Origin of the sequence: Halorussus salilacus, assembly GCF_024138125.1 — an archaeon.
Lineage (GTDB): Archaea > Halobacteriota > Halobacteria > Halobacteriales > Haladaptataceae > Halorussus > Halorussus salilacus.
The window spans coordinates 2,104,492-2,158,815 of record NZ_CP099993.1; the positions used below are offsets into that span (position 1 = coordinate 2,104,492).

At 67.8% G+C, this 54,324-nt stretch carries 59 protein-coding genes (2 of these 59 cut by a window edge); 29 read left to right on the plus strand and 30 right to left on the minus strand.

From position 1 onward, the window contains the following. The 7 genes from NGM10_RS10845 to NGM10_RS10875 form a co-directional block, all read right to left on the minus strand. On the minus strand, positions 1 to 1,940 hold the 5' portion of the coding sequence (locus NGM10_RS10845) for a nitric-oxide reductase large subunit (RefSeq protein WP_253478538.1). The gene continues 361 nt to the left of window position 1, outside the view; only the first 1,940 of its 2,301 coding nucleotides appear in the window; the start codon lies at positions 1,938 to 1,940; the stop codon falls past the left edge of the window. 413 nt (positions 1,941 to 2,353) lie between these two features. Further along, entirely contained in the window at positions 2,354 to 2,659 is a 306-nt protein-coding gene (locus NGM10_RS10850; protein WP_253478541.1) for a cupin domain-containing protein, read from the minus strand. Positions 2,660 to 2,677: 18 nt separating this feature from the next. Next, positions 2,678 to 2,905, minus strand: a complete 228-nt coding sequence (locus NGM10_RS10855) for a DUF2249 domain-containing protein (RefSeq protein WP_253478544.1) — start codon at positions 2,903 to 2,905, stop codon at positions 2,678 to 2,680. 93 nt (positions 2,906 to 2,998) lie between these two features. Then, entirely contained in the window at positions 2,999 to 3,382 is a 384-nt protein-coding gene (locus NGM10_RS10860) for a cupin domain-containing protein (protein WP_253478547.1), read from the minus strand. Between the two features lie 382 nt (positions 3,383 to 3,764). Beyond that, the gene (locus NGM10_RS10865) at positions 3,765 to 5,126 is read right to left on the minus strand and encodes a hypothetical protein (RefSeq protein ID WP_253478549.1); all 1,362 of its coding nucleotides are present in this window, start codon (positions 5,124 to 5,126) and stop codon (positions 3,765 to 3,767) included. Then, complete coding sequence (locus NGM10_RS10870) at positions 5,123 to 5,335, minus strand: DUF2249 domain-containing protein (RefSeq protein WP_253478552.1); 213 nt, start codon at positions 5,333 to 5,335, stop codon at positions 5,123 to 5,125. Before NGM10_RS10870 ends, NGM10_RS10865 begins: the two co-directional genes overlap by 4 nt. A 262-nt stretch (positions 5,336 to 5,597) precedes the next feature. Continuing rightward, on the minus strand, positions 5,598 to 6,215 hold the full coding sequence (locus tag NGM10_RS10875) for a DUF7998 family protein (protein WP_253478556.1): 618 nt from the start codon (positions 6,213 to 6,215) through the stop codon (positions 5,598 to 5,600). 113 nt (positions 6,216 to 6,328) lie between these two features. On the opposite strand from NGM10_RS10875, the gene NGM10_RS10880 reads away from it, so the two are divergent. The 4 genes from NGM10_RS10880 (at position 6,329) to hemG (ending at position 9,664) form a co-directional block, all read left to right on the plus strand. Then, the gene (locus tag NGM10_RS10880; protein ID WP_253478559.1) at positions 6,329 to 6,865 is read left to right on the plus strand and encodes a halocyanin domain-containing protein; all 537 of its coding nucleotides are present in this window, start codon (positions 6,329 to 6,331) and stop codon (positions 6,863 to 6,865) included. A gap of 10 nt (positions 6,866 to 6,875) precedes the next feature. After that, positions 6,876 to 7,985, plus strand: a complete 1,110-nt coding sequence (locus NGM10_RS10885) for a radical SAM protein (RefSeq protein ID WP_253478562.1) — start codon at positions 6,876 to 6,878, stop codon at positions 7,983 to 7,985. A gap of 126 nt (positions 7,986 to 8,111) precedes the next feature. Continuing rightward, positions 8,112 to 8,402, plus strand: a complete 291-nt coding sequence (locus NGM10_RS18285; RefSeq protein WP_368408667.1) for a glutamyl-tRNA reductase — start codon at positions 8,112 to 8,114, stop codon at positions 8,400 to 8,402. After that, complete coding sequence (gene hemG / locus NGM10_RS10890; RefSeq protein ID WP_253478565.1) at positions 8,399 to 9,664, plus strand: protoporphyrinogen oxidase; 1,266 nt, start codon at positions 8,399 to 8,401, stop codon at positions 9,662 to 9,664. Before NGM10_RS18285 ends, hemG begins: the two co-directional genes overlap by 4 nt. A gap of 9 nt (positions 9,665 to 9,673) precedes the next feature. On the opposite strand, the gene NGM10_RS10895 is transcribed toward hemG, so the two are convergent. Further along, a complete protein-coding gene (locus NGM10_RS10895) occupies positions 9,674 to 10,498 on the minus strand; it encodes a hypothetical protein (protein WP_253478568.1) in 825 nt (274 codons plus the stop codon). Positions 10,499 to 10,582: 84 nt separating this feature from the next. Further along, entirely contained in the window at positions 10,583 to 11,206 is a 624-nt protein-coding gene (locus NGM10_RS10900) for a helix-turn-helix domain-containing protein (protein WP_253478570.1), read from the minus strand. Positions 11,207 to 11,391: 185 nt separating this feature from the next. Between NGM10_RS10900 and NGM10_RS10905 the strand changes: the two genes are divergently transcribed. Further along, positions 11,392 to 11,676 (plus strand): DUF2249 domain-containing protein, encoded by a 285-nt coding sequence (locus NGM10_RS10905; protein WP_253478573.1) that lies wholly within the window; start codon positions 11,392 to 11,394, stop codon positions 11,674 to 11,676. Positions 11,677 to 11,692: 16 nt separating this feature from the next. On the opposite strand, the gene NGM10_RS10910 is transcribed toward NGM10_RS10905, so the two are convergent. Both NGM10_RS10910 and NGM10_RS10915 read right to left on the minus strand, forming a co-directional pair. Next, positions 11,693 to 11,941, minus strand: coding sequence for a DUF7511 domain-containing protein (locus NGM10_RS10910; RefSeq protein WP_253478576.1), 249 nt, complete (start codon positions 11,939 to 11,941; stop codon positions 11,693 to 11,695). A gap of 64 nt (positions 11,942 to 12,005) precedes the next feature. Further along, a complete protein-coding gene (locus tag NGM10_RS10915; RefSeq protein WP_253478579.1) occupies positions 12,006 to 12,443 on the minus strand; it encodes a universal stress protein in 438 nt (145 codons plus the stop codon). Between the two features lie 300 nt (positions 12,444 to 12,743). Here NGM10_RS10915 and NGM10_RS10920 point away from each other — a divergent pair, with 300 nt between their 5' ends. The 8 genes from NGM10_RS10920 (at position 12,744) to ppc (ending at position 21,150) form a co-directional block, all read left to right on the plus strand. Then, a complete protein-coding gene (locus tag NGM10_RS10920; RefSeq protein ID WP_253478582.1) occupies positions 12,744 to 13,124 on the plus strand; it encodes a response regulator in 381 nt (126 codons plus the stop codon). 100 nt (positions 13,125 to 13,224) lie between these two features. Then, positions 13,225 to 13,878 carry a potassium channel family protein gene (locus NGM10_RS10925; RefSeq protein WP_253478586.1) on the plus strand — a complete coding sequence of 218 codons (654 nt, stop codon included), beginning with the start codon at positions 13,225 to 13,227 and terminating at the stop codon, positions 13,876 to 13,878. Between the two features lie 221 nt (positions 13,879 to 14,099). Then, positions 14,100 to 14,240 (plus strand): hypothetical protein, encoded by a 141-nt coding sequence (locus tag NGM10_RS10930; protein WP_253478590.1) that lies wholly within the window; start codon positions 14,100 to 14,102, stop codon positions 14,238 to 14,240. Between the two features lie 663 nt (positions 14,241 to 14,903). Beyond that, the gene (locus NGM10_RS10935; RefSeq protein WP_253478594.1) at positions 14,904 to 15,770 is read left to right on the plus strand and encodes a dihydrodipicolinate synthase family protein; all 867 of its coding nucleotides are present in this window, start codon (positions 14,904 to 14,906) and stop codon (positions 15,768 to 15,770) included. 743 nt (positions 15,771 to 16,513) lie between these two features. After that, positions 16,514 to 17,419, plus strand: a complete 906-nt coding sequence (locus NGM10_RS10940) for a hypothetical protein (protein ID WP_253478597.1) — start codon at positions 16,514 to 16,516, stop codon at positions 17,417 to 17,419. Beyond that, a complete protein-coding gene (locus tag NGM10_RS10945; RefSeq protein ID WP_253478600.1) occupies positions 17,416 to 17,955 on the plus strand; it encodes a DUF8135 domain-containing protein in 540 nt (179 codons plus the stop codon). The genes NGM10_RS10940 and NGM10_RS10945 overlap by 4 nt, the downstream gene beginning before the upstream one ends. Positions 17,956 to 18,060: 105 nt before the next feature. Further along, a complete protein-coding gene (locus NGM10_RS10950) occupies positions 18,061 to 18,390 on the plus strand; it encodes a transcription factor S (protein ID WP_253478603.1) in 330 nt (109 codons plus the stop codon). Between the two features lie 72 nt (positions 18,391 to 18,462). Further along, the gene (ppc, locus tag NGM10_RS10955) at positions 18,463 to 21,150 is read left to right on the plus strand and encodes a phosphoenolpyruvate carboxylase (protein WP_253478606.1); all 2,688 of its coding nucleotides are present in this window, start codon (positions 18,463 to 18,465) and stop codon (positions 21,148 to 21,150) included. Here ppc and NGM10_RS10960 read toward each other — a convergent pair. The 3 genes from NGM10_RS10960 to NGM10_RS10970 all read right to left on the minus strand — a co-directional run bounded on the left by NGM10_RS10960 (position 21,147) and on the right by NGM10_RS10970 (position 24,132). Then, a complete protein-coding gene (locus tag NGM10_RS10960) occupies positions 21,147 to 22,835 on the minus strand; it encodes a methyl-accepting chemotaxis protein (protein WP_253478609.1) in 1,689 nt (562 codons plus the stop codon). The two genes, ppc and NGM10_RS10960, sit on opposite strands and share 4 nt — an antisense overlap. 362 nt (positions 22,836 to 23,197) lie before the next feature. Next, the gene (locus tag NGM10_RS10965) at positions 23,198 to 23,515 is read right to left on the minus strand and encodes a cupin domain-containing protein (RefSeq protein WP_253478612.1); all 318 of its coding nucleotides are present in this window, start codon (positions 23,513 to 23,515) and stop codon (positions 23,198 to 23,200) included. 404 nt (positions 23,516 to 23,919) lie between these two features. After that, entirely contained in the window at positions 23,920 to 24,132 is a 213-nt protein-coding gene (locus tag NGM10_RS10970; protein ID WP_253478615.1) for a DUF8142 family protein, read from the minus strand. A gap of 81 nt (positions 24,133 to 24,213) precedes the next feature. Between NGM10_RS10970 and NGM10_RS10975 the strand changes: the two genes are divergently transcribed. Both NGM10_RS10975 and NGM10_RS10980 read left to right on the plus strand, forming a co-directional pair. Then, positions 24,214 to 24,894, plus strand: a complete 681-nt coding sequence (locus tag NGM10_RS10975; protein ID WP_253478618.1) for an MBL fold metallo-hydrolase — start codon at positions 24,214 to 24,216, stop codon at positions 24,892 to 24,894. 261 nt (positions 24,895 to 25,155) lie between these two features. After that, complete coding sequence (locus NGM10_RS10980; protein ID WP_253478621.1) at positions 25,156 to 25,389, plus strand: hypothetical protein; 234 nt, start codon at positions 25,156 to 25,158, stop codon at positions 25,387 to 25,389. Between the two features lie 79 nt (positions 25,390 to 25,468). Here the strand turns inward: NGM10_RS10980 and NGM10_RS10985 are convergent, their stop codons facing one another. The 3 genes from NGM10_RS10985 to pyrG are packed head-to-tail and all read right to left on the minus strand — an operon-like array spanning position 25,469 to position 28,363. Beyond that, positions 25,469 to 25,789, minus strand: a complete 321-nt coding sequence (locus NGM10_RS10985) for a DUF7126 family protein (RefSeq protein ID WP_253478624.1) — start codon at positions 25,787 to 25,789, stop codon at positions 25,469 to 25,471. A 1-nt stretch (position 25,790) separates the two neighbouring features. Then, positions 25,791 to 26,708 carry a glutamine-hydrolyzing GMP synthase gene (gene guaA / locus NGM10_RS10990; protein ID WP_253478627.1) on the minus strand — a complete coding sequence of 306 codons (918 nt, stop codon included), beginning with the start codon at positions 26,706 to 26,708 and terminating at the stop codon, positions 25,791 to 25,793. Then, on the minus strand, positions 26,708 to 28,363 hold the full coding sequence (gene pyrG, locus NGM10_RS10995; RefSeq protein ID WP_253478630.1) for a glutamine hydrolyzing CTP synthase: 1,656 nt from the start codon (positions 28,361 to 28,363) through the stop codon (positions 26,708 to 26,710). The genes guaA and pyrG overlap by 1 nt, the downstream gene beginning before the upstream one ends. A 116-nt stretch (positions 28,364 to 28,479) precedes the next feature. On the opposite strand from pyrG, the gene NGM10_RS11000 reads away from it, so the two are divergent. After that, positions 28,480 to 29,082 carry a hypothetical protein gene (locus tag NGM10_RS11000; RefSeq protein WP_253478634.1) on the plus strand — a complete coding sequence of 201 codons (603 nt, stop codon included), beginning with the start codon at positions 28,480 to 28,482 and terminating at the stop codon, positions 29,080 to 29,082. Continuing rightward, positions 29,060 to 29,320 (plus strand): DUF8150 family protein, encoded by a 261-nt coding sequence (locus tag NGM10_RS11005; protein ID WP_253478637.1) that lies wholly within the window; start codon positions 29,060 to 29,062, stop codon positions 29,318 to 29,320. The genes NGM10_RS11000 and NGM10_RS11005 overlap by 23 nt, the downstream gene beginning before the upstream one ends. 45 nt (positions 29,321 to 29,365) lie before the next feature. On the opposite strand, the gene NGM10_RS11010 is transcribed toward NGM10_RS11005, so the two are convergent. Both NGM10_RS11010 and NGM10_RS11015 read right to left on the minus strand, forming a co-directional pair. After that, positions 29,366 to 29,548 carry a hypothetical protein gene (locus NGM10_RS11010; RefSeq protein WP_253478640.1) on the minus strand — a complete coding sequence of 61 codons (183 nt, stop codon included), beginning with the start codon at positions 29,546 to 29,548 and terminating at the stop codon, positions 29,366 to 29,368. A gap of 39 nt (positions 29,549 to 29,587) precedes the next feature. Then, entirely contained in the window at positions 29,588 to 30,202 is a 615-nt protein-coding gene (locus NGM10_RS11015) for a dienelactone hydrolase family protein (RefSeq protein WP_253478643.1), read from the minus strand. A 291-nt stretch (positions 30,203 to 30,493) separates the two neighbouring features. Between NGM10_RS11015 and NGM10_RS11020 the strand changes: the two genes are divergently transcribed. After that, positions 30,494 to 31,312, plus strand: a complete 819-nt coding sequence (locus NGM10_RS11020) for a PspA/IM30 family protein (protein ID WP_253478648.1) — start codon at positions 30,494 to 30,496, stop codon at positions 31,310 to 31,312. Between the two features lie 24 nt (positions 31,313 to 31,336). Here the strand turns inward: NGM10_RS11020 and NGM10_RS11025 are convergent, their stop codons facing one another. Next, on the minus strand, positions 31,337 to 32,644 hold the full coding sequence (locus tag NGM10_RS11025; RefSeq protein ID WP_253478652.1) for a hypothetical protein: 1,308 nt from the start codon (positions 32,642 to 32,644) through the stop codon (positions 31,337 to 31,339). 70 nt (positions 32,645 to 32,714) lie between these two features. On the opposite strand from NGM10_RS11025, the gene NGM10_RS11030 reads away from it, so the two are divergent. From NGM10_RS11030 to NGM10_RS11040, 3 genes are all read left to right on the plus strand, one after another. After that, positions 32,715 to 33,803 carry a DUF7972 family membrane protein gene (locus NGM10_RS11030; protein ID WP_438267139.1) on the plus strand — a complete coding sequence of 363 codons (1,089 nt, stop codon included), beginning with the start codon at positions 32,715 to 32,717 and terminating at the stop codon, positions 33,801 to 33,803. 376 nt (positions 33,804 to 34,179) lie between these two features. Beyond that, a complete protein-coding gene (locus tag NGM10_RS11035; RefSeq protein ID WP_253478655.1) occupies positions 34,180 to 34,668 on the plus strand; it encodes a desampylase in 489 nt (162 codons plus the stop codon). 212 nt (positions 34,669 to 34,880) lie between these two features. Further along, positions 34,881 to 35,540 carry a hypothetical protein gene (locus NGM10_RS11040; protein WP_253478658.1) on the plus strand — a complete coding sequence of 220 codons (660 nt, stop codon included), beginning with the start codon at positions 34,881 to 34,883 and terminating at the stop codon, positions 35,538 to 35,540. A 109-nt stretch (positions 35,541 to 35,649) separates the two neighbouring features. Here the strand turns inward: NGM10_RS11040 and NGM10_RS11045 are convergent, their stop codons facing one another. Further along, positions 35,650 to 36,612 (minus strand): DNA-methyltransferase, encoded by a 963-nt coding sequence (locus NGM10_RS11045; protein WP_253478661.1) that lies wholly within the window; start codon positions 36,610 to 36,612, stop codon positions 35,650 to 35,652. Positions 36,613 to 36,734: 122 nt separating this feature from the next. On the opposite strand from NGM10_RS11045, the gene NGM10_RS11050 reads away from it, so the two are divergent. Then, the gene (locus tag NGM10_RS11050; RefSeq protein ID WP_253478665.1) at positions 36,735 to 37,037 is read left to right on the plus strand and encodes an ArsR family transcriptional regulator; all 303 of its coding nucleotides are present in this window, start codon (positions 36,735 to 36,737) and stop codon (positions 37,035 to 37,037) included. A 75-nt stretch (positions 37,038 to 37,112) separates the two neighbouring features. Here NGM10_RS11050 and NGM10_RS11055 read toward each other — a convergent pair whose 3' ends face one another. Next, positions 37,113 to 37,421 (minus strand): DUF7977 family protein, encoded by a 309-nt coding sequence (locus tag NGM10_RS11055; RefSeq protein WP_253478668.1) that lies wholly within the window; start codon positions 37,419 to 37,421, stop codon positions 37,113 to 37,115. 65 nt (positions 37,422 to 37,486) lie between these two features. Continuing rightward, complete coding sequence (locus tag NGM10_RS11060; RefSeq protein WP_253478671.1) at positions 37,487 to 38,536, minus strand: zinc-binding dehydrogenase; 1,050 nt, start codon at positions 38,534 to 38,536, stop codon at positions 37,487 to 37,489. Positions 38,537 to 38,930: 394 nt separating this feature from the next. Between NGM10_RS11060 and NGM10_RS11065 the strand changes: the two genes are divergently transcribed. Beyond that, positions 38,931 to 39,563, plus strand: a complete 633-nt coding sequence (locus NGM10_RS11065) for a MogA/MoaB family molybdenum cofactor biosynthesis protein (protein WP_253478675.1) — start codon at positions 38,931 to 38,933, stop codon at positions 39,561 to 39,563. Positions 39,564 to 39,565: 2 nt separating this feature from the next. On the opposite strand, the gene NGM10_RS11070 is transcribed toward NGM10_RS11065, so the two are convergent. Further along, positions 39,566 to 40,153, minus strand: coding sequence for an NUDIX hydrolase (locus NGM10_RS11070; RefSeq protein WP_253478678.1), 588 nt, complete (start codon positions 40,151 to 40,153; stop codon positions 39,566 to 39,568). A 108-nt stretch (positions 40,154 to 40,261) separates the two neighbouring features. Here NGM10_RS11070 and NGM10_RS11075 point away from each other — a divergent pair, with 108 nt between their 5' ends. The 3 genes from NGM10_RS11075 (at position 40,262) to carB (ending at position 44,706) form a co-directional block, all read left to right on the plus strand. Further along, positions 40,262 to 40,540, plus strand: a complete 279-nt coding sequence (locus tag NGM10_RS11075; RefSeq protein ID WP_253478681.1) for an antitoxin VapB family protein — start codon at positions 40,262 to 40,264, stop codon at positions 40,538 to 40,540. After that, on the plus strand, positions 40,521 to 40,931 hold the full coding sequence (locus NGM10_RS11080) for a type II toxin-antitoxin system VapC family toxin (protein ID WP_253478684.1): 411 nt from the start codon (positions 40,521 to 40,523) through the stop codon (positions 40,929 to 40,931). The genes NGM10_RS11075 and NGM10_RS11080 overlap by 20 nt, the downstream gene beginning before the upstream one ends. 481 nt (positions 40,932 to 41,412) lie before the next feature. Further along, a complete protein-coding gene (gene carB, locus NGM10_RS11085) occupies positions 41,413 to 44,706 on the plus strand; it encodes a carbamoyl-phosphate synthase large subunit (RefSeq protein ID WP_253478688.1) in 3,294 nt (1,097 codons plus the stop codon). A 14-nt stretch (positions 44,707 to 44,720) separates the two neighbouring features. Here the strand turns inward: carB and NGM10_RS11090 are convergent, their stop codons facing one another. Continuing rightward, a complete protein-coding gene (locus tag NGM10_RS11090) occupies positions 44,721 to 45,077 on the minus strand; it encodes a DUF5802 family protein (RefSeq protein ID WP_253478693.1) in 357 nt (118 codons plus the stop codon). 152 nt (positions 45,078 to 45,229) lie between these two features. On the opposite strand from NGM10_RS11090, the gene NGM10_RS11095 reads away from it, so the two are divergent. The 3 genes from NGM10_RS11095 (at position 45,230) to NGM10_RS11105 (ending at position 47,960) form a co-directional block, all read left to right on the plus strand. After that, positions 45,230 to 45,880, plus strand: a complete 651-nt coding sequence (locus tag NGM10_RS11095) for a DUF1405 domain-containing protein (protein WP_253478696.1) — start codon at positions 45,230 to 45,232, stop codon at positions 45,878 to 45,880. Positions 45,881 to 45,996: 116 nt separating this feature from the next. After that, positions 45,997 to 47,130, plus strand: coding sequence for a DUF7096 domain-containing protein (locus NGM10_RS11100; RefSeq protein ID WP_253478699.1), 1,134 nt, complete (start codon positions 45,997 to 45,999; stop codon positions 47,128 to 47,130). Positions 47,131 to 47,177: 47 nt separating this feature from the next. Then, on the plus strand, positions 47,178 to 47,960 hold the full coding sequence (locus NGM10_RS11105) for an ArsR/SmtB family transcription factor (protein ID WP_253478703.1): 783 nt from the start codon (positions 47,178 to 47,180) through the stop codon (positions 47,958 to 47,960). Here the strand turns inward: NGM10_RS11105 and NGM10_RS11110 are convergent, their stop codons facing one another. The 5 genes from NGM10_RS11110 to NGM10_RS11130 form a co-directional block, all read right to left on the minus strand. Continuing rightward, entirely contained in the window at positions 47,961 to 48,473 is a 513-nt protein-coding gene (locus NGM10_RS11110; RefSeq protein WP_253478707.1) for a DUF8526 domain-containing protein, read from the minus strand. Positions 48,474 to 48,522: 49 nt separating this feature from the next. After that, positions 48,523 to 48,747, minus strand: coding sequence for a hypothetical protein (locus NGM10_RS11115; RefSeq protein ID WP_253478710.1), 225 nt, complete (start codon positions 48,745 to 48,747; stop codon positions 48,523 to 48,525). A 40-nt stretch (positions 48,748 to 48,787) separates the two neighbouring features. Next, positions 48,788 to 49,024, minus strand: a complete 237-nt coding sequence (locus NGM10_RS11120) for a hypothetical protein (protein WP_253478713.1) — start codon at positions 49,022 to 49,024, stop codon at positions 48,788 to 48,790. 85 nt (positions 49,025 to 49,109) lie between these two features. Continuing rightward, the gene (locus NGM10_RS11125) at positions 49,110 to 54,131 is read right to left on the minus strand and encodes a hypothetical protein (RefSeq protein ID WP_253478717.1); all 5,022 of its coding nucleotides are present in this window, start codon (positions 54,129 to 54,131) and stop codon (positions 49,110 to 49,112) included. Positions 54,132 to 54,211: 80 nt separating this feature from the next. Beyond that, on the minus strand, positions 54,212 to 54,324 hold the final stretch of the coding sequence (locus NGM10_RS11130; protein WP_253478720.1) for a hypothetical protein. It continues 175 nt past the right edge of the window; the window shows 113 of its 288 coding nt (coding positions 176–288); the start codon falls outside the window, past its right edge; its stop codon occupies positions 54,212 to 54,214.

Consider the following 54,324-nt stretch of genomic DNA (forward strand, 5'->3'; position numbering starts at 1 on the left):
ATGCGTAGCATGTAGGTCACCATGCCGAGCGCGAGGAAGCCGAACGCGCCGAACATCGCGGCGTGGGCGTGGGCCACCGTGAGGTAGGTGCCGTGCTCGAAGTAGTTGATGATGGGGAGGTTGATGAAGAATCCCAGAACCCCCGCCCCGACGAAGTTCCAGATGCCGCTGGCGACGATGAACATGAACGCGAGCGTGTAGGGGAACGACTCCCCGCCGTCGGCCATCGCGCGGTACTGGCCGATGGCCTCGTAGAGGATGAAGACGAGGGGGATGAGTTCGAGCGTCGAGAACGCGCTCCCGATGGGAATCCACATGTCGGGCTGGCCGACCCACCAGTAGTGGTGGGAGACGCCGATGACGCCCGTGCCCATCACCAGCAGGGCCTGGACCATGACGGCCTTCTCGGCCGAGCGCTTCTCTAGGAGGTTCATGCTGACCAGCGTGACGCCGACCAGCGCGACGATGAAGAACTCGAAGGCCCCCTCGACCCACATGTGGACGACCCACCACCGCCAGAACTCGGTGACGACGATGTTGGTCTGGGGGGTGTAGAGGAAGCCCGCGGTGAACAGCAGGGCGATGGAGCCGCCCGCGTACAGGATCATGTGCGCGAGGCCGTACCGCGGTTCGCGGTCGAGCAGGGGCTTGAGACCCCGCGCGGTCAGGCCAGCCCACGCGAGGAAGCCCACGAGAATGCCGACCTGCCAGAGGCGGCCGATTTCGAGGTACTCCAGCCCCTCGTTGCCCAGAATCCACCAGAGTGCGCCGTCGAGGTAGCCGTTCGCGCCGAACCAGATGCCCGCGAGGCCGCCGACCACGATGACGACCAGCGCGCCCAGCAGGATGTCGACGTACGTGCCCTGTTTCTTCGGCTCGCGCCCGGTGAGCAGGGGCGGGAGGAACAGTCCCGCGCCGAGCCACAGCGTGGCTATCCAGAGGATGCCGAGGTCGATGTGCCACGTCTTGGCGATGGCGAACGGCAACAGCGAGAGGAAGTCGATGCCCAGCATCTCCCCGAGGCCGAAGAACGCGTCGCGCTCGACGTAGTAGTGAGCGAGCAGTCCCCCGAGCAGGACCTGCGCGAGGAACAGCCCCGCGCCCACCACCACGAACCGGAGCGCGGCGGCCTGTCCGGGGAAGAGGCTCACCTCGCTCGGCCGGGGGACGGTGACGCCCTCGGTCTCGGGCTCGTCGAGTTCGATGGACTTGTAGAGCCACACCCCGGCTCCGGCCCCCGCCACCAGCAGGACCATGGCGATGACGCTCCACGTCATCGCCGCGCCGGTGGCCTCGTTACCCGCCGCGGGGTGGTAGGGCCAGTCGTTGGTGTACGAGTGGTCGCCGTCGGGCCGGTCGGTGTGGGAGAACCACGCGGTCCAGAGCGCGAAGTCGGCGAACTCGCGGGCCTCCTCGTCGCTGGCTATCATGTCGGCGGGGACGCCCCGCTCGGGGCTCCCCTCGTGGTAGCGCTCGACGTACTCCTCGCGGACCTGCTCGTGGGCGTACGCCTCGGCGGCGGAGTACTCGATGCGGTCGCCAGCCTCGCCGTCGCCGAGGTCGGCCTTCACGGCCACGTCGACCGACGCGCGCTCGCCGTCGTCGAGCGCGCCGTACTCCTCGCCGTACTGCTCGCGGGCGTAGTAGTCGCGCATGTGCTCGACTTTCAGGTCGAGCGCGTCGGCGGTGTAGTCCTCGCCGTAGTACGCGCCGTTACCCAGAATCGAGCCGTGGTTCATCAGGCCGTTCGACTGGAAGCTCGTCTTCCCGTCCCGGACCTGCTCTGCGGTGACCATCGTGTCGCCGTCGGGACCGACGACTTCCTGGGGAATCGGCGGGGCCTCCTGATAGGAGTACCACGCGCCGACGCCCATCACCGCCAGATTCAGGACGAATACGATGGCGAGTATCTTCGCGAGCGTGCTACGTCTCACTTTCATACACGAGTACGTCGTCCAGCGTGGTCCATTTAACGGGGGTCCGGTTCCCGACCCCCGGGAACGTGTCCGAACATGTTCGAAGCGCGGTCGGGACCGCCCCGGTGTCGGTCTTCGCCGGGACGCGACGCCGCGGCGTCGCGTCCCGGCGCTGGGATGGGCGACGACGAAAGAAGGGAACGGAAACGCGGCGAATCGAAGAGGGGGAACAGAAGTGCGAGGTGACGAAAGAAGGGGAACGGAAACGTGGGATGACGAAAGACGGGGAACGGAAACGTGGGATGACGAAAGACGGGGAACGGAAACGTGGGATGACGAAAGACGGGGAACGGAAACGTGGGATGACGAAAGACGGGGAACCGAGCGATCCGAGCCCGCGGCCCGGCCGCCGTCCGGCGGCCGGACCGCGGCGGCGATTACTCTCCGGAGCGCGGGGCGAGGACCAACAGCGCGGTGCTGTCGGCCTCCGCCCGGGGTGCCACCTCCCGTCGGCCGTCGAATCGTAGCAGTTCGCCCGGTTTGAGCACGTTCGACTCGCCGTCGATGCACACGTCGAGTCGGCCCGACACCAGATACACCACGAGCTCGCGCTCGGGGTGGCTGTGGGCGGGCACCGCCTCGCCCTCGCCGAGCGACAGGCGGACGGTCTTGGGCTCCGACCCGGGGAACGCGACCTCCCGGGGCGTCTCGGTCAGGTCGTCGAGTGCGACTGTCTCGGTCATGGCAGTGTGATCCAGTCGCTACCGCTTCGGGAATCTGGCGACGAACGTCCGGTCTCCCTCGCGTTCGACCTCGTAGCCGTCGGCGTCGAACGACTCGACCTCGGCCTGCATCTCGTAGAACAGCGGCTTTGGCTCGTGGTCGTTGACGATTTCGAGGGTCTCACCGCTGTCCATGTCCTCGAACGTCTGGTGGATCATCGGGTGACGCTCCGGCGGCGGAATCTCGCGGACATCTACGGTCGGCATGCACACGGTGGTTGGCCCGGTCGGCTATTCGGGGTTGCCCCGAACGTGTTCGGGGCGCGGGGCCAGCCCCGCCGAATCAGTCCGAGCGCGGAGTCAGTCCTCGGTCGAGGGGTCGAACTCCCCCCTCTTCAGGCCCTCCCGGACGGGGTCGTGCTCGGCGTCGGTCGGCGGCGGCGCGGTCACCAGCGTCGCCTCCAGTCGCTCGCCGGGGTCGGCCCTCACGCCCCGGTCCTCCCCGGCCGGGACGACCACCACGTCGTCGGGTTCGACCGCGTGCTCGTCGTCGCCGTCCCGGACCACGCCGGTCCCGCGCCGGACCGTGATGGCGACGTCGCTGTCGGGCGCGTGGACGGGGATGAACTGTCCGGGTTCGAAGTAGCCCAGCACCACCTTCATCCGGTCGCTCCGGAAGACCGGGCGGGCGGAGAACCGCTCGTCGTCGTACTCGCGCTCGGCGTCGAAGTCTGTCGCGACCATGTCCGAAGGGTGGGCGGTGTCGGGGGTGGACGCTTCGCCGAACGTGTTCGGGTTCGGGGGTTTCGTGGGTGTGGGTTCTGTGGCACGAACTGGACGCGACCGAACTAGCTACTGCCGAGCCGACCGGACTAGCTACTTCCGAGTCGACCGAGCTAGCTACTCCCGGTACCTAGGAGAACCGCACCGCCACCGCAGACCTCGACCCTCCCCAGCCTCCTGCGTTTCTCGGTCGTTCCCTTCGGTCACTCCCTGCGATACTCGTCCCTCGCGCGCGTTGCTCGCGCGCGCCGGTGGAAAAATACGAGGCTACAGTTACTTACGAGGGTGCGGTTAGGGGTACGTGGAAGACGTGGAAGATGTGTGGAGGCCGCCCTCGGGTCCGTCACGGGTACCGCTCGTCGGGGTCGGGGTCGGCGTCCGACCGGGTCGCCTCCTCGGCGGCCAGCCTACCGATTCGGAGCGACTCGGGGCCGTGCCGGACCACCACGCCCACGAGGTTCGCCGCGAACACCGCGAAGCCGATGGTCGCGGCGATTCCGCCGACGAGGACCGCGGGGTCGACCCCCGCCAGCTCCCCGCCGACCACGACCGAGAGACCCCCGAGCGCGAGCCAGAAGTCGGCGACCGCGAGCCGGTCGTCGTAGAGGTCGTCGATCATCGGCACCGGTTCGAGCCCCACGCGGTCGCTGTACCGCTGGACCCAGACGATGAACGGGACGACGTGGTAGAGCGTCCCGAGCAGGACGAACCCCACGACGCCCCCGAGCAGGAGGTGGCCCGCGCCGGGCGCGCCCACGGTCGCCGCGGGGTCGGTCGGGTCGGCCAGCCACGCGGGCGCGCTCGCGAGCGCCCACGCCGGGAGCGCGCCCGCGACCACCGCGTATCGGGAGAGCATCGGCGTGCGCTCGACCCGCGTCTCGCGCAGCTTCCGGGCGAGAACCGCCGCGAACGCCAGCAGGCCGACCAGCACGAACGCGGCCCCCGCGAGCGCGATGGGCTCGCTGTCGATTCCGCGCCCGCCAGCGAGCGCGAGGACCCCGGCCGGGTAGGTCCACTCCTCGACGCGCCGGAGCAGGATGTCGGTCCCGCGGAGCTCGGTCTGGGTGAACATCGTCCCGAGCTGGTAGAGCGCGCCCACGACGGTCGTGAGGACGATTCCGAACACCGCGAGCGTGGCGTGGGCCTCGACGATTCCCGTCCGGGAGAGGCCCGCGTCGGCCAGCACCGGCCGGGCGAAATCGACCGCGAGGACGAACCCGAGCGCGGTGACCGCGACGAGGGACCCGAGCGCGAGCGCGAAGTGGCGCTCGGTCACGTCCCACCCCTCGACTCCCGAGAGGGTGCGCCCGACGTTGTAGGCGAACACCCAGAAGCCCGCGAGCATCGCCGCGCCCGCGACCGGAAGCCAGCCGAGTTCGCCCGCCACGAGCAGGGCGGCGAATCCCGCGACCCCGACCGCGACGAGCCCGAGCTGGACGGCCGCCAGCCGCCGGGAGCGTAGCTCGACGCCCGACCAGACCGGGACGAACTGGGTCATCGCGCCCATGATGGTGACACAGACCCACCCGACCAGCAGGAGGTGGACGTGGGCCGCGACCGAGAGCCCTTGCCCGAACCCGGCCGCCTCTGCCACCCCGAGCGCGCTCCCGGCGAGCAGGAACCCGAACCCGACCACGAAGTGACCCAGCGGTATCGCCATCGGCGGGCCGCGCTCGGCGTCGATACCCCCGGGAATCGCGCTCATCGTCTCGTTATCTCGGCGCGCCACTCGTCGTCCGTGACCCGCTCGGTCTCGTGGTCGAAGCCCCTCCTGTCGAGGACCGCGTACAGCGGCTCGGGCTCGAAGCTGTTGACCAGCACCAGCGTATCGTCGTCGCCGAGGTCGCCGAGCGCCGACACGATGTCGGAGAACGGTTCGCCGTCTCTCTCGCGCACGTCGAGGGTTCGGGGCATGTTCCGAAGTCGGTCGGCGATTTCGGTAGCGGTTGCCCCGAAGGTGTTCGGCCCTCAAGAGTGGCGTGAACGAGTGCTACAAATTCAGCCGAGAACGCCCAGAAAGCCCCCGCCCGCTGGCGGTCGCTCTGCGGGATATTCAGGCCTCTCCGCAACGCCCGGCCTGAATAGTCGCCCGCAGAGACGACCACGGGCCTTCGGCCCGCCAGCGGGCGGCCCCTTTCAGTCCCACCCCGGTGATTTATTCGGGTTCGCGAAACTCTCAGAACGGGGTCGCCGAGCCGTCGTCCTCGTCGTCGCTCTCTGTCGCTCCCCGCGGGTCGCCCTCGCGGAGACTCCCGTCGTCGCGCGAACGCGCTTCGAGGTCTCGGAGCTTCTCGTTTGTCCTCGTGCTGTCGTGGTGGAGGGGCGCGACCGCGACCGAGACGCGGTCGTACTCGTGGCGCTCGGCGAGTCCGTTCCACGCGCGGAACGACCCGACCGTCAGGCTGTCGCTCTGGGGGCAGAACTTCGTGGTCGGGGTGAACTCCGCGAGAAGCACGTCGGGGTCGTCGGGCGCGACCGCGTACCGGAACCCCGCGTCGGGGTGGCGGGCGTCGAGGTTCAGGCGCGCGAGGTTGTACCCGAAGGTCGCGTCGTAGACCCCTCGCTCCTCGAATATCTCGCGCGTGAGCCGGTGGAAGGCGACGTGGTCGTCGCCCTCCAGCACGTCGCCCCCGTCGAGGAACGGCCCCGGCTCCGGGAGGTGGGCCGGGACGAACTCGTCGTACCCGTCGAAGGTGTCGGTGTCGGCGTCGGCGTTGTGCGACTTCGTCGCACTGCTCGATGAGCGTCGCTCATCGGCGTCCTCGCTGGCGAACGGTCGCGGAAACCCGGGCATGGTTCGAAGTCGTGTCGCGCGCCGGGAATCCCCGTCGCCGAACCTGTTCGGGCCGTTTTCACCGACTGAGAATCGGAGCTACTGGTATTTATAGCCCCCAACAAGGTGCTCGTATGCGACGAAATGCACTCGACCGACGGACCGTACTCAAGATGACCGCGGCTGGCGTGGCTGGCGTCACGCTCGCTGGCTGTTCGAGCGACGGCGGCTCCGGCGGTTCCGAGGAGTCCGGGTCCGACGAGTCGGGCGGGGACGAGGAGTCGGGCGGCGACACCGAGGAGTCGGGCGGCGACTCCGGCGGCTCGGAGGACTTCGGCGGCTGGCTCGACGGCGTGGAGAACTACGACGGCGTGGTCGACGAGACCGGCTCCGACGAGGTGTCGGTCGCGGTCGGCGCGCAGGGCAACGGCGGCGGGTTCGCCTTCGACCCCGCGGCGGTCCGTGTCGACTCCGGGACGACGGTCGTCTGGGAGTGGACCGGCGACGGCGGCCAGCACAACGTGGCCCACACCGACGGCGAGTTCGAGAGCGAGACGGTCTCCGAGAAGGGCCACACCTTCGAGCACACCTTCGAGGAGTCGGGCACGTTCGAGTACTCCTGTGTCCCCCACGAGACGATGGGGATGAAGGGCGCGATAGTGGTGGAGTAATCCGCCCGCCATGTCGAAGCCAGCGAGTGGGTCGGGCGGGCCGCCCGCGCGGGTCGACACCGACGAGCGGCCGTTCGTGCTCATCTGGGAGCTGACGCAGGCCTGCGATCTGGCGTGCGAACACTGCCGGGCCGACGCCCAGACGACCCGCCACCCCGACGAACTCACGACCGAGGAGGGCAAGGCGTTGCTCGAGGAGGTCCGGGAGTTCGGCGAGGACCAGCTCGTCGTCTTCTCGGGCGGCGACCCCCTGAAGCGCGACGACGCGGTCGAGCTCGTCGAGTACGGCACCGAAATCGGCCTGAGCGTCACGATGACCCCGAGCGGGACCGCCTCGCTGTCGGCCGACGCGGTCCGGGACCTCGCCGACGCGGGTCTCCGGCGGATGGCGGTCAGCGTCGACGGCGCGACCGCCGAGCGCCACGACGCCTTCCGCGGCGAGGAAGGGAGCTACGAGGAGACGATGGCGGCCGCGCAGGCCGCCCGGAACGCCGGGCTCCCCCTGCAGGTCAACACCACCGTCTGCAAGCAGACGATATCCGACCTGCCCGACATCGCCGACCTCGTGGCAGACCTCGGCGCGGTGCTCTGGAGCGTCTTCTTCCTCGTCCCGGTCGGCCGGGGCGCGGCGCTCGACGCCGTCTCGCCCGACCGCGCCGAGCGCGTGATGGAGTGGCTGGTCGAGCAGGGCGAGAAGTGGCCCTTCGGCGTCAAGACGACCGAAGCGCCCCACTACCGCCGGGTCGCGGTCCAGACCACCGACGAGCCGCCCCGGCGGCAGATGGGCATCACGGCTGGCGACGGCTTCGCGTTCGTGAGCCACCTCGGCGAGGTGTACCCCTCGGGGTTCCTGCCCGAGTCGGCGGGCAACGTCGGCGACCGGAGCGTGGTGGACATCTACCGGAACGCCGAGCTGTTCGAGTCGCTGCGCGAGAAGGACGGCCTGAAGGGCAAGTGCGGCGCGTGTCCCTTCCGGAACGTCTGTGGCGGGAGCCGGTCGCGCGCCTACGCTCACACGGGCGACCCCCTCGAAAGCGACCCGCTCTGCTCGTTCGTTCCCGAGGGGTACGACGGCCCGCTCCCGTGGGACGACGACCCGCTCGCGTGGGAGGCCGAGTGAGATGCCCGCGGGCCGAACGCGTTCGGGGAAGGCGACTCGGGCGTCGGAGACGAACCACCGCGACGTGACCGGACTCCTCGAACGCGGGCCGGGAGACGCCGAGCGTCTCCCGGCCCGCGAGGGCGAATCGCGAACTCCCGGACCGACGGCTCGGCGGAGACCGACCGCTCGCCCGAGACCGACCCCGACGCCGCGGTCGCCCGCCTCCGGGCGCGCGGCGAGCGCGCCCGGAGGCGGGAACTCGACGCCGCGCTGGGAACGCTGGACGCGCGCGGCGAACTCACCCCCGCCGAGCGCGCGCTCGTCGCCCGGCTGTCGGCCCGCATCACCGACGCGCTGGTCGAGCGGTGGGTCGCGGCGCTCGACGAGCGCGACGCCGACCCCGAGACCGCGCTCGACCTCCTCACCGAACCATGAGGGTCGGCATCGTCGGCGGCGGCATCACGGGGCTGGCGACCCACCACTACCTCCGCGAGCGCGGCGTCGAGAGCGTCGTCTTCGAGGCCGACGACCGGCCGGGTGGTGTCATTCGAAGCGACCGAATCGAGGGGAGGGTCCTCGACTTCGGCCCCCAGCGCACTCGGCTCACCCCGAGCGTCGCGGGGCTGGTCGAGGACCTCGGACTCGGCGACGAGCTCCGGGAGGCCGCCGACGTTCCGCTGTACGTCTACCACCACGGGAGGCTCCGCCGGGTGCCCCAGACCCCCCGCGAGGCGGTGACGACCGACCTGATTTCGTGGCCCGCGAAGCTCCGGGTCCTGCTCGAACCCCTGACCGGCCCGGCCCGGGAGGGCGAGACGGTCGAGGAGTTCCTGACCCGGACGTTCGGCTCGGAGGTCGCCCGCTACTACTTCGGGCCGCTGTACGGCGGCCTCTACGGCTCGCACCCCGACGAGATGCCGATGGAGCACTCGCTGTCGCGGGCGCTCGACTCGGCGGGCATCGAGGGGAGCGTCCTCCTGTCGGTGGCGAAGAAGGTCCTTCGGGGTCGGGAGGCCCCGCCCGTCGCCTCGTTCGGCGACGGCCTCGGGCGGCTTCCCGAGGCGCTCGCCGAGGCGCACGCTCCCCGCGTGCGCCTCGGCGAGCCCGTCCAGTCGGTCGAACGTGACGCCGCGGGATTCGCCCTCGAAACGTCCGACGACGAGGTCCGGGTCGACCGGCTCGTCGTCACGACCCCGGCCGACGTGACCGCCGACCTGTTCGCCGACCTCGCGCCCGACACCGCGAGCGCGCTCCGCGAACTGAACTACAACCCCCAAGTGCTGGTCCACCTCTGCGCCGACGCCGACCTGACGGGTGCGGGCTATCAGGTCCAGTACGACGAGGACTTCCGGACGCTGGGCGCGACGTGGAACGCCAGCCTGCTCGACCGCGACGGCGTCTACACCTGCTACCTCGGCGGGTCGCGGAACCCCGCGATGGTCGAGTGGAGCGACGACCGACTCGAATCCGTCGCCAGCGAGGAGTTCGAGGCGATTACGGGCCACCCGGCGCGGGCGCTGTCGGTCCACCGACTCCCCCGCGGGATGCCCGCCTACGACCGCAGCTGGACCGCGCTCGACCGCATCGACGCGCCCGAGGGGGTCGACCTCTGCACCAACTACACCGCCCGGGCCGGGATTCCGGGGAGGGTGCGGGAGGCGAAGGCGGTGGCCGACCGACTGGCCGACGCCGGGTAGCTCCCGCCCTCAGGGTTCCGGACAGCCCTCCTCGTCCTCGACGATTTCGGGCAGTTCTATCGAGACGGGGCCGTAGGTCACGTCGTGGGTGATCTCCTCCTCGACCGTGGGACCGAACAGCGACCCGCGCTCGACCTCGGACCGCATCCGGACCGGTCGGTCGTCGACCAGCCACTGGGTGAGCGTCACGCTGTCGGGCGACTGGATGTCCTCGTCGTCGACCCCGACCCGGCGCTGGTACTCGTGGTACTCGTCGGGGGCGGGCGCGAACTCGACGACGCGGGCCTCTCCCTCTGTGCGGGTCTCGGTCCCGCGGTCGTACACCTCCGAGATGTCGAGTAGCTCGGCCTGCGACCCGAGGAGCGTCGCTTCCCGCCAATCGGCGTCGGTCTCGGCGGGATACCACGCGTCGTCGACGTTGCTGTAGTGCGAGAACCCGCACTGCTCGTAGACGGTCGCGTCCTCGACGTACAGTTCCTCGCGGTCGTCGTCGGCCTCGACGAGCGCGTGGGCCCGCCGTTCGGTCTCGTCGACTCGCTGTTCGCCGTCGAGGCTCGCGGTCACGGTCTCGCCGCGGGCGCGGCCCTCGACGCGTCCGCCGATGTCGACGGTGTAGCCATCGACGTCGTCCAGCGCGTCGAGGCTGGCCTCGACGGCTTCGACCGCCGCGGCGTCGCTGGGTGCGCGGGAGTCGAAACAGCCAGCGAGACTCGATAGCGACCCCAGTGACCCGAACGCGAGGCCCGTCCGTCGGAGGAAGCCTCGCCGTCCGGGTCGCGGTCGGGACCGACACGACTTCGAATCGGGGGCGCGGGACGCGTCAGGGGAGGGCATCATCGAGGGTTGCTGACAGGACGCCAAGTACGTTCCGGTCGTGGGTCGGTCCCGCGCGACTCGCCCGCGGGCGAGTCGCGCAGTTCAGCCCTCGACGTACTGCTTGATTATCTTCTCCTCGACCCGGTGGAGGGTCTCGCTCGCCGTCGACTTCGCGACCCCGGCCTCCTCGGCCAGTTCGGTCAGCGAGCACTCGCGGGGGGTGTCGTAGTAGCCCCGCTCGACCGCGGCCGAGAGGAGTTCGCGCTGGCGGTCGGTCAGCAGGCTCTCGGAGTCGACCATCTCGCGGACGTACTCGACGTCGAACGACATCCCGAACGCGTCGAGCTGGGTGGTGAACGAAGAGAGGCGGTCGCGCGAGGCGGTGACCTCGACGGTCGCCTGACCGTCCCGGATGGTGAACGGGAGTTCGAGGGGCATCCCCGACTCCTGTACCGTGAACAGCAACAGCGGCGCGGTGGTCTCGAACTCGATCAGCGCGGCGTCCTCGGACGCCTGCTGGAGGTCGAGCCTGACGATGTCGTCGTGGCGCTCCATCTCGCCGACGACGCGGGGGAGTTCCGGGCCCGAGATTTCGAGGAGGCCGACCCCCGTCTCCTCGGCGGGGAGCGCCGCCAGCACGCGGAAGTCGACCTCGGGGTTCGCGGTCGACAGCTCGTGAACCCAGACGCGCTCGGGGAGCGTGATGTGGAGTTTCGCGGTGGGCATAGTCGTATATGTACGGTCGGACGCCACGGCCCCATAAGTCTCCCCGAACATGTTCGGTCATGTCGCCGCGGATTCGCCCATCACCCTCGAACGTTCGGCTCCCTCTCACGAACGCGTTCGTCGGAGGACCTCCGGCGAACGCGTTCGGGGCAAACGCCGTGGGAGTCCGGCGCGTGGATTCGACCATGGCTTCGAAGCAGACCGACTTCGCGGGCCGGACCGTCGAGCGGACCGCCGCCCCGGCCGACCGCCCGCGCTACGCGCTCGACGTGGCCGACGCCGGACCGCCGAAACCGCTGACCGAGACGCTGGAGACGCTGGCCGACCTCGACGAGGAGACCGTACTGGTCCAGCGCAACGACCGCGCGCCCCAGCACCTCTACCCAACGCTCACCGACAGGGGGTACGAGTTCGAGACGGTCACCGACGACGACGCCGTCTTCACCGCCGTCTGGCGGCCGGACGGCTGAAGCGGGAGAACGGAGTTCAGCGCATCTCGTCGAGCGCCACGTACGACCCCTCCTCGGCGGTGATCCACTCGGTCATCAGGGTCTGGTCGTCGGCTTTCCGGGGATAGACGGTACACTCGTCCGGGCCGAGGTCGTACTCGACCACGACCGCGGTCAGGTCGGCGTCGTCACGTTCGGGGCCCGCAGAGAGTCGGTCGGGACCCTCGGCTCTCGGGTCGGCGTCGGTTCGATTCCGGTCGGTGGGGGTGGGAGTGGTGTCGGTCATGGTTTCGCGGATGGCGGGGTCGGTCGTCGCGCGCTTCTCGTTTCCGAGCGGTTCCCCGGTCGGTTCAGTCCCTCTCCTCGGAGACGTCGACGGTCAACACGGGCACCGACGACCGCGTCACCACCCGCTGGGAGACGCTCCCGAGCATGTCGCGGGTCGGGTCGTCACCGTGGGTCCCCATCACCACGAGGTCGGCGTCGGCGTCGGCGGCGTACGCGAGTATCTCGTCGGCGGGGTCGCCCTTCCGCACCGCGGTCGTCGCGTCGAGTCCCTCGGCCTCGAATGCCTCGGCGACCCCGGCGGTCGCGCGTTCGCCCTCGTCGCGGAGTCGGTCGGTGACCTCGGGCACCCGCTCGTCGTCGAGGGTCAGGAACGCCCGGTCGTCGACGACGTAGAGGACGTGGACCGCGGCGTCGCGCCGGACCGCCACGTCGCGGGCGTGTTCGACCACCGACTCCGTCGCTTCGCTCCCGTCCGTCGGGAGCAACACCGTGTCGTACATGGCTACACTCGGCGATTCGAACCCGTCGGACATATAAGGGGTGCGCGATTCTCACGGACTGAAAACCGGCTCCGTCGGGCGGTTTCGCCGGGTGTCACACGGGCGGAGCCTCCCGAGATGGGCGCTCGTTCCCCGCCGGTAGCCCGGCGTTCCGCTCGCTCGCCTGCGGTAATCCGGCGTACCGTTCGCTCGACGAGCGAACGGTACGCCGGACGGAACCCCACTGCGACTGCAACGGTTGCAACGGTCTGCAACCGACGCGTTCTTGTTATACGTGCGGTTCTACCTGACAGTCGTTTAGTGCCGGGAGAAACGAACACGCCCGACGACTCGACGGTACTGGTAGTCGACGACAACCGCCCGCTCGCCGACGGGTTCGCTCGAATCCTCTGGGAGGACTTCGAGGTGCTGACGGCGTACAGCGCTGCCGACGCGATGGAACTACTCGACGCGAGCGTGGACGTGGTGATCTTGGACCGGCGGTTGCCGGACACCACGGGCGACGCCCTGCTCGACCGGATCAGGGACGCCGACTTCGACTGCCGAGTCGCCATGGTCTCGGCCGCCGACCCGTCGCCGGGTCTCGACTGCGACACCTATCTCACAAAGCCCATCGGGGACTCGGAGGTCCTCCACGAGACGGTGACCGAACTGGCCGACGGCCACGAGACCTCCCGATGACCGCTCGACGTCGCTCTGGTCCGTTCCGTTCTCGGCTCCGGTCCCGCGGTCGGCCGGACCGACGCCAACCCTTTTGTCCTCTCTCGTGCTACGGGACTCCATGAGGTTTGTTATCGTTGGTGCAGGACGGGTGGGGCTCCGCACCGCCCGAATCCTCCAGCAGGAGGGCCACGACGTGACACTGGTCGAGAACGACGCCGAGACGGCCGACCGCGCGCGCTCGGAGGGATTCCTCGTTATCGAGGGAGACGGAGCCAGCGAGGAGGTGCTGGCGCAGGCAGACCCCGAGACCGCCGACGCCGTCGCGGGGCTGACCGGCGACCTCAACGTCAACTTCGCGGCGTGCATGATGGGCAAACACTACGGCTGTCGGACCGTGATGCGCATCGACGAGGACTATCGGGGCGACATCTACCACAAGTTCGCCGACGACGTGGACGAAGTGGTCTACCCCGAGCGCCTCGGCGCGGCGGGCGCGAAGACCGCACTGCTCGGCGGGGACTTCAACGTCATCGCCGACCTGACCGAGGGACTCCAGTTGACCACCCTGACCGTCCCCGAGTCGTCGCCCATCGTCGGCGAGCGCGTCGCCTCCCTCGAACTCTCGGAGGACGCCCGCGTCTACGCCCACGGGCGGGCCCGCGAGCGGATGACGATTCCGCTCCCCGGGACGACGGTCGAGGCGGGCGACCGCCTCGCGCTCATCGCCGAGCGCGAGGCGCTCCCGGAGGCGCGAAAGCGCTTGCAGGGCTGATAACTTCCTCTAATCGAGGTCGCCGATTGGACACGAGCGTCCGGTATCGAAACGCCTTCTGAGCGTAGGCAAAATCGACGGAGTTAGTTGGAGGTGTTCCGTATCCTGACACATGGAGGCGGAGAGGAGCAACGAGAGCGACGGTGACGACCGCGAAAAACCGAGCTTCGAGGGGCAGACCGTGTTCAAAGGCGACTTCGACGAGGACGACGACGAGTAGAATGGCTGACGACGAGCCGACAGAGACGACCGGCGATAGCGGTACCGATGGCGACGGCCGCCCGAAGCCCGAATTCGAAGGCCAAGAGATATTGGCTGGCGAGGGCGACGTCGACGATAGTTCAACCGAACGCGACGAATAGCACCCCGTTTTTAGTCGGTCGGTCGAGCCACTACGGTGGTCCAGTCGCTCCCTTCGAGTGTCGGAACCAAGGGAAGGCTTCGGTGCAAGCTCCCGAGTAGATAAAATGAGGAGGGCGATTGGGTAGCGCGGGGTTCGAGGTGGACGCCCGAGACGAGAACTTTCGTGGGAGGGTTGGTGACACTGTGGCGAGAGGCCAGCCCGCCGCCAGAGCCTCCGGCGTCGTCGGGCCGTCCGACCGGGAGACTGCTGCACGCTTGCGCCCGAACCGTCGGGCGCGTCTCCTTCTTCGGCGAGTTCGGACTTTGTTATGGGGCGTCTGTCGGGGGCGTAGGCGGGGGCTGTCGCCGCAGGCCGATTTCGTCAAACGCGGCCTACGCCGCGCGTAACCCGGAGTTACTCGGGGGTCGGAGGGCTCCGGAATCGACGATTCGTCGAATGGGGAGAGTGGGGAGAGGGTGTGGGGAGGTGTGGTGGTGTGCCGGGCGCGCGTGTGGGAGGATGGGGGAGAGAGGCCGTCGATGCGCGCCCGGTCGGGGTTGTGTACGGCATCGACTTAAAAGTGCGTCAGACGGTTCCGGAGTCGGTCCCCGGGACGCGGCGACGGCGGGGCACGGATTTCCGGGTCGCCCACATTCAAGGTCGGTCGGAACGACGGTGGGGTATGCGCGGAACTGGCGTCCCTCTCATCACGCCCTTCGACGAGAACGACGACCTCGACACCGACCGCCTGCGCGACCTCGCGGAGTGGGTCGTCGAGCGCGGCGTCGACTTCGTCGTTCCCTGCGGGTCGAACAGCGAATCCGAGCTCATGAGCGTCGAGGAGCGGGCTCGCGTCACCGAGGTCGTGGCCGAGACCGTCGACGTGCCGGTGGTGGCCGGGACGGGCCATCCCGGAATCCGGGAGACGCTGCGCCAGACCGACCTCGCGGCCGAGGCGGGTGCCGACGCCGCGCTGGTCGTGACGCCGTTCTACTACCCCCACGACGACGAGGCGCTCGAAGCCTACTACCGCGAGGTGGCCGACGAGAGCCCGATTCCGGTCTACCTCTACAGCGTGCCGCCCTACACCGACGTGAAGCTGAACCCCGAGGTGGTGGGTCGGCTGGCGAGCCACGACAACGTCGCCGGGATGAAGGATTCGAGCGGCGACCTCGAAGCGTTCCAGCGCGAGCGCGCGCTCACGGCCGACGAGGAGTTCGACCTGCTGGTCGGCAGCGGGAGCGTCTACGCCCACGCGCTCGAAGCGGGCGGAGACGGCGGCATCCTCGGGCTAGCGAACGTCGCGCCCGAGCGCGCGAACGAGGTATATCAGCTCCACCTCGGCGGCGACGACGCGGCGGCCCGCCAGCTCAACGCCAGCCTCGTGGACCTCAACCGCGCGGTCACCTCGCGGTTCGGCGTCCCGGGCGCGAAGGCCGCGATGCGCGAGCGGGGCGCGCCCGCGGGCTACGCCCGGACGCCCCACCGAGAAGTCGACGACGAGACGCGGGCCGAGATCGCCGAGCTAGTCGAGGACGCGGTGGTCTGACCGACGCGATTTCCGACGGAAATCGCGTCGGTCGGCCTTCGGTCGGGACACTCGCCCGAGCAGTCCATCCGCGGTCGCTCGCCCGAGCAGTCCATCCGCGGTCGCTCGCCCGAGCAGTCCATCCGAACCGCCCGGTGACACAATCTACCGGAAACGGCCGGTGAGACGACCCGCCGAGGGCGGGACTGAAAGGGGCCGCCCGCTCGCGGGCCGCAGGCCCGTGGTCGTCTCTGCGGGCCACTATTTCCGCGCCGGTGCTGTGCGTTGCGGGGGAGGCGCGGAAATATCCCGCAGAGCGACCGCGAGCGGGCGGGGGCTTTCGAGGCCTTCACGGCTCCGAACGCGTTCGCGGTTCAGATGTAGAGCGAGCGGGCGGGGCTTTCGGGGCGTTCCCGGTTTTGGAAGCTGTCGTGGGTAGCGAGCGGGCGGGGGCTTTCGAGGCCTTCACGGCTCCGAACGCGTTCGCGGTTCAGATGTAGAGCGAGCGGGCGGGGCTTTCGGGCGTTCCCGGTTTTGGAAGCTGTCGTGGGTAGCGAGCGGGCGGGGGCTTTCGAGGCCTTCACGACTCCGAACGCGTTCGCGGTTCAGATGTAGAGCGAGCGGGCGGGGGCTTTCGGGAAGTCCGTCCCAACGGAGATGTCGACTTCACACTCGAACCTGACCTCGGAATCTCATTTCACCCACCGAACACCACCCGATTCAGAGGCCAACCATTAAGTCGGGGCTGTGAGAACTGAGACCGAATGGCTGGCGAAGATGTCAGCGGGACGCCGCTCGGGGGCGGCTCGCTGGAGGGGTGGCTCGAAGCGAAGGCCGAGGAGATGGGCGTGAGCCGCGAGGAACTGCTCGCCCGCCTCCGGCCGGACGCCGACGCGGCCGAGGCGTCGGGCGAGGAGCTGGTGGCGCTCCGCCGGGAGTTCGCCGAGCGCCTCGCGGCGTCTCACGACGACCTCCAGACCGAGGTCGAGGAGGCCCGCGGGGAGTTCGACGAGACGGTCGAGGAGGTCCGCGAGGAGTTCGACGAGAAGATAGAGGACGTTCGCGAACGGGTGATACAGGTCAAGCGCGAGACCGACGGGAAGGCACCCGCCGACCACGACCACCCCGAACTCGCGCCCGCGGAGGCGGCCGACCGCGCCGACGAACTCGCGGCCGAGGTGGAGTCGCTCTCGGAGGAGCTCGCGGCGCTGGACGAGACGGTCGAGACCGGCTTCGACAACTACGAGGACGTGCTGGAGTACCTGACCGACGCGACCGACGACCTCGAATCCAAGCTGACCACGCTCGCGGAGGCGACCGTGGACCTGCGCGAGCAGACCCGGACGCTGGCGGCCCGCCACGCCACCCGAGCGGCGGCCGACGAACTCGCCCACCTCGCCAACCGCCGCGGGGTCGAGTCCGCCGCGTGCGGCCACTGCGGGAAGACGGTCCACATCGGCCTGCTGGCCGCGCCGAAGTGCCCCCACTGTGCCAGCACCTTCAACGACGTCGAGCCAAAGCAGGGCTTCTTCGGCTCGCACACCCTCGTCATCGGTGACGCGCCCGCGCTCGAAGGCGAGCGGGCCGACTGGGACGTGGAGAACGTGATGGACGAGGAGTCGGCCGACCACGACGAGGCGCTCGAAGAACTGCTGGAGGACGACGAATGACCGACGAGCGCGACCCCGACTCCGCTTCCACCTCCGACGAACCGCTGGGCGACCTCGCGTCGGCAGTCCGGGACCGCACCGGCGAGACCGACGCGCGCGCGGAGTCGCCGCGGCGCGACGGCCCGCTCGCCGACGTCGCCGCCGAGGTCGACGAGCGAAAGCGGCGACGCCGCGCGAGCGACGACCCCTTCGAGTCGGTCGACGTTGGCGAGATCGACGGCGAGAAGCTCTGGGAACGGCTGGCCGAGGGCGACGACGAGGGGATGGGCGTCTCGGTGCCCCCCGAGGCGGTCGACGACGCCGAGGGCTTCGACGGCCGGGACGTGCGGACCATCCCGAAGGACACCTGTCACGGCTGTCCGCACCTCGCCGACCCGCCGGAACTCGCCTGCAGCCACGAGGGGACCGCGATTCTGGAGATGGTCGACTCCGAGCACTTCCGGGTCGCCGACTGCCCCATGGTGGTCGACGAGGAGTCGTTCGACCCGCTCGGGGCCGACGCCGAGGACGCCGAGGACGCCGATGACGCCGAGTAGGTCCTCCCGGCGGTGGGCGTCGTCGGCGTTCGGGCCGTCGAACCTCGGGTGCGACGTGGCCGCCCGAGCGAGGCGCTTTTAGGCGCTGCGCGACTACCGACGCCCATGCAATTCTGCGACGAATGCGGCTCCATGATGAAGTCGATGGGGTCGAAGATGGTCTGCACGAACGACGACTGCCAGCACACCGTCGCCAAGGACGAGGAGAAGGCCGCCGAGTTCGTCTCGACCGAGGAGCAGGGCGACTCGGCGGTCATCGAGACCTCCGAGGACGCCAACTTCGAGGGCAAGCCGACCGCCAAGGACGTGACCTGCGAGGAGTGCGGTCACGGCGAGGCGTGGTACACCATCAAGCAGACCGGCGCGGCCGACGAACCGCCGACGCGCTTCTTCAAGTGTCAGGAGTGCGGGCACCGCTGGCGGGAGTACAGCTAATTTACTCGGTTTCGAGTGGCAATTTTCACGGCGGCCCGGCCCCTTTACTCTCCCGAGGATGAACACCGTGCCATGGACTTGCATGCCAGAGACGCGCGCAGAGACGTCCGCGAGCTGGGAGAACTGCTGGGGAGGGTCCTCGAAGAACAGGTCTCCGCCGAGGCGTTCGACCTCGTGGAGTCGGTCCGGACCGCGGCCATCGACTACCGCCGAGGCGAGGCCGACTCCCGGGAGGCCCTGCGGTCGGCGCTCGACGACCTCCCGACCGAACTGGAGGGCGCGGTCGCCCGGGCCTTTACGACCTACTTCGAACTCGTCAACCTCGCCGAGGAGCGCGAGCGCGTCCGGGCGGTCCGGACGGGGACGCAGGAGGGAACGCTCTCGGACGGTATCGCCGAGACCGCAGAGACCCTCTCCGAGGAGGCCGACGCCGAGACCGTGCGGCGGGTGCTCGACGACGTGCTGGTCGAACCCACCTTCACCGCCCACCCGACCGAAGCGCGCCGGAAGACCGTCAAGGCGAAGCTCCGGTCGGTGGCCGAGGACCTCGAAGCCCTCGACGAGCGCAGGCTGACCGACCGCGAGCGCGGGCGGGTCGAGCGCGACCTCGAATCCGAGGTGACGGGCCTCTGGCAGACCCCGCAGGTCCGGCGTCGCAGGCCCGAGGTCACCGACGAGGCGCTGAACGTCCAGTGGTACCTCGAACGCGTCCTGTTCGACGTGGTGGCGGAGGTGTACGACGAGCTCGAACGCGAGCTGGGCGCGGCGTTCGACGAAATCGAGGTCCCGAAGCTCTTCGAGTTCCGGTCGTGGGCCGGAAGCGACCGCGACGGCAACCCCTACGTCACGCCCGAGGTGACCGCCGAGACCCTCGCTCGCCAGCGCGAGACCGTCGTCGACCTCTATCGCGAGCAGCTCGAACGCCTCTCGGGCGTGCTGAGTCAGGGCGAGGACGCCGGAGTCGGCGAGGCGTTCGCCGAACGCCTCGCCGCCGACCGCGAGCGACTCCCGGGGGTCGCGGCCGACGCCCAAGCGGAGTACCCGGGCGAACCCTACCGACAGAAGCTCCGGCTGATGCGCGAGCGCCTCGACAGGGTCGGCGACGTGCGCCCCGGCGAGTACGACGACCCCGACGAACTCCTCGCCGACGTGGACGCCATCGCCGAGAGCCTGCGCGAGAACGGCGCGGAGGCGGTCGCGGCGGCCGAGGTCGACCCCCTCCGCAGGCGGGTCGAGACGTTCGGGCTGTCGCTGGCCAGCCTCGACCTGCGGGACCACCGCGAGAACCACACCGCGGCCGTCGCCGAGGCGCTGGCCCGCGAGGGAATCGACTACGCCGGGATGGACGAGGGCGAGCGCGTCGAGACCCTGACCGACGCCGTCCTGCAGGACGCCCCCGTCATCGCGGTGAGCGACACCGACGACCTCTCGGACACCGCGGCCCGGGTCCTCACCCTCTTCGACCGGACCGCCGACTGGCAGGCCGAGTACGGCGCGCAGGCCATCGACACCTACTGCATCAGCATGACCGACGAGCCCAGCCACGTCCTCGAAGTCCTCTTTCTGGCCGATCAGGCCGGACTCGTGGACCTGCCCGACCACTCGGGGCTCGACGTGGTCCCCCTGCTCGAAACCGAGTCGGCCCTCTCGGGCGCGCGCCGAATCATGGGCACCCTCTTCGAGAACGAGGCGTACGCCGCGGCGGTCGAGGCGCGGAACGGGGTGCAGGAGATCATGCTGGGCTACTCGGACTCCAACAAGGAGAACGGCTTTCTCGCGGCGAACTGGAGCCTCTACCGCAACCAGAAGCGACTCGCCGACATCTGCGACGACCACGACGTGACCCTCAGGCTGTTCCACGGCCGCGGGGGCTCCATCTCGCGGGGCGGCGGGCCGATGAACGACGCCCTGCTCGCGCTCCCGAACGAGACGGTCACGGGGCAGGTCAAGTTCACCGAGCAGGGCGAGGCCATCGCCGAGAAGTACGCCAACCCCCGCATCGCCGAGCGCAACCTCGAACAGATGCTCGACGCCCAGTTGCGCGCCCGCCACGATGCCATCCGGGAACCGATCGAGGACGTGCCCGACGAGTGGTCGGCGGCGATGGAGACCGCCGCCGACGCCGCCCGAGCGGCCTACCGCGACCTGCTCGACACCGAGGGGTTCGTCGCCTACTTCGAGCAGGCGACTCCCATCACGGTCATCGAGGAACTCCACCTCGGGTCCCGGCCCGCCTCGCGGTCGGGCGAGCGGTCGGTCGAGGACCTCCGGGCCATCCCGTGGGTGTTCTCGTGGACCCAGTCGCGGGCCATCCTGCCGGGATGGTACTCGCTGGCGGCGGGGTTGGACGCCTACCTCCGTTCCGGCGGCGACCTCGCCACTCTCCGAGAGATGTACGCCGAGTGGCCCTTCTTCCGGACCACCCTCGACAACGCCGCGCTCGCGCTGGCCCGCACCGACCTCGAAGTCGCGGCCGAGTACGCGACGCTCGCGGACGACGACCTCCGCGGGGAGTTCTTCCCGCGCATCGAGGCCGAGTACGACCGCGCGGTCGAACTCGTCACCGACATCGCCGAGCGTGACGGCCTGCTCACCCGCGAGTGGCTCGAAGAGAGTCTGGAGCGCAGAAACCCCTACGTCGACCCGCTGAACCTGCTCCAGACCCGGCTGCTCGCCCGAGACGACCGGTCGCCGGAAGCCGAGCGCACGCTCAGGCTCACCGTGAAGGGAATCGCTGGGGGGATGAAGAACACCGGCTAGAGCTTCGAGACGACCTCGTCCAGCTCCGAGACCATCATCGCCTGCTCCTCGGTAGCGGCCGCGATGGTGTCGACCTCCTCGGAGACCCGATTGGCCTTCTCGGCGGCGTCGTCGATCATGCTCGCGATCTCCTCGGTGCTGGCGGCCTGCTCGTCGGTCGCGTCGGTGATCTCGCCCATCCCGGTCGCGGTCTCGGTGGCGGCGTCCACGATGAGTTCGAGCTTCTCGCCGGTCTTCTCGACCGACTCGACCGTGTCGGCGATTGACCGCTCGCTCTCACCGAGGCTGTCGAGGGTGCTCTGGGCGCGGTCCTCGATGCGCTCGACCATCCCCTCGATCTCCGAGGCGCGGGTCTGGGACTCCTCGGCGAGGTTCTTGACCTCCTCGGCGACGACCGCGAAGCCGTCGCCCGCCTCGCCCGCGCGGGCGGCCTCGATGGAGGCGTTCAGCGCGAGCAGGTTGGTCTGGTCGGCCACGTCGTTTATCATCTCGACCGCGTCGCCGATCTCGTCGACCGCGTCCTGTAGCGCCTGGGCGTCCTCGACGATGCTCTCGCGGGCCTCGTCGGTGTCTCTGGTCGCCTCGATGGCGCGCTCACCGAGTTCCTGGCCCTCCTCGGCGAGCCGCTGGGCCTTCTGGCTCTGCTGGCCGACCTCCTCGGCGCTCGCGGCGATCTCCTCGACGGTCGCGCTCTGCTTGGACACCTCGCTGGCGATCTGGTCCATCTGGTCGGACTGATCGTCGGTGAGCTGGCTGATCTCCTGGGAGCTGCGGGTGACCTCGCCCGCCGAGTCGTTGAGGTCGGCGACGTTCGCCTGGGCCTGCTCGCGGATCGCTTCGACCATCTCCAGTCGCTTCTCCAGTTCGTCGCGCTCCTCGCGGAGTTCCTCGTTCTCGGCCTGCAAGTCCTCGGTCTCGGCCTGCAAGTCCTCGGTCTCGGCCTCCGGTTCCGCGGTCTTGGCCTCCGGTTCCGCGGCCTCGTCTCCGAGGTCGGCGTCTCCGGCGTCCCCCGCGCCGAAATCGTAGGCGTCGAGGCCCGCGCCCGCGTCGAGCGCGAACAGGCGCGCGAGCGACGCCACCTGCTCGAACCGCTCGGAGACGTGGGCGTTGACCTGCTCGACGAGCACTGCGAACTCGTCGCCGTCCCGACGGTCGTCGGGGTCGGCGACCTCCTCGCTCTCGAACTCGCCCGCGAGGTCGTCGGCCGCGTCGGCGTCCTCCCGAGCGTCGGCAGAAGCCGTGCTGGGCGCGAGGTTCCGAATCGCCCGCTCGACGTCGTCCTGTAGCGCCTCGGTCAGCGCCGGGAGCGCCGCCTCGAACCACCGGGCGTGTCCGCAGAGGTACGCCGACGGCGCGAGTCCGAGCTGGTCGTGGGCCGCAGCGAACCGCGCGCGCTCGGCGAAGTACTCCGCGTCGTACGTCTCCGCCCCGGCGTCCGACAGCGACGCGCCGAGGTCGGCCAGCGCCGCGACGTGCTCGTCGTCGAGGCCCTCTCGGGTAGCGTACGCCTCTCGGAGTCGCTCGGCGACCGACTCGCTCCGACCGTCCAGTAGCGACCCGACCGCGGCCACGTTCTCGGCGTCGGTGTCGCCGAACCCGACCAGCGCTTTGCGCTCGCCGAGGTCGGCCGGAGATAGCGCCCCTCCGTAGTCATCCTCCCCAATAATTCCTACTTTTGAAACCATGCATATAAAAAGTGATTCGGAGTATAAATTATTACCGCTTCCGAGGGGTACAAGGACGAGGCCTCCGGGGTGAACCGGTCCCGGCTTCCCGTATAACCCTCCGTCACTCCTCGGGGTCCGCTCGGTCCTCCGTCATCGTGGCGACCGTGTTCCGGACGAACCGCATCGCGGTCGCGATTTCCATCAGCCCCTCCATCAGCGCCTGCTTGCTCTCGGCGTCGCTCGTCGTCGTCGAGCAGCGCCGCGGTCCGGTCGGTGTCGAAGGCGTTCTTGCCCACGATTCGGAGCGGCCCCCACGTCTCCTCCTTGGTGGTCCACATGTCGGCGCTACGCCGAGAGACCGGAAACGGATTCTCGCCGAGTCAGGACGGTAGCGGACAGAGGCTCGCGGTCAACACGACCGTCTCGTCGGTGTCGTTTCGCGCGCCGTGGACGACGCCGCGCTCGTGGAGGACCACGCCGGGCGCTTCGACCTCCTCCTCCTCGTCGCCCTGAATCACGGTCGCGGTGCCGTCGAGGACGTGGAAGACGTTGGTCGCGTCGGCGTGGTCGTGCGGGCTCAGCTCCGCGCCCGGACCGAGCGCGAACGCCTTCACCAGCACGTCGTCGGTCACGGCCAGTTCCGCGTCGAGGACTTCGCCCGCGTCCGGGTCCAAGTCCGGGTACCTGTCGAGTCCCATACCTCGATGAACGCGTGGCCGAGTCTTAAAGGTCGGTCCGACGCCGGGCGGGTCGGACCGACCGGAGCGGATGGAATCGGGAGAGCAAAGGGCGGGTGTGGGTGGGTGCCGGTCGCGTGCCTCTGTGCCGGTCGGATGGAACGACGAGCGAACGGCGAGGCGGTCGGGCGTCGCGTTAGCGGAACCCGGGCCGGTGGGCGGGTCCGGCCCGGCGTGTTCGTCGTCGCTCGTCGCGCCGGGATGTGTGCGGTCGGTGTCGCACTGCCGGGAGCGGAGCGACAGCGCGTCGGTCGCGTCGCGACCGCAGATAGTGGTAGGAACGGCTCGCACTTCAACGGGGGCGACCGTCCAAACCGTTTCGGGCCGTTCATCCGGGGATGAACGGTCTTGAACTGTCCGGGCGGCTACTCGCGGTCGTCGACGAACCCGTTCGAGAACGCGATCCAGGCCAGCGCGCTCACGAACAGGATGGGCGGCAGGATGGCGAACCCCCACAGCGGGTCGATGCCCCAGACGAGCAGGAGTGCCAGATCGGCGAGACCCAGCGCGAGGAACGGCAGGACCGCGAGCGTCGCACGCTTGCGGTCGCGCGAACCCGACGGGAAGCGGTCTTCCATACTCGAACGAGGGGTCCCCGCAGACAAAAAGCGTCCGTTCGGGGAGTAGGACTTTGTCGACCGGTCACGTACCGCACGGACATGACCACGACCCGACTTCGGGAGGAGGCGCGGGCCGACCTCTGGTGGGTGGACCTCGGCAGCGTCAACTGCTATCTTGTCGAGGACGGCGACGACCTGGTCCTCGTCGACGCCGGAACACCCCGGAGTGCCGACGACATCGCGCGGGCGATCCGCGAGGCGGGCCACGCGGTCGACGACGTGGCGCGGATACTCGTCACCCATTACGACGCCGACCATGTGGGCGCGCTCGGGAAACTCGGCGTCGACGCCCCGGTCTACCTCGGGCGCGAGGACGCGGTCGTGCTGGCGGGCCAGCAGACCCCTGACTGGCGCAACCACAAGGGCCTGCTCCAGCGACTCGTCCAGCCCCTCGTGGTCGCGCCGGGCGTGCCCATCCGGCCGGTGGACGACGGCGACGAGGTCGGCGGATTCACGGTCTACCGCGCGCCGGGCCACTCGCCGGGCCACGTCGTCTACCTCGGCGGCGACGTGGCGTTCCTCGGCGACCTCGTTCGCGAGAAAGATGGGCGGCTCGAACCCTCGCCGTGGCACCTCAGCCACGACACCGACGAGGTCCGCCGGAGCATCCGCGCGCTGGCCGACCGCGTCCCCGACTTCGAGGTCGCCGCGATGGGCCACGGCACCCCCATCGTGGCGAACGGCGGCGACCGCTTCCGGGAGTTGGCCGCGCGCCTGTAGCGCGCGGCCAACTCCCCGTTACGGCCGGTGAGCCAGTCCACGGGAATCGGCCGGTGAGCCAGTCCACGGGAATCGGCCGATGAGCCAATCCACGGGAATCGGCCGGTGAGCCAATCCACGGGAATCGGCCGGTGAGCAAGTCCACGGGAATCGGCTGACGACACGAGCCACGCGGGTGGGACTGAAAGGGGCCGCCCGCTCGCGTTCACTTCAGTCGTCTCGGCGACCCCTATCCGCGCGGGCGGTGCGGAGAGCGCGGATATGTCGCCGAGCGACCGCGAGCGGGCGGGGGCTTTCGAGGAAAACGTAGTGACACCAATTACGATTCAGAGCGAGCGGGCGGGGGCTTTCGAGGAAAACGTAGTGACACCAATTACGATTCAGAGCGAGCGGGCGGGGGCTTTCGAGGAAAACGTAGTGACACCAATTACGATTCAGAGCGAGCGGGCGGGGGCTTTCTGGGCGGTCTCGGTTCAGTTCTCCTCGATTTCGTAGCGGGCGGGGGCTTTCGAGGTCGTCACTGCGAGAACCGAACTGCGAGAACAGCAGAGAAGCTACACCCCCGAGAACACCCTCAGCCAGCCAGTTCCTCGGCGACCGCCTGCGCCGACAGCAACCGGGGGTCGACGATGAAGTCGGCCTGCCCGCGCGCGAAGTCGGGCAGGTCGTCCCCGGCGTACACCACGACCCGAACGTCGTCGTTGAGGTCCTTGGCGACCGGAATCGCGGTCGCGCCCGCCGCGAGCGTCAGCACGAGCGCGTCGGCGTCGGTGATGCCAGCCTCTTCGAGCGCCGGGCGGGTGCCCAGCTCCTCGATTCGCGTGACTTCGACCCCCTCGGCTTCGAGGGCGTCGGTCAGTCCGTCCTCGTCGGGTCCGACGACGATGGCCTTCATCTCACTCGTACTCGATGGTCGCGGGCGGTTTGTGGGTTACGTCGTAGACGACCCGCGCGACGTTCTCGTGGACCCCGGTGATGCGGCTCTGGATGCGCTGGAGGGTCTCCCAGTCGACCTCCTGGGCGCGGGCGGTCATGCCGTCGCGGCTCTCGACCGAGCGGACCGCGACGACCCAGCCGTGGACCCGGTTGTCGCCCTTGACGCCGGTCGCCTTGCCGAGGACGGCCGCGAGCGCCTGCCACGGCTCGTGTTCCTCCAGTTCCTCCTCGACTACGTGGTTGGCCTCGCGGGCGACTTCGAGCTTCTCCTCGGTGACCTCGCCGATGATGCGGACCGCGAGTCCGGGACCGGGGAACGGCATCCGCTCGGCGATTATCTCTTCGAGGTCGAGCGCGCGCGCGACCTCGCGGACCTCGTCCTTGTAGAGGTCCCGCATCGGTTCGACGATGCCCTCGAAGTCGACGACCTCGGGGAGGCCGCCGACGTTGTGGTGGGACTTGATGGTGCCCTCGCTCTCGATGCGGTCGGGGTAGATGGTGCCCTGGACGAGATAGTCGGCGTCGACCTCCTCGGCGACCGTCTCGAACTCCCGGATGAACTGCTCGCCGATGACGTGGCGCTTCTCCTCGGGGTCGGTCACGCCCGCGAGTTCGTCGAGGAAGCGGTCTTTCGCGTCGACGATGCGGAGACTGTCCATGTAGTCGAACGTCTCCCGAATCTCGTCGGTCTCGCCCTTGCGCATCAGGCCGGTATCGACGTAGACCGGGGTGAGTTGGTCGCCGAGAGCCTCGTAGGCCAGCGCGGCGGCGGTCGAGGAGTCGACCCCGCCCGACAGCGCGATGACCGCGTTGGCGTCGCCGACCTCCTCGCGAATCTCGGTGACCTTCTCGTCGATGAACTCCTCGGGGTTCACCATCAGGCCTCCACCTCCTCGGGGGTCGCGTCGGTCTCCGGGCGGTCGAGGACCGCCTCCAGCAGGCCGACGAACGGCGGGCTCGCGCGGGTCGGCCGCGACCGGAACTCGGGGTGGAACTGGGTCCCGAAGAAGTACGGGTGGCCCTCCAGTTCGAGTATCTCCATCCGGTTGCCCGACTCGCCCGAGAACACCAGCCCGGACTCGTCGAACGCGTCGAAGTACTCGGGGTTGACCTCGTAGCGGTGGCGGTGGCGCTCGGTGCAGTAGGTCCCGCCGTACACCCGCTCGGCCAGCGTGCCGGGTTCGATGGTCGTCTCGTGGGCCCCGAGCCGCATCGTCCCGCCGAGGTCTTCGAGGTCGTACTGCTCGGGCAGGAGGTCGATGACCGGGTGGGGCGTCTCGGGGTCGATTTCGGCTGAGTGTGCGCCCTCCAGTCCGAGGACGTTCCGGGCGTACTCCACGACCGCGAGCTGGAAGCCGAGACACAGCCCGAGGTACGGCACGCCGTTCTCGCGGGCGTACCGGATGGCCTCGATCTTGCCCTCCGTCCCGCGGGACCCGAACCCGCCGGGGACCACGACGCCGTCGGCCTCTCGCAGACGCTTCTCGTGGGCGTCGTCCATCTCCTCGCTGTCGACCCAGCGGACGTTCACGTCGACGTTCTTCTCCAGTCCGGCGTGCTTGAGCGCCTCGTTGACCGAGATGTAGGCGTCTTCGAGGTCGTACTTGCCCACCAGCGCGATGTCGACCTCGCCGTGGGTGTCCTGAGTGACGAGGTCGCGCCACTCGTTGTCACGCTCGGACTCGGGCAGGGCGTCGTCGGCGAGGCCGAGTCGCTCCATCACGTACTCGTCGAGGCCCTCCTCCTCGACCATCAGCGGGACGTGGTAGATGTCGGCCACGTCGGGGTTCGAGAAGACGGCGTCGGTCGGCACGTCGCAGAACAGGGCTATCTTCTCCTTGGTGGAGGGGTCGAGTTCGTCCTCGCAACGCCCGACAAGAATGTCGGGCTGGAGGCCGATAGAGCGCAGTTCCTTCACCGAGTGCTGGGTCGGCTTGGTCTTCTGCTCGCCGTTCTTCGAGTAGGGGACGAGCGTGACGTGCGTGAGCAAGAAATCGTCCTCGTCTTCCTCGTGGGCGAACTGCCGGAGGGCTTCGAGAAACGGCATCCCCTCGATGTCACCTACGGTGCCCCCGACCTCCACGATGCAGACGTCGTGGCCCTCGGCGGCCTCCCGGACCCGGCGCTTGATGTCGTCGGTGACGTGCGGGATGATCTGGACCGTCTTCCCCAGATAATCGCCCGCCCGCTCCTTCTCGATGACGTGCTGGTAGGTCTTGCCCGTGGTGACGTTGTGGTCGAACGTCATGTCGATGTCGAGGAAGCGCTCGTAGTTCCCCAAATCGAGGTCGACCTCGCCGCCGTCCTTGAGGACGTACACCTCCCCGTGCTGGAAGGGGTTCATCGTCCCGGCGTCGACGTTGAGGTAGGGGTCTATCTTGACCGCGGTCACGTCGAACCCGGCGTTGGCGAGCAGTCTCCCCGTGCTCGCGGCCGTGATGCCCTTGCCAAGCCCGGACATCACGCCCCCGGTCACGAAGATGAACTTGTTCCCGAGAGAAGGGTCGTAATCGGTTTCGGGTTCCGTCGGCATACCGACTGTCGGCGGGCGTCGTTCAAAACGATTTCGAAGCGCTGGAATCGAGGCGACCGAATTGTGGGCCGCAATCGGGGCTGGGACTTATATCGTGGCGCACGAGATGGAACCGTATGGCCGGAATCGAGTTTCGGGACGGCGAGCTACTCGTCGAGCGAGCGCCGAGCGAACTCGACACCCTCGCGATCGAATTCAGCTCTCTTCTCGGAAATGCCGGAATACAACACGTCTACGTCGCAGGATACGTTGCGATACTGTCTGGCCGCCCCCGCGCCACACAGGATATAGACGTGCTTATAGAGCGGTGTGGCGAGCCCACCGTCGAAGCTCTCGTCGACGAACTCCAAGCCGCGGACTTCTGGGGTCCCGCGATGCCGCTTTCGAACGCTTACGAACTGCTGTCGAATGGCGATAACATCTGGGTCGCCCGAGAGGACGAGATGGCACCGCATCTGGAGTTGAAGTTCGCCGACGATGAGTTCGACCGAGCCTCGCTGGAAAATGCGATAACCGCACGTATCGACGATTCAGAAATCCCGATTGGCCCGCTTGAACTCCAGATTGCATACAAACTGTATCTTGAAGCCCGCAAAGACTTCGAAGATGCAGTCCATCTATACACGATGTTCGAGGACGGCCTGAACATCGAGAAACTCGAATCGTGGGTACGAAAGCTCGGCGTGGAGGAAGAGTATGACCGACTCAAACGCGCGTGACCGACTCGACGAAAAGCACCGAAAAAATCGCGAGCAACGGATCGAATCGATCAAGCACTGGGTGCGCTACATCCGGGAGAACCCGCCGGGGAAGTGGGGCGAACAGCAGAATACGGTGATAAACTCGCAGTTGGAAGCGGCGCGAAAATCGGGCGTTTCCGCCGAGCAGTATCGCAGGGTCGAGCGCGCAGGGGACGCCCGCGAGCGCGACCGCAACGCGGAAGACGACGGTGAGTAAACGACCGCGCAAAAACCGATGGCCGGAAATCCCCCGACTGCGAGGCTACACGTCGCCCCGCACGAACAGATACACCGCGAGGCCGACGACTCCCGTGCAGACGACCAGTAGCGCCCACCCGGCGGCCAGATCGCTCCCGTGCCAGCGCGCGTTCCTGTACACCCAGACCGCGAGGAGGGCGTTGAAGCCGTAGATGACCGCGAGCGTCCCGAACACTTCAGCCGCCATGTGCGAACGTTCCGACGACCGGGGGAAAACACTTGTCAACTACTCGTCCGAAATCGCTCCGACCAGAAAGCCGCCCACCGCGTCGGCGACCTTCGCGTGCTGGCCCACGAAGAAGTGGTCGCCGCGTATCTCGACCACCTCGTACTCCAATTCCCGCGCGCGCTCGACCACCGGCTTCCAGTCGACGGTGTCGTCGCGCGTTCCGTAGACGACCTGTACCGGCCCCGCGAGGTCGTCGAGCGCGGCCACCGTGTCCAAATCGTCGGCGAGTCTCGGGGTGGGCGCGAGAAGCGAGACGGCGTCGGGTCGGGACTCGACGGTCGCCGCCGCGAGCGCGGCGACCGCGGTCCCGAAGCTGAAGCCGAAGATTCCGACGCGGTCGTAGCGCTCGTCGGCCCACCGGAGGGCGTTGCGCGCGTCCTCGCGCTCGCCGTAGCCCTCGTCCCAGTCGCCGTAGTCGAACCGCAGGCACTCGATTCCGCGGTCGGTGAGGTACTCGCTGACCGCGGTCAGGCGCGCGTCGCCGCGGTGGCCCCGGTGCTGTGGGTGGGGTGGACAGGCGACGACCACCGCGTCCGGGTCGGCGTCCTCGGGCGCGTCGAGGGTCGCGCGAACGTCCCGCGCGCCGGGAATCGGCAGGTCCTCGGAGTTCATGGTCGGACGTTGGGCGAGGGTTCTGATAAGGGTTGCAATCGCGCGTCCGAGCGGTCGGAGGTCGAGAGTGGACGACGGGCTCGACCGAGGGGTCTTCGAAATCCCCGCCCGCTCGCGCCCGACGGGCGCGAGCGGCGGCCCCTTTATCGGACCCGTGGTCGGCTCGGCCGCGCGGTCGCCAGCGCGCTGGCGACCGCGCGACCCCGACCTCGGACCGAACGACTCCGGATTCCGTCAGACGACTGTTGGGGAGGTGAGGATTTTAAGGGTCACGTCACCAAAGACGTGGGTATGGGAGTACTCTCACGCATGTCGTACGTCGTCCGGTCGAAGATAAACGCCATCCTCAACCGGGCCGAGGACCCCTCGGAGACCCTCGATTACTCCTACGAGCAGATGCGCGACGAGCTTCAGGACGTCAAACAGGGCATCGCCGACCTCACCACCCAGAAGAAGCGTCTGGAGATGCAAAAGCGCAAGCTCGAGGAGAACGTCGAGAAGCACAACGAGCAGGCCCGGCAGGCCGTTCAGGCCGACCGCGAAGACCTCGCGCGCCAGGCCTTGGAGAAGAAGAAGACCAAGATGAACCAGATCGAGGAGCTGGAGGGCCAGATCGCCGACCTCCAGAACACGCAGGACAACCTCGTCGAGAAGAAAGACCAGCTCCAGAACCGCATCGAGGAGTTCCGCACCAAGAAAGAGAGCATGAAGGCCCGCTACGAGGCCGCCGAGGCCCAGACCCGCGTCTCGGAGGCCATGACCGGCGCTGGCGACGAGATGGAGGACGTGGGACGCGCCATCGAGCGCGCCGAGGAGCGCACCGAGGACATGGAGGCCCGCTCGCAGGCGATGGACGAACTCCAGGACTCGGGGGTCTTCGAGGACGCTCTCTCGGACAAGGACAGCCTCGACCGCGAACTCGAAGACGTCCGGACCTCCGGGGAGGTCGACGCCGAACTGGAGACGCTGAAGGCCGAGATGGGCAAGGAGTCGGCCGATTCGGGCGGCTCCGGTGGCGAGACCGACCTGGAGACCGAGACGGAGACCGAGGTCGCCGACGAGGACATCGAGGCGGAACTCGAAGAGATTCGGGACGACGACGAGAACTGAGGGGCGCGAGCCCCCCGACTCGCGCTATCTCGCGGCCTCCGAGAGCCGCTCGGCGAGGTCGGCGTTCGGTGCCGCGGTGACCCGGACGAGCGAGCCCTCGCGCTCGACTACGTAGTAGACGGCTGGCGCGTCGTCGGTCTCGGGAACCACCAGCGTGCCGTTCTCTCCGTCGGTCGCGTTGCGCGCGTCGAGCACCTCGCGCCACGCGTCGGCGAACTCCTGGGCCTCGGTCTCGTTCTCCCACGCGGTCACCCAGTGGGTCGCGGTCGTCGCCTCCTCGGTGTAGTAGTACATCCGGTCGTTCGACCAGCCGTCGGCCGCCCGGGCGGCCTCGGCGAACGACAGGCCGTTAATCCTCAGCGCGTGCCGGACGACCAGCTCGCCCACCGTGTCCTCGTGGTGGCGGGTCAGGGCCTCGAACTCCTGTGAGGACTCGGGCGGGGAGGGAATCGGTGGGCGTTCTATCGTCTCGTCGGGGTGGAGCAGCTCGGCGGTCGAGTCGGGTGGGTTCCGAATCGCGGCGGTGCGCGCCTCGGGCGAACTCCCCGCTTCGTGGTAGTACTCGTAGCCGTAGTAGTACGGCGTCCCGCCGACGCTGTGGGGCCACGCCTCCCGGGCGAGCGTCCGGTTGTAGTCGGCGGCCGCGTACTCGCCGTCGGCGTACCGCTCGACGTACCCCTCGGTGGTCCACATGGCGTCGCCCTCGACCAGCGCGGTGGTGACGAGGCGAGTATCGGTCGTCCAGTCGTCGAACTGCGTCCGGAACGCCTCGCGCGAGGGCGACAGCAGGTCGTGCTGGAACTGGAGCGCGTGGACGAACTCGTGGGCCAGCACCACCTCCTGGGAGACGCCGTAGCGCTCCACGTCGGTCGCGTTCATCAGGTAGACGTGGACCCCGTCGTCGCGCTCGACGGTGTAACCCAGCGGGAGGCGACGCTCGGCCGAGGCGTTCGAGTACAGCTGGAGCGCCCGAGCGCCCGCCGGGCGAATCGCGCCGAACTGGTCCCGGAGGTCGACTTCGGGGCCGTCCTCGTCGTCGTACTCGTGGACCACGACGGGCCCGGTCGCCGACAGGCCGCGCAACTCCTCGACCCGCGCCAGCGTCGCCTCGGCGTCGTAGTCGGGGTCGATTCCGTCGAGGACCACGGTGTCGTTCGACTCGTTCGCCCCGGTCGTGGTCCCGTCCTGTGGCGGGTCGGCTCCCGAGACGGCGACCGATACACCCGCGTCCGTTCCCCCCGCTCCCGGCGTCGAGCCGCCGACCGCCGGGGTCGCGCCCGCGAGCGCGAGCAGGACCGCCAGCGCGACCGCGACTCGGCCTGACCGTGCCATGGACCCACGCACGGTCCGGAGTACCAAAAATGCCCCCGGGTATTTCCGTCGGCCCGTCGTACTCCGGCGCATGTCCGAGGGCGGGACCGGAGGGGGAGGCGGAGACGGGGGCGGGAACGGAGACGGGGGGAGTGGTTCCCGACCCGGCGACACGATGCGCGGGCGAATCGACCAGAGCCGGGTGAAGCTGTGGGTGCTGATGGAGGCGAATCGGTGGGTGATCGCGGGGGCGTTGCTCGCCGGGGTGTTCCTCACGCTGGTCGCGCTCGGGGTCGCCGACCCCTCGCCGCTCCAGCAGGCGGTCGCCCAGTCGGACCCGGTCGAGACCCTCTTTCAGGGGTTCGTGGGGGCCATCATCACCGGGGTGACGCTGGTGGTGACGCTGAACCAGCTCGTGCTCTCTCAGGAGCTGGGGCCGGTCGGCGACCAGCGCGGGCGGATGCAGGGCGCGATGGAGTTCCGCCGGGACGTAGAGGACGTACTCGAAACCGACACCAGCCCGCCGGAGCCGTCGTCGTTCCTGAGCGCGCTCGTGGACGTGACGAAGGTCCGGGCCGACGACCTCCGCGAGACCGTCGAAGCGGCCCGCGACGAGGAACTGAAATCCAAGGTCGACGACTACGTCGAGGACCTGACCCGGAACGCTGAGTCGGTCAGTGACAGGCTCGACGACGCCCAGTTCGGGACCTTCGGCGTGCTGTCGGCCGCGCTGAACTTCAACTACTCGTGGAAGATATTCTCCGCCCGGCGCATCCGCAACGACCACGCCGACGCGCTGACCGACGAGGCCGAGGACGCGTTCGACGACGTGGTGGAGGTGCTGAAGTTCTTCGCCCCGGCGCGCGAGCACTTCAAGACGCTGTACTTCCAGTGGGAACTGGTCAACCTCTCGCGGGCGATGCTGTACTCGTCGGTCCCCGCGCTCGTCCTCGCGGCCGCGATGATCCTCTACTACGACGCGCGGGCGGTGCCGGGCGCGACCCTCGGCGTCAGCAACGACGTTCTCGTCGCCAGTTTCGCGACCACGGTCGCGGTCTCGCCCTTCATGATTCTGCTGTCGTTCGTCCTCCGCATCGCGACCGTAGCCAAGCGAACGCTCGCGATTGGACCGTTCATCCTCCGGGAGACCGACCGCGAGGAGGACATCGACTGGGAGTGAGCGGGGCCGGAACCGGGCGTTTCGCGGTCCTTCGCCGACCGCGGGACGCGCCAGCTTCCACGGATCACCGAGCGCGCCAGCCTTCACGGACCACGGGACGCGCCGCGTTTGCGCTCGCGATGCGAGCGCAAACGCACGCGGGGAGGAACGGGGGCGCGGTGCGGTGGCGGTGCTGTGCGGTTCTCATCGGTACCGGGAGTAGCTAGCTTCATCTCGACCGACCCGAACACCGCACCTCGACAGAACCGACCTCCCGAATCGACCGACTCGACCCCCGCACCTCGACAGAACCGACCTCCCGAATCGACCGACCCGAACACCGCTCGCGTCGCCGGGGAGCCAGCACTTATCCCCGACGCCCGCCAACCTCGACACCGTGACTGCGCCGACCCTCGTCGTCCCGACGCGAATCCGCGACGCCATCGTCGCCCACGCCCGCGAGGGCGCGCCCGAAGAAGTGTGCGGCGTCCTCGCGGGAACTCGCGACGGGGACGACCACCGCGTCGAGGCCCGTCTCCCGGCCGCGAACGCCGCCGAGTCGCCCCGGACGCGGTACGAGATCGACCCCCGCGAGCAGCTCGACCTGCTGGAGCGCATCGAGGGCTCCGACCGGGAGGTGGTGGGGTTCTACCACTCTCACCCCCGGGGTCCCGTCGGGCCGAGCGAGACCGACGCGGCGCAGGCGACGTGGCCCGGCCGGTCGTACGCCATCGCCTCGCTCGCGGGCCCCGCGAGCGAGGCGGGCGAGGACGAAGCGAGCGGAGACGCGTCGCTCGGGTCGTGGCGCTGGACCGGCGATGAGTTCGTCGAGGAGGCGCTCCGAGTGGTGGATTCCGAGACGGGCGGTTCGGATGACCCGGAGTAGCGCCACGTTCGGTTGGATTTATCGCGAGCAGGCACTCGTTGTACCGAGTAGCTTCACACTTGCGGTGGTGTAGGTAACCCGTTGATAAAACGTATCTAGATGTTTCTATATCGTATTATGCCACTTGCATAAACGGTTCGCCCTGTCGACGTGTGCAGACGCCAGAATTCAACGAGGCTTGGTTCAATCCGAATGCGAACCTCCCGTATGGAGTGACGGCAGAAGAGGTCAAGACGGCCATCAAGGAGTTCTACGATTTCTATGCCGATATGAATCGGTTCTTCCTCGCGGAAGGACACGGACGTATCGAGACCATCTTGCGGGCGAACAACGCGCTCTCGGATTTCGTCGGCAACGTCGCGACCGAGGAGCTCGCGCAGGCGTCGGACAGCCTCATCGTCAACCAGAAGCAAGACGGCTTCCCCGACATTCTACCCGCAGACCACGACGCATACGCCGAGCAGGGTTATGAGGTCCATCACGGTGACCACGGCATCGAAACGAAGTGTTCGAAGTCGAACGGCGGATGGCAGGCTCACAACAACGAGGAAGCGTGGTTCGTCGTCTTCCGCTACGAACGCGGCGACCCCGAGAAAGATATCGAGGAGATGGCTCCGATTCGGTTCACACAGGTCCTCGCGGCCAGTCTGAACGAAGACGATTGGTCACACTCGGGCCGGAGCGAGGATTCGCGTCGGACCATCACCAGTAGCATCATCGCCAGCGGGATGCACAAACTCCGTAGCAACCCCATCTACGAAGACCCCGAGGCCATCACGGGCCGAGGCGAGAAGCTCGTAGAGTACAAGCAACGGCATGCGACGTTCGACCCAGTGTTCGCCGACGAGCATCCCGAGTACGTGACCGAGTAGACAGAACGACTGGCCGAGGGAGCTTTCGTGAGGACACGAGCGGATTCACGCCGAGGTCTACCTGAGCCACGCGAAGACCCATCCCGAGTCCAACCGGAACTGACTTGAATCAGCTAAAGTCGGAGAGAGACCGCGACTGGGTGCGGTGCTCCTCCACGTCGTCTCGCTTTTCGATCTCTGTCGGGACTTCGGCGAGCTCGGGGATGGCGTTCTGGGCCATCTCGTAGAACGTCTCGTCCAGTTCGATGCCCACCGCGTCGTATCCGAGTGCATGCGCCGCCGCGATAGTCGAACCACTCCCCATGAACGGGTCGAGAATCGTTCCGTCGCGAAGCGGGAGTGCGGCGTGGCAGAGTTCCCGCATCAGTTTCTGGGGTTTCAGGTTCGGATGTGCTTCCTTGTCGCGGTCTTTCCCGGGGTGTGCGTTCTCGACGATTTCCGTCTCTCGTTTCGGTGTCTTTCCGTTTCCGAGCAGGTCGGTGAACGGCCGTTCGTCGGATTCGCGGCGGAGTCCTCCTGTTTGCCACTCCTCTAGATTCTCCTCCAAGCGTCCATCGAACGGCTTGCGGTAGAGCAACCACGGCTCCCAGTAGACGCGTGGCATCGACGACACCATCTTGTACTCGGGGTGGTCGTGCGCGCCCTTTGGTCGGTCTCCGCCGCGGAGCGTCTTGGTCTCGCGGACGAGAACGTCGCGGCGTTCTAATCCGGCTTCGTCCAATTGTTGGGAGACCTCGTGCATCAGCAGTTGAGTGCAAGCGACGAACACATGTCCGCCCGGACGGAGCACACGTTCGATAGCCTCACCGAACTGCTGGAAGAAGGTGCGAAGCTTGTCCTTGTCGTCCTCGGTCAGAACTGTGAACCGTGGAAGCGGCTTTCGTTTGCTTCCGTCCAGTTCGGGGGGAATTCGCCAGACGCCGCCCGTGCCGTCTCGCATCTTTTCGACGTGTGCGGTTTCGAATTCGATAACCGAATACGGCGGGTCCGTCACCACCGCGTGCAGGGAGTCCTCTTCGAACTCCTCCTCTAAGACTTGGAAAGAGTTGCCTTGAAACAGCTCATATCCCATTGACTGAACACTCTCGCTCATAGCGTCTTATTTTCTGCCCTTCCCTACGAAGTGGGGGCGTAAGTAATTTGAGCTTAAATGTAGGTACTATCATACATTGTCGTGAGTAAGCTGATAGTACGATGGGTCGGGTCGAAGAGGACGCGGCGTTCGTCGTACGCTCTCCACACCGAACGACGGTTCTCACGCGGTTAGCCGACGGTGCCGCAATTCCCGCCCAGATACGTGAGGATACCGGGCTGGAATACTCGCGCATCTCAGAAGCCGCGAACACACTCCGCGAGCGAAGTCTCATCGAACTCCTCGTGGACGACGACACGAAGCGAGGGCGGCTTTACGCTGTCACCGACCGGGGTGAAGAGGCCCTGAAGTTCATGCGAGAGAACGGAATGCTGGACGACGTGAACCGATACGAGCGACGATGAACTGGTTCGAGAACCGCTGGCAAAACATATCTGAGGAGTGAGCCCGGTTTTCCCTGCGCTCGGAACGTCCGAAACTCACCCCGACCGCTGGGCCGACCAGACCGCGGTCGCGCCGAGCAGAATCGCCGGAATCATCGGCAGGACGAGGTACGCGAACCGGAAGGGTTCGACCGGCGGGAGAGCGAGGATGATGGCCGGAACCACCAGAAAGGAGAGGACGATGACGCCCACGAGCACCCAGCCGCGCCAGTCCCACTCCTCTCGGCCGCGCTCGACGGGTGCCGCGGGGTCGACGGCCTCCTCGCGGTCGGCGACCGCTCCGTCGGCGTCGGTCTCGTCGCCGTCGACGTTGCCGGGTCGGTGTGTGTAGGTGTCTTCGGTCATCGGGTGTCGGTCTCCTCGGTCATTCGGTCTCGACGCTCCCGGTCATTCGGTCTCGACGCTCCCGGTCATGCTCTGTCGTACTCGCTGTCGGGGACGACCACGACCTTGCCGAAGCCCTCGCGGTCTTCGAGCATCTCGTGGGCGCGGGCTGTCTCGCTCATCGGCAGGACGTCCCGGATTCGGGGCTCGAACGTGCCGTCCCAGACGAGTTCGAGCACGTCGTCGACCTCGCCGGGGTTCGCCATCGTCGAGCCGATGACCGAAAGCTGGTTCCAGAAGATGCGGTTGAGGCCCGCGCCGGGGTTCGGGCCGGTGGTCGCCCCGCAGGTCACGACCCGCCCGCCCTTCGCGAGGCTCCTGAGCGAGTCGGGGTAGGTCGCCTCGCCGACGTGGTCGACCACCATGTCGACGCCGCGCTTGTCGGTCAGTTCACGGACGCGCTCGGCGAAGTCCTCGGCCTCGTAGTCGACGACGTGGTCGGCCCCGACGGCCTCGGCGTACCGGAGCTTCTCCTCGGAGGAGGCGGTGGCGTACACCTCCGCGCCCGCGTAGTCGGCTATCTGGACCGCGGCGTGGCCGACGCCGCCCGACGCGCCCAGCACGAGCACCTTCTCGCCCGCCTGCAGGTCGCCCCGGTTGAGGAGCATCCGCCACGCGGTCTGGAAGACGAGCGGTGCGGCCGCCGCGGTCTCCCACTCGACCCCCTGCGGGACCTCGACGAGGTTGTCCTCGGGAATCGCGGCCATCTCGCCGTGGACGCCCGGAACGTGCTCGCCGATGACGTGGTAGTTCACGCACATCGAGTACTCCCCGTCGCGGCAGAACTCGCACTCGCCGCAGGAGACGCCCGCCGACAGCGCCACCCGGTCGCCGGGGCCGAACCGGGTCACGTCCTCGCCGACTTCGAGGACGACTCCCGCGGCGTCGCTCCCGGGGACGTGGGGCATCTCGAGGTCGAGGCCGGGCAGTCCCCGGCGGGTCCACACGTCGAGGTGGTTGAGCGCGCCCGCCTTCACGTCCACGAGGACCTCGTCGCGGTCGGGCGTCGGGTCCGGGACGTCGCCGTACTCGATGACCTCCCGACCGCCGTGGCCGGTGAACTGGACGGCTTTCATGGTCGGAACGTGGGGGGCCGGGCCTAAAACTGTACCTCAAACGCCCCCGCTGTCACGTTGATGGCTCAGTCCTATCGAGCGACCGAACCGACGAAGTAGTGACTCCACCGTAGGCTAGTGACTCTCCCGTAGAAAGCCCCCGCCCGCTCGCGGTCACGCGAGCGGGCGGGGGCTTTCGGTCCCGCCTCGCCAACGCTCCCACCTGCCGAACCCGCCTCGCCAACGCTCCCACCTGCCGAACCCGCCTCGCCAACGCTCCCACCTGCCGAACGCATCACCGAGCGAAACGCGGTGGATTGGTCGGCCCCCGTACAGCACCGAAAATAGTAACATCTCGAACAGGAACACCGGCTAGCGACCTTGTTTTAAGGTACCGTCTCACGAATAGTCGGCCATGGTCGATTTCCAGTCACGGGACACGCGCCGCGGCAACGACGACGAGGAGAGCCAGCGCGAGTCCGAGAGCGCCCCCGAGACCGAACCGGACCACGAGGAGGGCCACGACCACGGCGGCGAGGGCGACCACGCCGACCACGACCATCACGCCCACGACGTCGAGTCGCTCGGCGCGGCGGTCGTCACGGTGTCGTCGTCGCGGTCGCTGTCGGACGACCCCTCCGGCGACGCCGTCGTCGCGGGTCTCGAAGCGGCGGGTCACGGCGTCGTCAGCCGCGACCTCGTCGACGACGACTTCGACGGCGTCCAGGGGTCGGTGAACGCGCTGGCCCGGCGCGACGACGTGGACGTGGTGGTCACGACCGGCGGGACCGGCGTCACCCCCGACGACGTGACCGTCGAGGCGGTCGAACCGCTGTTCGACAAGGAGCTTCCGGGGTTCGGCGAGCTGTTCCGCCTGCTATCGTTCGACGAGATCGGGACTAGAGTCGTCGGCACGCGCGCGACCGCGGGCGTGGCCGAGGGCACGCTGGTCTTCTGCCTGCCGGGAAGCGAGGACGCTGCCCGATTGGGCACCGAGGAGATAATCGCGGAAGAAGCGGGTCACCTCGCGGGACTGGCCGGGCGCTGAGGCTACTCGAAGTCCCGGCGCATCGCGATCTCGAACCACGGGCAGAGCCGGAGCTGGCGGTACCACTCGGGGTGCTCGTGGAGTCGCTCGTAGGGCACCCACATCAGGCCCGCGACCTCCTCCTCGTTGGGGTCGAGCGAGGTGTCGTCGAGCGTGAGCTTCAGGACGGCACAGACCTCGTGCTCGACGCCGGCGTTCTCGAAGTAGCGCTTGTACTCGAAGCGGTCGGTCACCCGGAGGTCGTCGTACTGGTCGGGCGTGATGCCCAGTTCCTCTTCGAGTCGCTGGCGGGTGGCCTCCTCCTGTGACTGGCCCTGAACCGGGTGGGAGGCCACGGTGCCGTCCCACCACGTACACCACAGGCGCTTGTCGGGCGCGCGCTGGGCCAGCAGGATGTTGCCGTCGCCGTCGAACACCAGCGAGGTGAACGCGCGGTGTCGGATGCCGTCGCCGGTGTGGGCGTCGAGGCGGTTGACGACCTCCTGCTCCTCGTCGTCGGCGTCGACCGCGACGACGTGCTGGCGGGCGTTCTCGTGGCGCTCGTCGGTGCCGGGCGCGCTGGCGTCGGCGGTCGTGTCGTCCGTGCTCATTGGCCGGAAATTGCGGGGGATAGGTAAAACCGTCTTCGATAGTTCGCCGTGGCACGAGCGCGGGCGTGCGGAACAATACTTTTGTGCTTGTGCGCACAAACACAAACCATGGGGACGAAGACAATCGGCCTCCGAGACGACGTGTACGAACGTCTGAAATCCCGAAAGCGGGAGGGAGAGAGCTTCACCGACCTGATGGACCGACTGATGGACGAGACGACGCCCGATTGGCGCGAAGGGTTCGGGACGCTCTCGGAGGGAGAGGCCGACGAACTCGAATCGTTCGTCCGCGAATCGCGCGAAGCGACCGCCGAAGGACTGTCGACCCGACAGATCGAGGCGCTCGGAGTGCTGTCGGAGGTGGACGATGACGACGAAACTGCTTGACACGACGTTTCTCATCCACTACTGGGCGGGACGAGACGCCGTGGCGGAGTACCTCGAAGCCCGCGAGGACACCTGCGAGTTCGCCACGACCGCCATCAATTTGAAAGAGATTGCGGTCGGACGGAAGCTACAGGGCCAGTTCGACCCCCGAGAGATACGTTCGAAGTTCGAGTGGGTCCGAGTCGTCCCCTTCGGCGTCGAACACGCCTTTTCGGCTGGCGAATTGGAAGCGAGTCTGCGAGAAGACGACGACACCAATCAACAGAAGGTGAACGCGCTCGCTGGCGACCTCCTTATCGCGTCGGTCGCGGCGGAGTTGGGTGCACCGGTCGTCACCCGAAACGTCGAGGACTTCGAACTGCTCGACGGTGTCTCTGTGGAAACGTACTGAGAGTCCGTATTTACGAGATTTGAGATAGTCTCTGCTCGCGCTTTTCCGACCGGAGCGTCCCCCTTGAACGTCACTCTGTCACCGTGCTAGAAACGTTGAGTTTTCGATTGAAGCGTCCCGCTCGCACGTCACCTGTGAGAACCGCACCGCGACCGCAACGGCCACACCCTCCCCAACCGATTCCGTCGCTCCTTTCAGTCGCTCCGTCATCCCTCGCGCGAAATTGGCGCGGCCACTTGCGGGCCGCGCCGGAAGACAAACCGCGTCTTCCGAGCAATCGCGCCGTCGGCGCGATGACGCCAGCGTGCGCCGAGGCGGATGGTCCGTAGTCCGAAACTCCATTATCTTCGAGTTAGCACGAACCGCCGCTCGCCCACCCCGCGTGGCACTCCGTCCCAAATACGAATTTCGAAATCTCATTTCGGAAGTCGTAATCTATCGTCGGATTTATTACGATGAGCGAACTCTCCTCTACCAACGAATGACCGAGGACACCACGGCTGGCGAGGGACGGACCATCCTGCTCATCGGTAGCGGACCCATCCAGATCGGACAGGCCGCGGAGTTCGACTACTCCGGCGCGCAGGCCTGCCGCGCCTTACAGGAGGAGGGCGCGCGAGTCGTGCTGGTCAACTCCAACCCCGCGACCATCATGACCGACCCGGAGATGGCCGACGAGGTGTACGTCGAACCCATCACGACCGAGGCCATCGCGGAGGTCATCCGGAAGGAGAACCCCGACGGCGTCATCGCGGGACTCGGGGGCCAGACCGGGCTGAACGTCACCGCCGAACTCTCCGAGGAGGGGGTCTTGGAGGAGTACGACGTCGACATCATGGGGACGCCGCTGGACACCATCTACGCGACCGAGGACCGCGACCTGTTCCGCCAGCGGATGGAGGACCTCGGCCAGCCGGTCCCGCGCTCGACGACCATCGCGCTCGACGACGACGAGGAGGTCGCCGCCATCACCGAGGACGACCTCCGCGAGCGCGTCGAGGACGCGGTCGATGCGGTCGGGGGCCTGCCGGTCATCGCCCGCACCACCTACACCCTCGGCGGGTCGGGGTCGGGCGTCGTCGACGACATGGACGAACTCCTCGCCCGCGTTCGGAAGGGTCTGCGCCTCTCGCGCAACGGCGAGGTCCTCATCACCGAGTCCATCGCCGGGTGGGTCGAACTGGAGTACGAGGTGATGCGCGACGCCGGGGACTCGTGTATCATCATCTGCAACATGGAGAACCTCGACCCGATGGGCATCCACACCGGCGAGTCGACGGTCGTCACGCCCTCGCAGGTCATCCCCGACGAGGGCCACCAGGAGATGCGCGACGCCGCGCTCGAAGTCATCCGCGAGCTGGGGATTCAGGGCGGCTGTAACATCCAGTTCGCGTGGCACGACGACGGCACCCCCGGCGGGGAGTACCGCGTCGTCGAGGTCAACCCCCGCGTCTCGCGCTCCTCGGCGCTGGCCTCGAAGGCCACGGGCTACCCCATCGCCCGCGTGACCGCGAAGGTCGCGCTCGGCAAGCGCCTCCACGAGATAGAGAACGAGATTACGGGCGAGACCACCGCGGCGTTCGAGCCAGCAATCGACTACGTTGTGACCAAGGTCCCCCGCTGGCCCAAGGACAAGTTCCCGGACGTGGACTTCGAACTCGGCACCGCGATGAAATCGACGGGCGAGGCGATGGCCATCGGCCGGACCTTCGAGGAGTCGCTCCTCAAGGCGCTGCGCTCGTCCGAATACGACCCCGACGTGAACTGGGCCGAGGTCGACGACGAGGCCCTCGAAACTCACTTTCTCGAACGCCCCTCGCCCGACCGCCCGTACGCCATGTTCGAGGCGTTCGACCGGGGCTACTCGGTCGCGGAGGTCGTCGACCTCACCGGCATCTACGAGTGGTACGTCGAGCGCTACGAGAACGTCGCCGAGGCCGCGGTCTCGGCACAGGAGGGCGACTTCGAGACGGCCGCCGAGGCCGGGTTCACCGACCACGAGATAACCGCGATGGCGGGCGGGGAGTTCGAGGACACCCACGCCTCGTGGCTCCCCGCGGGGAGCCACGAGGCGTCCGCCGAGGACGCCAGCGCCGACGAGGAGACGGCGACCGACGGCGCGGGCGTCGCGGTCGAGTCGGTCGAGGCCGACGCGCCCGCTCGGGACTTCAAGCAGGTCGACACCTGCGCGGGCGAGTTCGAGGCCTCGACGCCGTACTACTACTCCTCGCGGCGTCCCGGCGTCGGACTCGGCCGCGACGAGGTGCAGGTCGACCGCGACGTCGAGAGCGTCGTGGTGGTCGGGGGCGGCCCCATCCGCATCGGGCAGGGCGTCGAGTTCGACTACTGCTCGGTCCACGCGGTCCGGGCGCTCCGCGAGCAGGGCATCGACGCCCACGTCGTTAACAACAACCCCGAGACCGTCTCGACCGACTACGACACCTCCGACGGCCTGTTCTTCGAACCCATAACTGCTGAAGAGGTCGCCGACGTGATAGCGACCACCGACGCCGACGGCGTGATGGTCCAGTTCGGCGGTCAGACCTCCGTCGACATCGGCGCCCCCCTCGAAGCCGAGATAGAGCGCCGGGGACTCGACTGCGAGATTCTGGGCACCTCGGTCGAGGCGATGGACCTCGCGGAGGACCGCGACCGCTTCAATCGCCTGATGGACGACCTCGGCATCAGCCAGCCCGAGGGCGGGAGCGCCACCAGCGAGGAAGAGGCGCTCGACCTCGCCCACGACATCGGCTACCCGGTCCTCGTCCGGCCCTCCTACGTCCTCGGCGGCCGCGCGATGGACGTGGTCCACGACGACGAGGAGCTCAGAGAGTACATCGAGGAGGCGGTCAGGGTCAGCCCCGACAAGCCCATCCTCGTGGACGAGTTCCTCGCGGATGCGGTCGAACTCGACGTGGACGCCGTGGCAGACGGCGAGGACGTACTCATCGGGGGCATCATGGAACACGTCGAATCGGCGGGCGTCCACTCGGGCGACTCGGCCTGCATGATTCCCACGCGCTCGCTCGACGAGGAGACCCTCGGGCGGGTCCGGGAAGTGGTCGAGGACATCGCGGTCGCGCTCGACACCGTGGGCCTGCTGAACGTCCAGTTGGCGGTTCAGGACGGCGAGAGCGAGGCGCAAAGCGCCTCGGATGCGAGCGGTGAAACCGCGAGCGAGGTCTACGTCCTCGAAGCAAACCCCCGCTCGTCGCGCACGGTCCCGTTCGTCTCGAAGGCGACCGGCGTCCCCATCGCCAAGCTCGCCGCGAAGGTGATGGCGGGCGAGTCGCTTGCCGACCTCGACGCCCGAGAGCAGGTCCCCGAGCAGGTCAGCGTCAAGGAGGTCGTCCTGCCGTTCGACCGCCTGCCGGGAAGCGACCCGCGGCTCGGCCCCGAGATGAAGTCCACCGGCGAGGTGATGGGCACCGCCGACGCCTTCGGCAGGGCCTACGACAAGGCCCAGGACGCCGCGGGGTCGTCGCTCCCCGAGGAGGGCACCGCGGTCGTCGACCTCCCGGTCGAGGGCTTCGACGACTACTACGACCTCGCGGCGTTCGACGACCTCGCCGACGCGCTCCGCGCGGGCGAGGTCGACCTGCTGGTGACCCGCGACCGCGCCGCCCTCGAAACCGCGGTCGAAGAGGAGGTCACCTACTTCTCGACCGAGGCGAGCGCCCGGGCCGCGCTCGAAGCCCTCGACGCGCGCGACGAACCGCTCGACGTGGCCCCGCTCGCCGACCGGGCGAAGGAGACCCGCGAGTGGGGCAAGTGAGAAGCGTTCGGCGTTCAGGTCCCGACGCCCGGATGACGCGCCTGATACCGGAGTAGCTGGTCGGCGCGGTCGGCCTTCGCCAGCAGGACCTCCTTGAGCGCGGGCGGATTCCTGATGCGGGTGTCGTCGAGGACCTCCTCGGGGAGCGCGAGCGTCCCCTCGGGAACCTCGTCCTCTCCGTGAACCGCGAGGTGGTGGCTGTCTACCTTCATCACGAGCGGATTGTCGAGTCGCTCGATGCCCTCGCCGGTGGCGTAGAGCTGTTCGTTGATCTGCTCGTGCTGGTCGCGACGGATGACTGCCTCGTCGCCGTGGTACGGCTCGACGTACAGCCGTCCGAGGTAGTAGCCGCTGGAGAACTCCTCGAACATGTGACGAGCTAACGTATAACACCCTACAGTGATAAATCTGTCGGATAGATTTATATAGTAGCGCAAGGACACTATTTAACGGTTGTCGACCTTTCACGCCCGGGACGGGTCGATTCCGACAGACATTCGTCGCTGGCGACCCCGGTGTCGGTATGGCGATTCCCGAGCGATACGCCCGGGCGTATCTGGAGGACGGGCCGAACCTCGCGTGGCTGCTCGCGGTGAACGTCCTCGCGATGCTGGTCGGGGTGCGCTTCTACGTCGGGACCCTCCCCGAGGTTCCCATCTACCTCTGGCCGCTGTACGCCGACTCGCCCGCCGCGCTCTTTCTGGTCACGCTGTCGCTCGCCACGCTCCTGGCGAACCTCGGAAATCGACTCCGGGACGCTCCCCGAAATCGCTATCTCGCGTACCTCCACACCTTCGCGTTCGCGTGGCTGGTCAAGTACGGCCTCTGGACGGCGGTCGCGCTCAACCTCGGGTTCCCGGCGTACTTCGGGCCGCCGTGGGAGGCCGACGCGCTGTGGTCCTACTGGTTCATCGTCCTCACCCACCTCGGGTTCGTGGTCGAGGCGTACCTGCTTCCCGCCTACGGCGCGACGACCCGCGGCGCGCTGGCGGCCGCGCTCGCGGCCCTGCTCGCGAACGACGCCCTCGATTACCTGCTGGGGTATCATCCGCCGCTCCGGTACGAACCCGGACTCGTCCTCCCGGTGGCGACCGCGGCGCTCTCGGTGGTCGCGGTCGGCGCGGCGGCCCGCGCGTTCGACCGCCTTCCGAGCCCCGACGGCCGAACCGAGTAGGCGGGCGCTAATCGGCGTTTGAACTCTAATACGGCCTCTCGATGGCCGAATGGGGGTGCGTGAACGGAACGAACGAATGCCCTCCTTTTTAAAGAGCGGGCATATATGACCAACCGATGAGTGGCTATCGAGCCGTCCTGTTGGTGCTGTTCGTGGTCGGTGGTTCGCTGACGGCCGCCCCGGCGGTCGCGACGGACGACGCGACCGCCGTCGGCGAACGGACCCAGCCCACCGCCCAGACCGACGTCACCGCCCAGAATCAGGCCGCCGGGGAGCGGGCCGGGGCCACCGAGTCGGGAATCCAGCAGTCGGAGGCCGAGAACGAGACTGTGAACGGATCACTCGGTTCCGACATCTCGTCGTTCATGCAGTCGAACGCCGCGGAGGCCAACGGCGCGGTCGAGACCGGCATGTGGGACGCCTCGTTCAACGCGACGGAGAACCGTTCGAACCGGAAGCGACTGGTCGAACGACGGACCGACGAACTCCGCGCGGAGCTGACCGAACTCCAGGAGCGCAAGGAGGAACTCATGGCCGAGCGCGAGGACGGCAACATCAGCAACGCCGCCTACAAGGCGCGTCTGGGCCAGTTGGTCGGGAGGATCAACGCGCTGAAGTCGTCGATAAACGCCACCGAACCGCGCGCCGAGCAGGTCGACACGAACGTCGAGGCGATCCGGACGCTCGAAACCGAGACGAACGATCTCGGCGGCCCCGAGATCGCCGAGCTCGCGCGGAACACGTCGGGCCTCGGAAACGCCACCGGACCGCCCGGGAACGCCACCGGACCGCCCGGGAACGCCACCGGACCGCCCGGGAACGGCAATGGACCTCCCGGCAACGGAACCCCGTTACAGAACGCGAGCAACGCGTCCGACGACGCCGTCGCCGACTCGGCGAACGGGACGCCGGGCGGTCGGCCCGACGGCGTCGGCAACGCCACCGACGACCGGGCCGACTCGGCCGACGACGGCGTCAGAGAAGCGACGAACGACACCACCGAACGCCGACAGGGCGACGAACGAGAGCCGTCCGGCGTTACCGACTCCGCGAACCGGTCGGACGACGCCCCCGTCGACCCCGCGAATCGAACCGACAACGGCTCCGCCGACCCCGCGAACCAGTCGACCGGGGACCCGGTCCCGAACGCCAGCACGCCCTCGGCCGCCGACGAACTCGGGTACGGGACGCTCGCGACCGCGACGAGCGTGTCGGCGCTCGGCCTGCTCCGCGCGCCGCCGGTCGCGTAAGCCGAGAGACACGCTTTTGGGCGCTCGTTCCCTACGCTCTCCCGGGAATGGACTCCGCCGAGCTACTCGACATCCTCGGGAACGAGAACCGGAGGCGAATCCTCCGGCTACTGTCACGCAAGCCCTGTTACGTCACCGAGATCAGCGAGTACCTCGGGGTCAGTCCCAAGGCGGTCATCGACCACCTCCGGAAGCTCGAAGACGCTGGCCTCGTCGAGAGCCGAACCGACGACCAGCGCAGGAAGTACTTCAGCATCTCGCGCAACCTCAGGCTCGAAGTCAGCGTCTCACCCTACGAGTTCGGAATGAAGAGCGCCTACCCCGCGAGCGCCAACCTCGACGTGAGCCGGTGTCGGTACGTCTCGCTGAACGTGCAGTTCGACTCGCCGGAATCCGACGGGGACGCCGCCGAGTCCGACGCAGAGGCCGAGGCACTCGACGCCGAGACCGGTAACCCCGACTCCCCGACTCGGCGGGCAGACGACTCCGGGGCGGGCGACGCCGGGACCGAGAGCGTCGAGCGGGCGACCGGCCTCGCGTCGGAACTCGACGAACTCCAGCAACTCCAGAGCGAACTGTCGCTCGCCCAGCGGTGGGTCCACGGTCGAATCGCCGACGTACAGGAACGGCTCAGCGACGCCCTCGACGCCGACGGCGCGGAGCGACTCCACGCGGAGGTCGTGGCGGCCGTCGCTGGCGGCGCGACCACGGTCGGGGAGGTCGCCCGCGCGGTCGACGCGCCCGAACCAGTCGTCGAGGAGTGTCTGGCCGTGCTGGCCGACCGCGGGTTCCTGGAGCAGCGCGACGGGGAGTGGGCGCTGGCGGGGTAGTCACAGGTCCTGTGTCAGCCCCTTCCGGAGGTCGCCGCCGAGGTACGCGCCGAGCGCGCCCGCCAGCAGGCCGGTCCCCATCCCGAACATCGCCAGCTGGGTGCCCGCGTCGCCGAACGCCGCCAGCGCGAAGTGACCGAGGACCGCGGTGAGTCCGGCCGCGGCCGCCCCGGCGACCCCGGATTCGAGGACGGTGCCGCGCTCGACCGCCAGCCCGAGGACGAACGCGCCCGCGAACACGCCCACCAGCCCTGCGAGGTTGTCGAGGAAGGGGAGCGGGATGACGGCGTTCCCCGCGATCATCCCCGTCCCGAGGAGCAGGAGGGCGTAAAGGAAGATTCGCGGGGAGAAGACGCGGGCGACGCGATTCTGGAGGCGTCCGGCGAGCGACGGCGACTCGGCCGACCGCGAGGAGGACGACTCGGAATCGGGAACCGATTCCGAGTCGTCGAGGAGGTCGGCGTACTCCTCGGCGACGGAGTCGTTGGTGCGCTGGTCGGAGCGCTGGGGCATGTGTGGGTGTGAGACGGGCGAGGTTATGGGTCTTTTCGTGGGTCGCTGTTCAGTTCGTAGTAGTCCCCACCGACCGGTTCGAGTCGACTAACCCACCGACCTCCTCGCCGTCGTCGAGGCCGTCGCCGTCGGTGTCGGCGTCGTAGGGGTCGGTGTAGATGCGCTCGCCGTTGCCGATGGGGATGCCCATCCGTTCCAGCGAGTTCGAGAGGCCGTCGCCGTCGCTGTCCCGCACTATCTCGACGTCGACCGACTCGACTTGTGCGTTTCTCAAACTGGCCTAACTAAACAGTGCTGGCGAAAATAGACTATCTCTATTTCTCGTACCGGGCCGTGATCCATTCGATGATCTCATCATGTCCAACGATGCCGTTAGGCGCAGTCTCCGGTTCGACGAGTACTGGTTCCGAAATCGGAAATTCGAGCGCCTCAATGTCGGAGTCCTCAGGTGGTAGAAAGTATGCATCATATTCTACCTTATGTTCGTCGAGTTTGTCTCGAACATTCCCGCAACGAGCGCATTTTTCTTGGAGGTAGATATTGAGTGGCATTAATAGAATCTTATTAGCGAGCAGTAATTAGCCCTGTGGGTCCGGAAGTAGCAGATGAGTGTGGCAACGGATTTCACTAAGGCTATTAGTTCTGGCTGAGATACTCCTCAAGCGGCTTGATTCGTTCCCAGCCATCGTCCACGTTTTGTCGTAACATGTATTGGGTTGCTCCGCCAGACTTGAACTCACTCGTACCTTTGTTCCTCATCTCACCTGCAGTACTCACTCTCATCTTCACGCTCTGTCCCTCGGAGATTTCGAGCTTGCCTATGTGGTCGTAGTCCGATGGCCACGCCTTTTTCAGGAGCGCGAGTCGGTCGTAGACCTCTTCTTTCGAATTCAGATTGTCGATGGTATCTCGTCTGACCAGCCACTTTCCTCCGGGGTGGTCGTCACTATCGTGAACGCGCATGAAGACGTCCTTCGAGTCGGTCTCGAAATCGACCACGAGGGTTCCTTCTTGGTGAGGCGGTTTATCACCCTGTTTGCGGTGTTTTTTGTTGAGCTTAGAAGCCGTGTGGAACTCCGTCGTTTCGTGTCCATTACTGTCTATGTCGTCGACTCTCCTCAGCGCCGTTCTGACGTCAGACGTTTCGATTCCCGACTTACCGACCGCTCGCATCCACGAGACCCCCGCATCGCTGTCCGACAACACGTCCGCGAACTTCGTCTGGTAATCTGAATCGAGTTCGCCGTACTTACGGGCTGAGGACCCTATGGTATCCGACGAGAGATCGCTCTTCAAGAGCTTTCGCATTGACTCGTCGCTGATGTCACTGAAGAACTGGACACCGTCTGAGTCCGTCTCGGCAAGCGCCCGAATCGCCTTATTTCGTTCAGCGGTGTCCAAGGACTGGAGACGGCGAACCACTTCGTCGATATCGGCCTTCGACACGTCTGGGTCGTTGGTGGCCTTGACGACCGACTCAACAGCATCCTCCTCCGTCTCCTTGTCGAGACAGCTCCGACCGTACGCCTGCGTGCTGAAGCCCGACCGGCTACACGCCGCTCGCAGGCTGAGTAGGTCTTCGACCGACTCTTTGTCCAGTTTGTTGATCGCTGTGACGCCATCGTCGCCCGTATGCGCCAGCATCGTCCGCAACCGCGCCTCCTGCGACGGCGACAGGTCCTCGATCTTGTTACCGTCGACCTTCCGCAGATGCCGGTACAGCCGTGCCTGCCCCGCCGCCGTTTTCGCCCCACTCAAGATGCGCTGGCCGCTCTCTTTCGTCAGCCACACGCTCCCCTCGCCCAACCGCGACCCCAGCTTGTAGCTCCCGCGTTTGACCGGTTCGGTCGTCCGGCCCTTCGCCGCGTCCAGATAGCGGCTAGCCTGCGTCACCCGGCCGTTGCGGTCCAGCCGGTCGACCGTCTTCGAGAACGTCTTCGTGCCCTTGACGGCTTTCGTGGCCTGCTCGCCTGCAACCATCGACAGCACGTAGTACGATACGTACCCGAGGTACCAACTCGCCCGGAAGGCTTCGTAATCCGATTGCTCGTCGGGATTGTCGGGGTCGAACGGATTGTTGAGTTCTTGTTTTTCCTGGACGCCCTCGATCAGCTGGCCGGGCAACGCTTTCAACATCTTCTCGACCAGTCCGAGCTTCTGGACGAGGCCCGCCAACTGCTGGAGGGATTCGAGGAATCCGAACGGGTCCTCTGCTATCGCGTTCAGCGTCTCGGCCGACTCACCGCCACCAACCGTCAGCCCAGACAACAGCCCGGCGTATCCCGACGCAGTCGTCGTATCCACGTCACTCCGGGTGGCGAACTCCTCGGCCATCGCTCCGTAGACGTTGCTCCGCTCCATCGCCACCTTCGACCGAGTGTTGTCGTGGCGGTCGCTCGCGCGCACCTCCACGGTCGTCCCGGACAGTCCGTCGAGGACCGTCTCCTTCGACCCGGTGGAGAACTCTACCGACCGACTCACCGACTCGCCGCTGTCCCAGTCCGTCCGGGTCTCGACGTCCTCGTCCTTCAGGACCGCCGTCTCCTCGACCCCACTCGGGTCGCTCGCCGAGTAACCCAGCTGATAGGTCGTCTTCCAACTCCCCGGTGGCTTGTAGAAGTTCGCGCGGAACACCTCGATTTCGGGCCCCTCGTAGTCGTGCAACGTCGGGTCAGACCCCGCGTCCAGTTCCGCGTCGTCGTCGATACCATCCCCGTCGGTGTCTGCACGCGCCGGATTCGTCCCGAGTTCGAGTTCCTCGCCGTCGTCGAGACCGTCGCCGTCGGTGTCGGCGTCGTAGGGGTCGGTCCGGACGGTATCGTCGGTCGAGAGCGCGCCACTGGGGTCCTCGCCGCTGTACAGCGCGTTCATGAACGCCTCGGAGTCCGCGGGCGAGTCGGTGTACTGGACCGTCTGAGTGCCGTAGGTCTCCTCGTAGTCGTCGAGGCCGTCGCCGTCCGAGTCGACCTCCGTCGGGTCGCTGTTCAGTTTGTAGTAGTCCCGGCCGACCCGGTTCGAGTCGACCAACCCACCGACCTCCTCGCCGTCGTCGAGGCCGTCGCCGTCGGTGTCGGCGTCGTAGGGGTCGGTGTAGATGCGCTCGCCGTTGCCGATGGGGATGCCCATCCGTTCCAGCGAGTTCGAGAGGCCGTCGCCGTCGCTGTCCCGCACTATCTCGACGTCGACCGACTCGACCTGCGCGCCCGAGAGGTTCTCGGTCTGCACCCGAATCCGGAGCGTCTCGCCCGCGGCGTGGTCGAGGTTCTCGGAGACGAGCGCCGAGTCGGTGACGCGCGTGCCGTCCTCACCGACGACCTCGAAGACGGTGCGACTCTCGGTGTCGGTCACCAGCGACACCTCGGCGCTGGCGTTCGACTCCTCGGCGTACCCCGACACCTGCGCGGTGAGCGTCACCTCGACCGCGTCGTCGGGGATGTCGACCGAGCGTTCGAGCTCGGACGGCGGGATGGGTTCTGGCTCGGGGTCCGGTTCTTCTTCAGGTGGTTCAGGTGGTTCAGGTGGTTCAGTTTCGGTTGTGGTTGGGCTATCGGTCTCGGTTGGGCTAGAGGTCTCGGTTGTGGTCGGGTCGTCATCGCATCCATCGCCGCCACCACCCTCTATCGGCGCGGAATTGTCGAGCACCCCACTGCTGTCGTAACAATCGTCGTCTTCGCCGTCGTCGGGCGGAACGCAGCCCCCGTCCGGGGTGGGGATGCATTGGGAATCGTACTCGTCTCCGGATTCGAACGTCCCGAGCGTGTCGTCCGGCGACTCCGCGCCGACCGAGACCCCGTCTCCGGCCTCGCAGTCGCCCTCGCAGTCCCAGTCGTCGAGGTCCTCGAAGTCCTCGTCGACCGCGTAGTTGGGGTCGGGTTCGACCGGCCCCTGGTCGGTCCACTCCGACTCGTTCATCGCGACGAACGTCGAGAAGTGCGGGGTGGTCCCGGTCACCGTGTCGTTGTCGGCGTCGACCGACGAGGGGAGTTTGACGTACGTCTGGAGAGACTCGTTGTAGGTGTACATCGCGAGGTCTTCCTCGTCGTCGACCTGCTCGTCCTCGTAGTCGAGCGAGAGGTTCGCCTCTTCGAACTCGGTCTCCGCCTCGAAGTCAAGCACTTCGGTGGCCGAGGCGTTCGCGACCGTGTCGGTCTGAATCCGCTCGTCGGACTCGTTCTCGATGGAGATTCCGTCTGCGACGTTGCCCTCGCCCGAGACGTTCACCGCGGCCCCGACCGACTCGTTCTCCGTCTCGGTCGAGAACGTCTCGTTGCCGTCGAGAACGCCGTCGTCGTCGGTGTCGGGGTTCGTGGGGTCGGTCCCGAGGTCGAGTTCCGCGGAGTCGTTCAGACCGTCGTCGTCGGTGTCCTGCTTTCGGGGGTCGGTGCCGTTCGAGAGCTCCGCGGAGTCGTTCAGGCCGTCGCCGTCGGTGTCGGACTCGACCGGGTTCGTGGTCTCGTTCTGCTCCTCGCGGTTGGTCAGTCCGTCGCCGTCGAGGTCCTCCTCGGCGTCCGAGACGCCGTCGTCGTCGGTGTCGGCCTCCGCGGGGTCGATGCCGCGGTGGTCCTGCTCGAAGCCGTCGATCAGACCGTCGCCGTCGGTGTCGGAGTCGTGGGGGTCGAGCTCGAAGAGGTACTCGTAGTAGGTCCGGACGCCGTCGCGGTCGTGGTCCTCCGCGCCGTCGAGGACGCCGTTTCCGGACTCGTTGGCGTCGGTCCGGGTCGAGTTGCTGTCGGGGTCGAGCGGGTCGGTCCCGGTCACGTTCAGTTCGTAGTGGTCTGGCAGGCCGTCGGCGTCGAGCCGGAGCCTGTCTCGCCCCGTCTCCGGCGGCGGGTCCTCGCCGTCGGCGTCGGGGTCGTCCTCGGACGCCCACCGGCGGTTGGGGTCGGTCGCCGAGACCTCGACGTCGTTGACGGTCCGGTTCAGCGAGAGGTTCGTCTCGAACGTGCCGACGGTTCCGGGCGTCGTGTTCACGTCGAGGTCGACCGAGCGGTTCTCGCCGTTCTGCGAGAGCACGAGGGGGTCGAGTTCGTGGCCGCGAACGTCGAACACCGTCCCGCGGACGGTGTAGGTCGCGTTGCCGTCGTGACGTGGGTCCTCGCGCGTCTCGATGGTCACGTTCGGCTTCGTCGCGAGGTCCATCGCGTCGAGCGCTCGCTGGGCGTGCTTCCACGCCACCCGGTACTGGCTGACTGCGGCGTGGTCCTGCCCGCGGTCTCGAAGTCGCTGGGCTCGGTCGCGGGCCTCCCTCGCGTCGGTGACGTTCTCGCCGACCGCCTCGGCGTCGAACGAGACGTTGCGCGAGCGCAACGTCTCGTTCGCGCGCTCGGCGTCCGCGATGGCGGTCTCGGCGAGTCGTTCGTCCGAGCGGACGAGCAGTCGCGTCACGTTCGGCGCGAAGTCCGGCGGTGTGCTCGCCTCCTTGTCGAGTTCGAACAGGCGCGCCGAGTTCGTCCGATTCGCGTCGAGGACGTACGCGAGCGAGTCGTCGAGCGATTCGAGCGCCTTCGTGCGGTGGCGCTCTGCGGACCGCCCCGGCCCGTCGAACTCGGCGCGCTGGAGCGCGTCGATGGCCGCGAGGCGGTAGTCGGCGGCCGAGGCGTCGTCCTCGACCGTGACGTTCACGTTCGCGTCGGCGACCGCCTCGCTTCGATTCCGCATCGCCGAGCGGTTCTCCGCGCCCGGCGGCGTCTTCGAGTCCTCGACCCACTCCGGCGGACCCCGTTCCGGGTTCGAGTCCTCTATCGAACCGGGCGGGCCGCCACCACGGTCGTCTGGCGGGCCGCCACCGCGGTCTTCTGGCGGGCCGCCACCACGGTCGTCTGGCGGGCCGCTCCTGTTTTCGGATGGACCG

Excerpts from the sequence above, each read along its gene's own strand:
- NGM10_RS10850 (WP_253478541.1), bottom strand. The coding sequence starts at position 2,659 with ATGACCGAGACAGTCGCACTCGACGACCTGACCGAGACGCCCCGGGAG.
- NGM10_RS10855 (WP_253478544.1), bottom strand. The coding sequence starts at position 2,905 with ATGCCGACCGTAGATGTCCGCGAGATTCCGCCGCCGGAGCGTCACCCG.
- NGM10_RS10860 (WP_253478547.1), bottom strand. The coding sequence starts at position 3,382 with ATGGTCGCGACAGACTTCGACGCCGAGCGCGAGTACGACGACGAGCGG.
- NGM10_RS10865 (WP_253478549.1), bottom strand. The coding sequence starts at position 5,126 with ATGAGCGCGATTCCCGGGGGTATCGACGCCGAGCGCGGCCCGCCGATG.
- NGM10_RS10870 (WP_253478552.1), bottom strand. The coding sequence starts at position 5,335 with ATGCCCCGAACCCTCGACGTGCGCGAGAGAGACGGCGAACCGTTCTCC.
- NGM10_RS10875 (WP_253478556.1), bottom strand. The coding sequence starts at position 6,215 with ATGCCCGGGTTTCCGCGACCGTTCGCCAGCGAGGACGCCGATGAGCGA.
- NGM10_RS10880 (WP_253478559.1), top strand. The coding sequence starts at position 6,329 with ATGCGACGAAATGCACTCGACCGACGGACCGTACTCAAGATGACCGCG.
- NGM10_RS10885 (WP_253478562.1), top strand. The coding sequence starts at position 6,876 with ATGTCGAAGCCAGCGAGTGGGTCGGGCGGGCCGCCCGCGCGGGTCGAC.
- hemG (WP_253478565.1), top strand. The coding sequence starts at position 8,399 with ATGAGGGTCGGCATCGTCGGCGGCGGCATCACGGGGCTGGCGACCCAC.
- NGM10_RS10895 (WP_253478568.1), bottom strand. The coding sequence starts at position 10,498 with ATGCCCTCCCCTGACGCGTCCCGCGCCCCCGATTCGAAGTCGTGTCGG.
- NGM10_RS10900 (WP_253478570.1), bottom strand. The coding sequence starts at position 11,206 with ATGCCCACCGCGAAACTCCACATCACGCTCCCCGAGCGCGTCTGGGTT.
- NGM10_RS10905 (WP_253478573.1), top strand. The coding sequence starts at position 11,392 with ATGGCTTCGAAGCAGACCGACTTCGCGGGCCGGACCGTCGAGCGGACC.
- NGM10_RS10910 (WP_253478576.1), bottom strand. The coding sequence starts at position 11,941 with ATGACCGACACCACTCCCACCCCCACCGACCGGAATCGAACCGACGCC.
- NGM10_RS10915 (WP_253478579.1), bottom strand. The coding sequence starts at position 12,443 with ATGTACGACACGGTGTTGCTCCCGACGGACGGGAGCGAAGCGACGGAG.
- NGM10_RS10925 (WP_253478586.1), top strand. The coding sequence starts at position 13,225 with ATGAGGTTTGTTATCGTTGGTGCAGGACGGGTGGGGCTCCGCACCGCC.
- NGM10_RS10930 (WP_253478590.1), top strand. The coding sequence starts at position 14,100 with ATGGCTGACGACGAGCCGACAGAGACGACCGGCGATAGCGGTACCGAT.
- NGM10_RS10935 (WP_253478594.1), top strand. The coding sequence starts at position 14,904 with ATGCGCGGAACTGGCGTCCCTCTCATCACGCCCTTCGACGAGAACGAC.
- NGM10_RS10940 (WP_253478597.1), top strand. The coding sequence starts at position 16,514 with ATGGCTGGCGAAGATGTCAGCGGGACGCCGCTCGGGGGCGGCTCGCTG.
- NGM10_RS10945 (WP_253478600.1), top strand. The coding sequence starts at position 17,416 with ATGACCGACGAGCGCGACCCCGACTCCGCTTCCACCTCCGACGAACCG.
- NGM10_RS10950 (WP_253478603.1), top strand. The coding sequence starts at position 18,061 with ATGCAATTCTGCGACGAATGCGGCTCCATGATGAAGTCGATGGGGTCG.
- ppc (WP_253478606.1), top strand. The coding sequence starts at position 18,463 with ATGGACTTGCATGCCAGAGACGCGCGCAGAGACGTCCGCGAGCTGGGA.
- NGM10_RS10960 (WP_253478609.1), bottom strand. The coding sequence starts at position 22,835 with ATGGTTTCAAAAGTAGGAATTATTGGGGAGGATGACTACGGAGGGGCG.
- NGM10_RS10965 (WP_253478612.1), bottom strand. The coding sequence starts at position 23,515 with ATGGGACTCGACAGGTACCCGGACTTGGACCCGGACGCGGGCGAAGTC.
- NGM10_RS10970 (WP_253478615.1), bottom strand. The coding sequence starts at position 24,132 with ATGGAAGACCGCTTCCCGTCGGGTTCGCGCGACCGCAAGCGTGCGACG.
- NGM10_RS10975 (WP_253478618.1), top strand. The coding sequence starts at position 24,214 with ATGACCACGACCCGACTTCGGGAGGAGGCGCGGGCCGACCTCTGGTGG.
- NGM10_RS10980 (WP_253478621.1), top strand. The coding sequence starts at position 25,156 with ATGTCGCCGAGCGACCGCGAGCGGGCGGGGGCTTTCGAGGAAAACGTA.
- NGM10_RS10985 (WP_253478624.1), bottom strand. The coding sequence starts at position 25,789 with ATGAAGGCCATCGTCGTCGGACCCGACGAGGACGGACTGACCGACGCC.
- guaA (WP_253478627.1), bottom strand. The coding sequence starts at position 26,708 with ATGGTGAACCCCGAGGAGTTCATCGACGAGAAGGTCACCGAGATTCGC.
- pyrG (WP_253478630.1), bottom strand. The coding sequence starts at position 28,363 with ATGCCGACGGAACCCGAAACCGATTACGACCCTTCTCTCGGGAACAAG.
- NGM10_RS11000 (WP_253478634.1), top strand. The coding sequence starts at position 28,480 with ATGGCCGGAATCGAGTTTCGGGACGGCGAGCTACTCGTCGAGCGAGCG.
- NGM10_RS11005 (WP_253478637.1), top strand. The coding sequence starts at position 29,060 with ATGACCGACTCAAACGCGCGTGACCGACTCGACGAAAAGCACCGAAAA.
- NGM10_RS11010 (WP_253478640.1), bottom strand. The coding sequence starts at position 29,548 with ATGGCGGCTGAAGTGTTCGGGACGCTCGCGGTCATCTACGGCTTCAAC.
- NGM10_RS11015 (WP_253478643.1), bottom strand. The coding sequence starts at position 30,202 with ATGAACTCCGAGGACCTGCCGATTCCCGGCGCGCGGGACGTTCGCGCG.
- NGM10_RS11020 (WP_253478648.1), top strand. The coding sequence starts at position 30,494 with ATGGGAGTACTCTCACGCATGTCGTACGTCGTCCGGTCGAAGATAAAC.
- NGM10_RS11025 (WP_253478652.1), bottom strand. The coding sequence starts at position 32,644 with ATGGCACGGTCAGGCCGAGTCGCGGTCGCGCTGGCGGTCCTGCTCGCG.
- NGM10_RS11030 (WP_438267139.1), top strand. The coding sequence starts at position 32,715 with ATGTCCGAGGGCGGGACCGGAGGGGGAGGCGGAGACGGGGGCGGGAAC.
- NGM10_RS11045 (WP_253478661.1), bottom strand. The coding sequence starts at position 36,612 with ATGGGATATGAGCTGTTTCAAGGCAACTCTTTCCAAGTCTTAGAGGAG.
- NGM10_RS11050 (WP_253478665.1), top strand. The coding sequence starts at position 36,735 with ATGGGTCGGGTCGAAGAGGACGCGGCGTTCGTCGTACGCTCTCCACAC.
- NGM10_RS11055 (WP_253478668.1), bottom strand. The coding sequence starts at position 37,421 with ATGACCGAAGACACCTACACACACCGACCCGGCAACGTCGACGGCGAC.
- NGM10_RS11060 (WP_253478671.1), bottom strand. The coding sequence starts at position 38,536 with ATGAAAGCCGTCCAGTTCACCGGCCACGGCGGTCGGGAGGTCATCGAG.
- NGM10_RS11065 (WP_253478675.1), top strand. The coding sequence starts at position 38,931 with ATGGTCGATTTCCAGTCACGGGACACGCGCCGCGGCAACGACGACGAG.
- NGM10_RS11070 (WP_253478678.1), bottom strand. The coding sequence starts at position 40,153 with ATGAGCACGGACGACACGACCGCCGACGCCAGCGCGCCCGGCACCGAC.
- NGM10_RS11075 (WP_253478681.1), top strand. The coding sequence starts at position 40,262 with ATGGGGACGAAGACAATCGGCCTCCGAGACGACGTGTACGAACGTCTG.
- NGM10_RS11080 (WP_253478684.1), top strand. The coding sequence starts at position 40,521 with ATGACGACGAAACTGCTTGACACGACGTTTCTCATCCACTACTGGGCG.
- carB (WP_253478688.1), top strand. The coding sequence starts at position 41,413 with ATGACCGAGGACACCACGGCTGGCGAGGGACGGACCATCCTGCTCATC.
- NGM10_RS11090 (WP_253478693.1), bottom strand. The coding sequence starts at position 45,077 with ATGTTCGAGGAGTTCTCCAGCGGCTACTACCTCGGACGGCTGTACGTC.
- NGM10_RS11095 (WP_253478696.1), top strand. The coding sequence starts at position 45,230 with ATGGCGATTCCCGAGCGATACGCCCGGGCGTATCTGGAGGACGGGCCG.
- NGM10_RS11100 (WP_253478699.1), top strand. The coding sequence starts at position 45,997 with ATGAGTGGCTATCGAGCCGTCCTGTTGGTGCTGTTCGTGGTCGGTGGT.
- NGM10_RS11105 (WP_253478703.1), top strand. The coding sequence starts at position 47,178 with ATGGACTCCGCCGAGCTACTCGACATCCTCGGGAACGAGAACCGGAGG.
- NGM10_RS11110 (WP_253478707.1), bottom strand. The coding sequence starts at position 48,473 with ATGCCCCAGCGCTCCGACCAGCGCACCAACGACTCCGTCGCCGAGGAG.
- NGM10_RS11120 (WP_253478713.1), bottom strand. The coding sequence starts at position 49,024 with ATGCCACTCAATATCTACCTCCAAGAAAAATGCGCTCGTTGCGGGAAT.
- NGM10_RS11125 (WP_253478717.1), bottom strand. The coding sequence starts at position 54,131 with ATGCGGAATCGAAGCGAGGCGGTCGCCGACGCGAACGTGAACGTCACG.